Raw genomic sequence first — 57369 nt, 5'->3', positions numbered from 1 at the left:
TTCAGCCGCTGCATTCGGTAGACCGGCTAAAGGCGGCGGTCGACAAGAACTCCAACCGCTATCTCACACCTTCCCACGTCTTCGAAGGCCTTGTCGCCGAATTCCAGCGTTCGCTGATCAATCTGGTCATGGAGACGACGGAAGAACTGAACGCCATCGAGGATCTGGTCTATGACAGCGAGACCCGCGACGAAAGGCGACGCCTCGCACCGCTGCGCCGCACGGTGGTGCGCCTGCACCGGCATTTACGCACCGTCCTCACCCTGATGCGGCGGGCTTCGGCAGCGGATGACGACGAGATGCCTGACGGTTTCGAGGATGTCGCCTCACGGCTGATGGGGCGCCTCGAGGCTGTCGATCATGACGTCTATGCCCTGCAGGAGCGCGCAAGGCTGCTTCACGAAGAAATCGATTCAAAACTCTCGTCTGAAACCAACCGGCATCTCTATATACTGTCGCTGATGACGGCGTTCCTGCTGCCACCGTCGCTGGTAACCGGCTTTTTTGGCATGAACACGGATGAGCTGCCGTTCACGGTCGGGACCGGTGGCACCATGGCGGCCAGCATCTTCATCGTCATCTCGGTCGTGCTCGCCTGGTTCGTGTTGAAACGCGCGCGTATCCTCTGACAGCAAAAAACCGTCCGGTCGAAACCGGACGGCTCTGTAAATCCCGGTCTTGGCCAACCTATCAGCCGTAGGGCGAATAGCAGGTCTGGCGCGGACCGTTATACGGCTGGAACGTGTTGCTATAGGCGTCGTAGGAGCGATAGCGGCCATAGCACCAGTTCACATGCGCCTGGCTCATGCCGCCACGGCGGACCGGACGATACTCACGATAGACCGGGCGCGGGCGATATTCCGGCACCGGACGGTAGACTTCGCGAGGCTGCGAAAGAGCGCCGCCTATGATTGCGCCCGTTGCAAATGCTGCGAGCGGGAACCAGTAACCGTCATGGTGGCGGTAACCCGGACGATAATCGCGGTAACCGCGGTGACCGCGATACCAGCCGCGACGATCGCCCCAGCCGTCACGGTCACGCCAATATTGCACGTTCACGATATTCTTGCTGGCATCGTTGCCCGAGGTCTCAACGCTCTTCGGCGCTACAGGCAGGGGCATGGCGGCTTCGGCCGGAACAATCGCTCCTGCAACCACGATTGCAGAAAGACCGACAGCCAGGATATTCTTCACATAGCTTTTCATCTGACTTCCTCCATTCACGACGGTCGACAGGCCGTAAGACGTGAATTTCTGTTGTTCGATTCCGCCTTTGTCCGGGCGGTGTCGTATACTTCTACAGCCTAGGGACGTGTGGCTGAACCTACGATTAACGGTACGATCACGCTTCGTTTATCAAAACCACGGCGTTTCAGGGCCAGACAAAAGCCCGGTAGAGACCGGGCTTCTGCTTGTGCAATTAGCGGCTGTAAGGCGATACGCAAATGCGACGCGGACCGCTGTTGGGCTGGTAGGTGTTGTCGTAGGCACGATACGAGCGCCAGCGATTCTGACACCAGGATACATGGCTGCCGCCATAGGCCGGACGGGGTTGCTGAATCGCGCCGCCGATGATGGCGCCGGTGGCGAAAGCGGCAAGCGGGAACCAGTAGCCGTTATGATAACGGTAACCCGGACGGCGGTCGCGGTAACCACGGTGGCCATTATAATAGCCGTCACGCGGCGGGCGCGGGCGATACATGCGGTCGCCGTGGCGGCGATCATGTCGACGGTCCCATTCGCGATATTGCACCTGCACGACATTGTCGGTGGAAACCGCCGGCTTCTGGATCGGCACAGGAACCTGGAACGCCTGCGACGGCGTAAAGCTGGTCAGGAACACGACGAGGGCCGTGGCGACACTCGTTGTCCGGAAATTTATCATGATCTTCCTCCGTTTGCTTCAGCGCGTTGACCCACGCTTTTCACCCACTCACTCTTTTCGGAGATTAGGGTCAGCCCGCTTCATGCCCGAGAAGAATTGGATGACGTGCAAACGAATTTACGGAAATTTGGTTCCAGACAATGGTAATGGAAGGAAAGCCTCAAACGCCTGCCGGCATCATGCCTCCACCTTGACATCGGTCAAAGGCCGCGAGCAGCAGGCGAGAATATAGCCCTCCTCGATTTCCTCATCGAGAATGCCGCCATTGTGGTTCATCTCCACCTCGCCGGAAAGTTTCAAGACCCGGCAAGTCCCGCAGATGCCGGATTCACAGGCTGCGCCGATCCGCACACCGGCTGCACGCGCCGTCATCAGAACGGTCTGCCCGGGCTGGCAGGGCATTTCTTTCCCGGAAAGGGTAAAGCCCACCATCGACAACGCTTCGCCATCATCGGTGAGAACACTCTCGCCGACGGCGACGGGAGCAGCAGGCGAGAAGCTTTCCTGATGGTAACGGCCCATGTCGAAGCCGGAGGCTTCAAGCATGGAGCGGACGGCGGCCATGAACGGCTCCGGCCCGCAGCAGAAGACGGTACGCTCCATGAAGTCATGGGCGAGCAGCGCGATCTTGGCCTTGTCGACCATGCCCTTCAGGCCGGACCACAGATCGGTGCGTCCACATTTCTCGACAATGAAGCCGAGCGACAGGTTCGGCATGAAGCGGGCGAGATATTCCAGCTCGTGACGGAAGACAATATCGCCGGGTGTACGCGAGCAATTGATGAAGGCAATGTCGCTTTGCGGGGCGCGGTCGCTCATGTCGCGCACCATCGACATCATCGGCGTGACGCCGGAGCCCGCGGAGATGAAGAGATACTTGTCCCCGGGATGCTTGACGTAGGAAAAATCGCCGAGCGGACCGAGCGCCCGGATCTTCATGCCGGGCTTCAGATTGTCGAACATCCAGCGCGTGCCGATACTGTTGGCCTGCGCCTTGACCGTGACCGACAGTGAATAGGGCCGCGACGGGCTGGATGACAATGTGTAGGTGCGGTAAAGCGGCTCCTTGCCCACCGGCAGTTCCAGCGTGACGAACTGGCCCGGCAGATAACGGAACCAGTTCTGATCCTCGGAGCGGAACAGGAACGTCATCACATCCTGTGTTTCGGGGGTTACCGAAATACATTCCAGCAGCTGGAGCTTGTCGCTCCACGGCTTCATCTCGTCAATATGCTTATATGTCACGACCATGTTCATCTTCACGCTACAGCCGAAAGCCGGGCCTTGTCGCCGGACAGCCGGTCGATCATGAAATCGGCGTACCAGTTGACGAACTGCATCACGCCGCCCTCGTCCTCCATGGAGTAAGGGCCGGGCTCATAAGCGGGCGAGCGGATGCCGAAGGCATTTTCCTCGACGATGCGGCGGTCCTGATCGTTGGTTTCGTTCCAGACATGGGTGAGATCCTCAAGATCGTAATCCACGCCCTCCACCGCATCCTTGTGCACCAGCCATTTGGTGGTAACCATCGTCTCGTTGGCGCTGAGCGGCAGCACGCGGAAGGAGATGGTGTGGTCGCCGAGGAAGTGGTTCCAGGTCGTCGGGTAATGGAACAGGAGCAGCGCGCCGATATGGCTGATGCTGACATCGTCCGACAGCGGCCGGCGCACGGCGCGTTTTCCCGACATTGTGTAGCTTTCCGCTTCGCCGATCAGCGGCATGCGCGCCACGCGGAACTGGCCCTTCGGGTCAATCTTGAAACGGCTGGGCAGGCCGGCTGCTTCGCAGCGTGCCCAGTGGCCGCCGATCTCGGGGTCGCTTGCCCCTCCATCCGTTCCCGTCACGCTCGGGTTTTCGGGATAGGTACGGCAGAGTTCCGGATGGTTGGCGGCGCAATGGTAGCACTCGCGGTTGTTTTCCCAGACGAGCTTCCAGTTACCCTTTTCGATGATGGTGCTCTCATGCGCGACCTTGGCTTCCCATATGCGGTGCGGCGCCATGTAGCTTTCCACTTCGGCGCGCATGGGCTCAAAATCCGCCGGCTGATCGGCGAGGCAGATGAAGACGTAGCCAGCGACGGTTTCGCAGGCGACAGGCTTCAGGCCGAAATCGCCCTTGTCGAACTCCTCGCCCATGTGGCGGGCAAAAAGCAGCTTGCCGTCAAGATCGTAGGTCCACTGGTGATAGGGACAGACCAGACGCGCCGACTGGCCCTTCTGCGTGGTGCAGACGCGGGAGCCGCGATGGCGGCAGGAATTGTGGAACGCGCGGATTTGCCCGTCGCGGCCACGAACGATGACGACCGAATAGGCGCCGACCTGCACGGTGAAATAGCTGCCGGACTTCTGTACCTCACAATCATGGCCGACAAACAGCCAGTCGCGATACCAGATGGTCTCCATATCCAGCTTGAAGTAATCCGGGTCCGTGTAGAAGGGCTGTTCCAGGCTAAAACCTTCGCGGCGGTTTTTCAGCTGGCGCAATACGGTATCACGCAATTCCATGGCCAAATCCTCGATCAAACCGCCCTGCCCGACACCATTTGCGGGGGCTGCGGAAGCATGTTCTCATCTAATCATCGGCGGTCATTTGCGGCAGCACAGACAGCGACATCGGCTTCCGCATTGGCGACAAATTGCGACATGTCCGAACGGCGTCTTGAGGCCATTCCACTGCAAAATCCGGCAACTATTTACCGCCTGCAACGACGTCGCAATATGACGCATGATGGCGCAGCCACTGCCCACCCATCAAAAAACAGGGGCTGCAGCGCAACGGAGTATTAACGCACCCTAAATTATCTTACCGGATCGACAGCAACGAGGGTGTTCCCGGTGGAGAAGGCGACACGCATACGCTATTTCGATGCGAGCAGGCATTCGGTCACACCGATACGCTCGAAGACCGCGCATTCCGATTTTTTGCGGACAGGGCGCATCAGCCGTTACGAAGAGCGGTGGCTGCCGAAAGAACGCGTCTACTACAGCCATGACGAAGTGGCTGCGCTGACCGGGCGAAAGCTGGAAGCTGCCGCCGATGCCACCCACAGCCGCCTGAACGGTTTTCACCAGTCCATCCGTTTTCCGAAGATGGTTTTTCACCATCTGCTGAATGACCGGCCGCATCTGGGTTATTGCCACGTCACGGCGGCGACGACCAGCTTCGATGCAGAGCGTCATGTGCTATGGTCCTTCTATTTCGCGAATTTCTTCGCGGAACTGAGCGGTGCCGAAAACTTCTTCGAAAATATCGATGCGCGTTATTCGAGGATGTATTTCGCTGTCGCCATCAACGCCCTTCCCGATCAGGAAATCGCCGTCGATACATCCGTTCATCGCGGCGGCCTGCTGTTCCAGACCCACGATCCGCGCGTGGCGCTGAAAAACGTCCTCATGCTCGGCGCGCGCTCGGAGGAGATGCGCAGGATCATCAAGGCGATATAGCAGCGACAAAGCCCCCAGGGACTTCATCTTTCTTTCTTAGGCATGTCGTTGTCCCGAAACCGACGACCAGTTTCGGACAATGTGCATTAGCGCTTTCCATTCTGCCCGGAAATACGCTATTGACCGCCCTGAAAGGCAGCATCATGGCGCGTCATATCCATATTGAAAACGAGCGGGAAACCGCCCTTCAAGCAGCCGTCACGGAGCTTGCCGCCGGCCAGCCGATCGCCCTGCCGACGGAAACCGTTTACGGCCTTGCCGCCGATGCCACCAACCCTGCGGCCATTGCCCGTATCTACGAGACCAAAGGCCGGCCGCAATTCAACCCGTTGATCTGCCACATGGCAGATATCGCCATGGCGGAACGTTACGCCATTTTCGATCCCATGTCGCTTGATCTTGCACAGGCCTTCTGGCCCGGCCCGCTGACACTGGTGCTGCCGCTGAAACCGGCAAGCGATATTCATGCGCTGGCGACGGCCGGGCTCGATACGGTCGGCATTCGCGTACCGCAAGGTTTTGCCGGCGATCTTATCCGCCGGTTCGGCAAACCGCTCGCAGCCCCCAGCGCCAATAGTTCCGGCAAGATCAGCCCGACAAGCGCCGCCCATGTGGAGGCCGATCTCGGTCAGAAAATCAACCTCATTCTCGACGGCGGGGCGGCTTCGGTCGGCGTCGAATCCACCATCGTCAAGGTGGAGGAAGATGGAAGGGTGCGTCTGCTTCGTCCTGGCGGCGTCGTCACGGCCGAAATAGAGCGTGTTGCGGGCAAGCGGCTTGAACGTTCTGAAAAAGCGTCGGCGGCCATCGAGGCGCCAGGCATGCTCGCTTCGCATTATGCCCCCGGCGCCACCGTGCGCCTCAACGCCACATCGGTTTCGCCTGGCGAAGCGTTGATCCGGTTCGAAGGTATCCCGGTTTCGGGTGAAGAGACCGCCCGCGCCGTTTTCGATCTCAGCCCCTCCGGCGATCTTTCCGAGGCCGCCGCCAACCTGTTCGATTACCTCAAGGCCGCCGATGCAAGCGGCGCAGACAGCATCGCCATCACCAACATTCCCACTCACGGTCTTGGAGAGGCGATCAATGACCGCCTTTCCCGCGCCGCCGCACCGCGGAGCTGAGGCCCGCCGACCATTCGCCCACCGTTTCAAATGACAGAGAGACGCCTGATGACAACCGTCCCCTCCTCCGACATCCTCGACCGATTTGCCGCCATTGTCGGAGACAGGAATGTGGTGCGCGATGCGGCAGAGATGGCCCCGCGGCTGGTGGAAAATCGCGGGCTTTATCGTGGCGCTTCGCCGTTGCTCCTCAAACCCGGATCGGTCGAGGAAGTATCGGCCATCCTGAAGTTCGCCAGCGAGACGGGTACCCCAATCGTGCCGCAGACGGGCAACACCGGCCTTGTCGGCGGGCAAACGCCGCGCGCCGGGGGAACTGACATCATTCTTTCGCTGGAGCGCATGAACCGCATTCGCGACATCGATCCCGTCGCCAATATCATCGTTGCCGATGCCGGCTGCATTCTCGATGACATCCATAAAGCCGCCGATTCGGTTGAACGCATGTTTCCGCTGTCGCTCGGCTCTCAGGGGTCCTGCCGCATCGGCGGCAATCTCGCCACCAATGCCGGCGGTACCGCAGTGCTTGCTTATGGCAATATGCGCCAGCTCTGCCTCGGGCTCGAAGTGGTGTTGCCGACAGGCGAGATCTGGAACGGGCTGCGCCGGCTGAAAAAGGACAATACCGGTTACGATCTGCGTGATCTCTTCATCGGCTCCGAAGGCACGCTCGGCATCATCACCGGCGCGGTGCTGAAGCTTTTCCCGAAGCCACTCGGCCATCAGGTGGCCTTCGCCGGGCTGACCTCAACCGAAGATGCGCTGAAGCTGTTCGAGATGGCGTCAAACCTCTGCGGCACGGCGCTGACCGGCTTCGAGCTCATGCCACGGATTGGCGTGGAGTTTACCGCCAGACATATTCCCGGCGTGCGCGATCCCCTGGAACAGCCCCATGACTGGTACGCACTCATCGACATCTCCACCTCCGATTCGGCCGAGACGGCGGATACGATGATGCAATTGCTGCTGGAGCGTGGTTTTGAGGCCGGGCTGGTCGAGGATGCCGTGATCGCCGCCTCCGAAGCCCAGCGTCAGGCACTGTGGCACATGCGCGAGAGCATGTCGGATGCGCAGAAGCCGGAGGGCGGCTCCATCAAGCACGATGTCTCCGTCCCGGTTTCCAGAATACCGGAGTTCATGGCGACGGCGGAAAAGGCGGTTCTTGCTGCCATCCCGGGCGCCCGTGTCTGCGCCTTCGGCCATCTGGGCGACGGCAACATCCATTACAATATTTCCCAGCCGGTGGGGGCGGACAAGGCGCAATTCCTCGCCCGCTGGCGGGACATGAACGAAATCGTGCACGGCATCGTGCTGTCGCTGGGCGGTTCGATTTCCGCCGAACACGGCATTGGCCAGTTAAAGCGCGACGAACTGGCCGCCATCCGGCCCGGCATCGAAATGGAGCTGATGCGGCGCATCAAACACGCATTCGATCCCGCCGGAATCATGAACCCCGGTAAGGTGCTGGCGGAATAACCCTTCCCGCCTCAGGCCGAAGCCCGCAATGCCCAGGCGGGCACCATTTCCGCATTCAGCCGGCGCGGCTTCTGCGCGCCGACAAATTGCGTCAGGCTCATGCCTGATTTCGCAATCGACATCGCGTGCTTCTTCGGCAGGAGATAACCATGCTCCAGCGGCGGGGTGCGGCGCAGGACACGGCTGAAAACATTCCGCCGGTGATAACGTGATGGGGAAAAGCGCGCTGGCTGTTCGCAGATCGCGACATATTCCAGGATTTCATCGATCCAGCCTGCCTGCGGGCGTGCGCCCGGCTCGATCAGCAGCAACCAGCCGCCACGCGCGGACTTGACGATATCCTCCAGTTCCCATTGCCCATAAAAACGGCAGCCGGCCGCATCGGCCACACGCGACGATCCATCGCGCGAACCGTGATCCAGAATCACCACATCGCTTACAAGCCCTTCCACGGCACCGGTGACAAGCGCAGACAGCGTATGCGCCAGTTCCGGCTCCTGATCCCGGCATTCCATTATGACTGTCAACATGTGCATAGCTCTAACGCATCGCACAATAAATTGCCACCATGCTCGTCGCGGTAAAATCCGCGGGGGTTTATGTCGCTTTCCGCGATCTCAGGTGCCGGCGTGCCCGTCCTGGCGCTGGCCCCGGCAGTACAAAAGGAGCCAAATTTACAATTTTGTTCTTGTATTGTTCTCATTCGTGATGTAGGAATTTAATCATTCGAGGGGCGATGAGGCCTCTCCGGATGGAAACGGTTTAGGGCGTTCAGCGTGCCTCGAAAGGCGTGCGACGTCTTGGGAGCATCCAGATGAGAAATCATTCGCTTTCGGGGCAGGCTGCCTTCCAGCCGAGCCATATGCCTGACATTGCCAATGCGCTGGCCGATGCATCCGGCCTGCGCATCGAGATTGACCGTCGCCGCGGCCGCGGTGCGGGGCTCAATCCCGATGGACGTTTCGAAGCCTTGCAGCGTGAGGTCTTCGACGATGGCTGGCAGACGCTGGAAGAGATGCCGGAATTCCGCACCGAGGTGCAGGTGGAAAAGCCACGCAGCATCATCACCCGCAATGAATCGCCCGATATCCCCTTCGATCGTTCCATCAATCCATACAGGGGCTGCGAACATGGCTGCATTTACTGTTTTGCCAGGCCCACTCACAGCTACATGGGCCTTTCGGCCGGACTTGATTTCGAGGCCAAGCTGTTTGCCAAGCCTGATGCGGCCAAACTTCTGGAACGGGAACTGGCGAAACCCGGCTACAAGGCGCGGGTAATCGCCATCGGCACCAATACCGACCCTTACCAGCCGATTGAGCGCGAATGGCGCATCATGCGGCAGATACTGGAAGTGCTGGCCAAGGCTGATCATCCCGTCGCCATCGTCACCAAATCGGCGCTGATCAAGCGGGATATTGATATTCTCGCGCCAATGGCAAAAAAGGGGCTCGTCAAGGTCGGCATTTCCGTCACGTCGCTGGATCGCAAGCTTTCGCGCACGATGGAGCCGCGCGCCGCCACGCCGGAGAAGCGGCTGGAGGCCGTCAAGGCGCTGACGGATGCCGGAATTCCGGTGGCGGTGATGATGGCACCCGTCATCCCGGCGCTTAACGATCATGAAATCGAGCGCATTCTTGAGGCCGGCAAGGCTGCTGGCGCGACCGAGGCTTCCTATGTGCTTTTGCGGCTGCCGCTGGAGGTAAGCCCGCTGTTCCGTGACTGGCTGCTGCGCAACTATCCGGACCGTTACCGTCATGTCATGTCGCTGGTGCGCTCCATGCGCGACGGCAAGGATTATGACGCGGAGTTCGGCAAGCGCATGAAGGGTGATGGCCCTTATGCCTGGCAGATCGGCAGGCGATTCGAGATGGCGACCAAAAGACTTGGTCTCATCCGCCGCGGCATCAACCTGCGTGACGACCTGTTCGTGCCTCCGGGCGGTGCCGGGGTGCAATTGTCTCTGCTTTGAGAGCCGCATGGTGAAAGTGACTGAAGGTAATGAATGCCCGTGATGAACCAGACGCTACCCTCGGGCTCGACCCTGGAACGTGAACCGAGCGCGGCAGGATCGGATCAAGCCCGAGAGGACATCGAGCATGGGGTAACGCGCCGACAATACGAGGTGCTGTGAGCTTTTAATAAACGGAATTCAAATGACAGGAGCAACCGTCTCATCGTGTTGCTCTCGACGAAATGCCCGGCTGGTTTTCCCTGGCCCGCCGGACATCGCCCCTGGAACCGCCGCCTCGCGTGCGATCGTTTTTCCTCCGCCGCCCTGCTGGAGGATAAAAGGTCATGACGACCTTGGGCACGGTGAGCCACGCCCCTTGACCCCGGCTCATCTTGCCTGTCATCGCCCGCTTCCGGGGGCTTGCAGGAGATCGGGTGTGTGTGCCAGTTTCGCCGCATGAAACGCACGGCCACACCCGATTCTCCTGCCCTTTTTGATCTTGCCGATACCGGCCCGGATTTCTCGTTCGAACTGGAAGCGCGAAAGAAGGGCCTCTGGCCGGTCGCCGGCACGGACGAGGCAGGGCGTGGCCCGCTCGCCGGCCCTGTGGTTGCGGCCGCCGTCATTCTCGATCCGGACAATATTCCTGACGGAATGGATGATTCCAAGAAACTGACGAAGCAAAAGCGCGAGAGCCTGTTCGTCCAGATCATGGAAACCTCGATCGTATCGGTCGCCTCCTCCGGCCCGGGCCTGATCGACACGATGAATATCCTGCGCGCCAGCCTCGACGCCATGCGCCGCGCAGTCCTCGGACTCGAAATTTCCCCCGCCCTCGTACTGGCCGACGGCCGCGACAGGCCGCCAGGCATCACCTGCGAAGCCAAGGCCGTCATCAAGGGCGATTCCCGCTCCCTCTCCATCGCCGCCGCCTCAATCGTAGCCAAGGTGACCCGCGACCGGATGATGGAACGCGCGGGTGTGGTGCATTCATCCTATGGCTTCGAAGGCCATGCCGGTTACGGCACACCGGCCCACCTGCGCGCCATCGAAAGCCACGGGCCCTGCGCGCTGCACAGGATGAGCTTTCGGCCACTGAAGCGGGATTGAGACAAATGGTGAAGTTCTGGCCGCAGCGCGGACGTGACGGCGGCGCCACCTGAGGACATCTCTAGTCCGGCGGTCCAAAGAAATGCTCACTTCATTTGCTTTGAGACGCGGTGATCACTTGGGCCGGAGCAATGTCCTCGGCCAGAAGCGCGCTAACGGAATCCCCCGAATTAATCCGGCGCATTGCTTCGGCGAGAGCCGGTGCGACAGACAACACGGTAAGCTTGGGAAGGCGCTTTTCGGCAGCGATGGGCACCGTGTTGGTGCACACGATCTCAAGCACGTCCGGTTCCGCGGCAAGCCGGGCAACTGCAGAGCCAGCGAGAATTCCGTGCGTGGTGGCGATCCGGATGGTGCGTGCGCCGTGGGCCCGCAGATGTTGGAGCAGCTCAAGAATGGAGCCACCGCTGGCGATCTCGTCATCGAGCACAATGACGTCGCGATTTCGGATATCGCCGATCAGCGCCGAGATGCGCACTTGGGTATCGCTCACCCGTTCTTTGGCGCCGGCCGCGACAGGCACATTCAGCCGCTTTGCAAAGGCGGCCGCGTTCTTGGCATTGCCAAGGTCGGGGGAAACGACGACAGCCCGGCTGAGATCATAACGGAAGAAATAATTGGCGAGCTCGCCCAAGGCGTGGAGCTGATCAACAGGCACGCTGAAAAAGCCGTGGACCTGGGGGGAATGCAGCGTCATGGTGAGCACGCGGCTGGCACCTGCCGTAACTAGGAGATCTGCGACCAGCCGACCGCCGATGGAGATCCTTGGCGCATCTTTCTTATCGGAGCGAGCATAGGAAAAGTGCGGAATGACTGCGGTGATGCGTGAGGCCGACGCACCACGCGCCGCATCGAGCATCAAGAGCAGCTCGATCAGGTTTTCCTGCACAGGCGCACTGAGCGGTTGGACGATAAAGACATCTTGCTCCCGGCAGTTTGCCTGCAGCTGGACCTCAAGGCAATCGTTGGAGAAGCGCTTAGTGCGCACCGGATGCAACGGCACGCCGAGGTGGGAACAAATTTCCTTCGCAAGTTCGGGATGCGCACTACCGCTGAAGATGGCTATCTGGTTCAACGAGAACTCTCCCCTTAACTGTCCAGCTTATGATAGTTGCCTCTGTCATAGTCAACCCTTTGCGGGCAGTGTTGCTAAGGGCCTTCCGATGCTTTCGGTGCGTCCAAACCATGCCAAGTATTGGAGCAAAGCGATGAGCAATCTGCATCAAAAACATTGCAGCCAGTTACCGCCACCCTAAGAGAAATGCCTGTTAGCGAATGCCGCATTTTCGTAGTGCAGGCGGCACCCAATCGTAACCAGCTTTATCACCTCAAACAAAAAACCCCTCGCGGCGGGGCCGGAGGGGTTTTGAACAATACCGAGATAAATCTCAGTTCAGTTTCGACTTCACTTCGCCGATCGTGGCGGTGAAAAGCTTGGCCTTTGCGGCGGCCGTCGTCTTTTCGGCCAGCAGCTTCTCGGAAGCGGCAATGGCGATGTCGACGGCGGCGGCGCGGACGGCGCCGATGGCGTCTTCTTCGGCCTGCTTGATCTTCTGTTCCGAGAGGGCCGTGCGGCGGGCGACGAATTCTTCCGTCTTCTGCTTGGCCTCTTCCGTCAATGCGGCGGCTTCGCGTTCAGCGGCGGCAACGATGCCGGCGGCTTCGGCTTCGGCTTCCTTGCGCTTGCGCTGATATTCGGCCAGCAGGTGCTGGGCCTCTTCACGCAGGCGCTTGGCTTCAGCCAGCTCGTCCTGAATATTCTGCGCGCGCTCGTCCAGAGACTTGGAGAGCATGCCCGGAACCTTGAGATAGGCGATCAGGACGAAGAAAAGGACGAGACCGACGAGAGCGAAAAATGATGCATCAAATGCCATATCAGGCTCCCTTCACGTTCGAAGCGGCGGCAATCGCTGCCTTCACGTCCGTGTCCTTGACCTTTGCGCCAACCAGCTGGTCGACGATTGCGGTCGCGGTTTCTTCGGCGATGGCGCCGACATCGGCGAAAGCCTGGTCCTTGATGCCGGCAATGCGCTTTTCGGCGGCGGCAAGCTTTTCGGCGAGACCGGCTTCAATAGCCGCGCGATCGGCATCGGCCTTCGCCTTGGCGGCGTCACGGGCCGCGGCGCCGATCGAGCTTGCCTTGGCGCGGGCTGCCGCGAGTTCTTTTTCATAGGTTTCGACGGCAGCGTCAGCTTCAGCTTTCAGCCGTGCCGCTTCGTCGAGATCCTGTGCGATGCGTCCATGACGGTTTTCCAGAATGCCGCCGACGCGCGGAACGATGACCTTCTGCATGAGCAGGTAGAAAAGGCCAAACGTAATCGCCAGCCACAGGACCTGCGATGCATAAGTAGACTGGTCGAACGGCGGGAAAACGCCGGAAGAACCGTGCTCGGCGCCATGCGCTACACCGGTTTCCGTGTGCGTGGCTTCCGGTTGCGGCTGGCCAACGGCCGGAGTTTCCGTATGCGTTTCACCTACGGTCGGTGCTGACTGGGCATAAGCCTCGGTCACGAACATGCTCACCTCCAGGGGGACTGCAAATGCGAAGGATCACGGCACGCTATGTTGCGGGCCGTGATCCAGACCTGATGCCGATATTAGACAGCGAACAGGAGAAGGAGAGCAACGAGCAGCGAGAAGATGCCCAGAGCTTCCGTAACGGCGAAGCCGAATACCAGACGGCCGAACTGGCTGTCGGCAGCAGAGGGGTTGCGCAGTGCGCCGGACAGGTAATCACCGAAGATACGGCCGAGTGCGAGGGACGTACCAGCCATGCCGAGGCATGCGAGACCTGCGCCGATGTACTTTGCTGCTTCCGCTTCCATGTGAGACTCCTTGAGATATTGGTTGTTGCGGCTGTTTTTGACGCCCGTTGCCGGGGCCAGCGACTTTACTTCTCAGTGACCACCATGCACGGCGTCGTTCAGGTACATGCAAGTCAGTACCGCGAAGACGTAAGCCTGCAGGAAGGCAACGAGAAATTCGAGAGCGGTCATGGCGACCGTCATGATGAGAGGCAGGACTGCACCGCCGACGCCGAGCGCGCCAAGCGCGCTCATGGAGGCGACGAAGCCTGCGAAAACCTTGAGCGTGATGTGGCCGGCCAGCATGTTCGCGAAAAGACGAACGGAAAGGCTGATCGGGCGCGACAGGAAGGAGATCATTTCAATCGACGCCACAAGCGGCAGAAGCGCCTTGGGCACGCCGGAGGGGGCGAAAATGCCGAAGAAATGCAGACCGTGCTTATAAAAACCGTAAACCACGACCGTGCCGATGACGAGGCAGGCGAGCGCGAAGGTGACAATGATCTGGCTGGTGACCGTGAAGAAATACGGGAACATGCCGAGCAGGTTTGCCGTCAGCACGAACATGAACAGCGAGAAAACGAAGGGGAAGAACACCATACCCTTCTTGCCGGCGCCTTCGCGCAGCATGGAGGCGATGAACTCATAGGACATTTCGGCAACGGACTGCATGCGGGTGGGGATCAGGCCGCGGTTCGACGTTGCGAAATAAAGGAAACCGGAAGCAGCAGCCACGGTCGCGACCATGAAGAGCGACGCATTGGTGAAGGAAAAATCGACGCCGCCAATTTCGATCGGAATGATCGGCTGCACCAAGAACTGATGGGTCGGATCGTTTGCCACCGGCTGCCCTCTTTACCTGTCGCCGACTGTCGCGGCATCTCAACTGTAAGGAAAAACAGCCTCAAAGGCCGCGTTTTCCACCCTCGTCTCGTCTGTCCGCCTTCTCAAGCAGCGGCGGCTTGGCCACCGCGCCCGTCGAACGCAACACATTCAATACGCCTGCGCAGAAACCGAGAAGAAGAAGAACGATCATCCCCCACGGCGTCGTGCCGGCAAAATAGTCCAGAAGATAACCCAGCATAGCGCCGACCACGATGGCCGAAATGAACTCCGATGAGAGCTTAACCGCCATCGCAAAGCCTTTCCGGCTCTCCGCAGCGTTGGTCTCCGCCCTCACTTCCGCCTCATCCTCCGCCTTCACCTTTGCCAACTCGTCAGCAAGGCGTTTGCGGCGCTCGTCCAGACTATCGTCACGGTTGCCAGTCATCTTAAAATCCCACCCATTTTCTCCGTTCCAGCCATGCCAGAACCCTTTGGAGTTGTAAACGGTGACGGATTAAGCCTGTTCCAGCCCGCTCTGAAGTCGCGCGCAACATAGTTTTAGGGGCTTCTCTAGTCAAGGCACTGCGAGCGGTTGTTTAGGCACAAATTAATCATGCAAAAACAATGCCTTGACTAGAAATCACGGTTTGGGGGCGATGTTTCGCCGGGGAATCGGCATTTTTGACACGCAAAATGCGACAAATTGGCGGTGGTATCAGCTCCAGCCGCCACCATAGGTACGGTAAAAGACGTGGAGGCCGATTCTGCCGACCTTCTTCATCGACTTGCCCCAGGCGGGACGCACGTAAACGGCGTGATAGTGGGTGGCAGAGCCAACTTCCTTCAGCCAGATCTTGCCGGCCGTAGTCGCCATGGCCACTTCGCGCGCCATCTTCCAGTGGCGTTCGGAATTCACCCGGTCCTTGATATTATCGCAGGCGAAGGAGAACTGGCAGCGATTGCGCCAGTCCTTGTTCTGGTAGACAACGCCGCAGATGGTTTTCGGATAGGCCGGATTGCGCACGCGGTTTAGGATGACCTGCGCCACCGCCGCCTGACCTTTAACGGACTCACCGCGCGCCTCAAAATAGATGCCTGATGCAAGGCACTGCTGTTCGGCCGGAGAAAACACGGCTGCCGGCAGCGGCGTTGCGGCCCAGGCGTGGTCATCTGGGTTGATCTGCGGTACGAAGCGGCCGGCCTCCGGCTTCTTCAGAATGGCGTCGAAGGGAGACTCGCGGGCAAAATCCGGTTCGGCGGGCGCATAGGCCGTCGCCAGGATGTCCGGCGTGCGGTTGGTGACGAGTTCCGCCAGCATCGGCGAGACGCTCTTGTCCGCCTTCTTTTCCTCGCGGCGGAAATAGAAAGAGGCGAGTTCGATATCCTTGCCGCGCTTCGGCTTGACGAAGGCGGTGCGATCCTTGCGCTTCAGCGGCTCGATATCCAGCATCGAGGTGCGCTGCAGCACCGAACCGGCGGTGAAGGCCTTCGGCGGCTGCATGATTTCGGTGGCGACGATGCGGCCTTTCTTGCCGGCGCGGTTCACCCGCTCGCTGTCCGGCGTCGTTGCCTCGCCCTTCTTGTTGGTGACGAACGCGACCTTGCTGCCATTGGGCAGGGTCATGCCGCCGCCATGCAGCGCCTCGTCCCCTTCCGCATCGTTGAATGTCAGGGAGGCGTTATGCGTCGAGCCCGCCGGGGAGGCAGTCAGCACCATGCGCCATTGTTCGCCGCCCTTGTCGAGGCCCGCCAGAAGCGAGGCGAGATCGGCACGCGCAGCGAGGGAGGGAAAGACAAGCCAGGCGGCCAGGCCGAAGACAACGGGTGACGTCCACTTGGACGCCCATCCCTGAAAGGACACGGGGGACCGACGACGCATTACTCTTTTCGAACGCAAAACCAGCACTCCGAACACCGACAACCGAATTTTCTACAGGTGTTCGAGAATCTCTTATTAACCTTGATGGTTGGTTAACGCCGCGCAGGAAGGTGCCTTCACGTTAATGTGTGAGGGAATGCTAATGAGTGTGGCGCGGAGTCGAGTTCCCATGTGCCGATCAGAACTGCGCCGCAGGGCATCTCCTCAGCCGTTATTCCGGCCTCGAGCCGGAACCAGCCGTCGCGCGTCGGCGCGGCGTAAAGACCCTTTCACCCCAAGGACTTGGGCTGGCTGGATACCGGCTCAAGGCCGGTATGACAGAGAGAACGAGATCGCCCAGCTATATTAAGGGCATGCCACTTCGTCACACCACGACGTGCGAACCGAGTTCCACCACCCGATTGGCAGGCAGGCGGAAATAGTCGGAGGGATCGGCCGCGGTTTCGGCGAGCGCGATGAACAGGCGGTTCTGCCAGCCCGGCATGCCCGATTTCGGATCTGGAACCAGCTTGCGGCGGCCGAGATAGAAGGAGGTCGACATGATGTCGAACTTGTAGCCCGTGCGGCGCAGATAGCCCAGCGCCTGGGTAACATTCTGGGTTTCCATGAAGCCGAAATGCAGCTCGACCACGGCAAAACGGTCGCTCATCTTCGTCAACGTATAACGATCTGCCGGATGAACGCGCGGCTGATCCTCGGTGCGGATCGTCAGGATGACGTTCTTGTCGTGAAGGACATGGTTATGCTTCAGATTATGCAGCAAAGCCGCCGGCGCCGTTTCCGGATCGCCGGTGAGGAAAATCGCCGTACCCGGTACGCGCACCGGCGCATGGGCGCTTTCCTTTTCCACTGAGGCGATGAAGGCCTTCAGCGGCACATCGATGCGGCGCGTCTTGGCGAACAGGATTCTCGAACCGCGCTGCCAAGTCGTCATGATGACCGTGAAGGCAATCGCCAGCAGCACCGGCACGTAACCGCCATCATGAATTTTCAGAAGGTTTGCGCCGAGGAAGATCAGTTCCAGCACCAGAAGCGGGGTCAGCACCGCAAGGGCAAGCCAGATCGACCATTGCCAGCGTTTGCGCACGAACTCGAAGAACATCAGGCTGGTGACGACCATCGCACCGGTGACCGAAATACCATAGGCGGTGGCCAGCGCATCCGAGCTCTTGAAGGTGAGGACCAGGGCAACGACACCGAAAAGCAGGATGGTGTTGACCGCCGGAAGATAAATCTGCCCGGTATTGGTTTCCGAGGTGAAGAGAATTTCCATACGCGGCAGATAGCCGAGGTGAATCGCCTGGCGAACCAGTGAGAAGGCGCCCGTTATAACGGCCTGGCTGGCAATGATTGTCGCGGCGGTCGCCAGAATGACGGCGGGCAGGATCGCCCATTGCGGGAACATCAGATAGAAGGGATTGGACATGGCTGCCGGGTCTTTCAGCACCAGCGCGCCCTGCCCCAGATAGTTCAGCGTCAGCGCCGGGAATACCAGACAGAACCACGCCCACTGGATGGGACGGCGGCCGAAATGGCCGAGGTCTGCATAAAGCGCTTCTGCGCCCGTGATCGTCAGGAACACCGCGCCGAGCACGACAATGCCATAAAAACCTTCATTCGCCAGAAACTCGACCGCGTGCCACGGGTTGAAGGCAAAGAGAATGCTGAAGTCGTCAGCAATATGAATGAGGCCTGCAAGGCCCATGACGATGAACCAGACCGCGGTGATCGGTCCGAAAAATTTTGCCACCGTGCCGGTGCCGTGGGACTGGATGGCGAAGAGGCCAATCAGGATGCCGACAGAGATCGGAATGATGAAGGCGTCCATCTCCGGGGTGACGAGCTTCAGGCCTTCCACCGCCGAAAGCACTGAAAGTGCCGGGGTGATCATGGCATCGCCGAGAAACAGCGCCGCGCCAATCAGGCCAAGCACGATAAGAACGCTGCGATGGGTGCCGGCCGTCTTCATCAGCAGCGCCAGCAGCGACAGCGTGCCGCCCTCGCCGTCATTGTCGGCGCGCAGCAAAAGCGTGATGTATTTGAAGGTGACGATGATCGTCAGAGACCAGATCATCAGCGATGTAAGGCCGATGACCTCTTCCTGCGTCACCCCGTCATAGGCGATGGGCCGCAGGGCTTCGCGAAAGGCGTAGAGCGGGCTGGTGCCGATATCGCCATAAACGACGCCGATCGAACCAAGGATAGCGGCGTAAAGCCCCTTGTTCTTGTGAGCGTCATCCGCATCCGGCTTCTCGGCAACATCCTTGTCAGCGATCTGGGACATGATGATCCTGGCTCCTCAGAGCCAGCCCTTCCAACGAAAAAAGAGAAACGGGATGATTGCGGACATCACCATGACGATCAGCGCAAGTGGATAACCAAATGTCCAGTTCAACTCCGGCATGAGCTGAAAGTTCATTCCGTAAACCGAAGCCACCAGCGTGGGCGGCAGAAAAACCACCGAAGCGATGGAGAATATCTTGATGATGCTGTTCTGCTCGATGTTGATGATGCCGAGCGAGGCATCCAGCAGGAACGTAAGATTGCCGGAAACGAAGGATGCGTGCTCCGTCAGTGACTGTATGTCACGGGAAATCGACTTGCCCTGTTCCCTCGCGCCCTTGTCTTCCCGAACCTGGCCGCTGGTGGACAGGAAGGTCTGCAGGCGCGCCAGCGATGCTAGGCTATCGCGGACCTTCGAGATTAGCCGGTGATACGCGGCGATGTTGGTCAGGCGGTCTTCGAGATAACGCGGCGCCTTGCGCTTGGAACGGGCCTGGCTGCCGAGAATATCAGCGGCGAGATTGTCGATGCCAGCGACCGAGTTTTCGAGAATTTCGGCCGTGCGATCGACGATTGTCTCGAGCAGTTTCAAAAGCAGCGCCGTGCCGCTGCGCATCTCATGCGGCGCGCGGGTGATGGCGGCAATGAAAAGGTGGAATGATTTCGGCTCAGCATAACGGATCGTTACGAGGCGCGTGCCGGCGAGGATGAAGGCGACATCGGTGAGGCGGGGGTCGTCCGAATCCGCCTTCCACACCAGCGATGCGGTCATGAAAACATTGCCGTCTTCCATGTAGAGACGGCTGGAGGGCTCGATATCCTTCAAATCCTCACGCGTCGGCAGATCGAGCTGCAGCAGCTTTTCCACATGCTGCTCTTCCGCCCTGTCCGGGTTGACGAGATCGATCCAGACGATGTCATCAGGAATCTGTACGGAGCCGTCGTCTGACGACAGGCTGATCGCCTCGCAATTGGCGCGATAGGCTTTTATCAATCCGTTTCTCCGCTCCACATTGCAGGCCTTAGCCGCAATGCTGCTTAACATATCCTGTTTGCTGTCGGCAAACCTTTGGACGACACTTCAGGGACCACCGAAACAGGCGCAACGTCATATCGCGCCAGCCCGATGGACCAAGAGCCAAACGGCGCAGGCGTATGCGCCCAAAGCGAGATGCAATCAAGCAATATTTTTTCGCGACAGCTTTGCAGACGAAGCACTTCTGGACTTCATGGCCAGAAACCGCACCGCTACTGGCCATCAATCTTCTGTTTTTACAGGACTATTCACAGCGCAGGTGCGCTTTGCGGTTTTGCCGGCCGTCCGTAGCTTATTCGAAAACGATCTTTGGAGCCGCTTTTCTTTCACCGGCGCCAATACGCTCCCAGACTTTTTTCGCTATCTCGCGGTAGATCGCAGCCTGTGGACCATCCGGGTCGGCAACGACGACAGGCGTTCCGGCGTCCGACATTTCGCGGATGGCGATGGTGAGCGGCACCTCGCCGAGGAACGGCACACCGATCCTTTCGGCTTCCGCCTTCGCGCCGCCGTGGCCGAAAATATCGTAGCGGGCGCCGGTATCGGGTGCGATGAAGTAACTCATGTTCTCGATGACGCCGAGCAATGGCACCTCCACCTTGCGGAACATGGTGATGCCCTTGCGCGCGTCGAGCAGCGCGAGGTCCTGCGGAGTGGAAACGATGACCGCGCCGGCAAGCGGCACCTGCTGGGCGATGGTCAGCTGCGCATCACCCGTGCCGGGCGGCATATCCAGCACCAGCACGTCAAGCTCGCCCCAGGCGACTTCACGCAGCATCTGCATCAGGGCGGACTGCACCATCGGCCCGCGCCAGATCATCGCGGCCTCCTCATCCACCAGAAACCCCATGGACATGACCTTCAGCCCATAATTCTCCATGGGAAGTATGATGCGGTCTTCCTGCTGTTTCGGACGACCGGAAATCTTGAGGAGCCGCGGCAGCGAAGGCCCGTAAATATCCGCATCCAGCATGCCGACCTTCAGGCCAAGCGCCTGAAGGCCGAGCGCAAGATTGACTGATGTCGTCGATTTGCCGACCCCGCCCTTGCCCGATGCGACGGCGATGATGGCGCGGACGCCGGGGACGCCCACCTTGGACGAGCCCGGCTGCTGTGTTGGCCGGCCGGCTGCCGCGGCGGGACGCGCCGGCGCCGGCTGCTGTTGGCCGGGCTTGCGATCGGCAGTCAGCGCCACGACCGCGCCGGCGATGCCCGGAACGCCCTTCGCCGCCTGTTCGGCGGACAGGCGCAACGGCTCCATCTCGGCCGCCCTGTCGGCCGGGACGGTGATCGAGAAATAGGCCTTTCCATCTGCGATGAAGATTTCCGAGACCATGCCGAGGGAAACGATGCTTCTGCCGCTGCCGGGATAGATGACGGCGTCCAGAGCCTTTTCCACCTGGTTCTTGCTGACCTCTGCCATTGTCTTACTCCGTTACATCGTCCGGTCTGATCGGGAAACAATTTGCGCCATCCATAGACAAGCGGGAGCGGTTCGCCAATGCCAAAGCGCAAACAGGAACCATTCGCGACGATTTAGCGCTGCGATTTCAAATCTCGTCATCCATATCGAGCGTCTCCGGATCGAAGACTCGCCCGTCGAAGAAACAGTCGGGTCCCAGAACGAGGCCGGTGCGCGATGCGCCGACATGAACAGGTTCCCTCAGCGTGCCTTCCAGCTTCAGATTGGCGCCTGGCACCGGCACGAAAAGTGGTTTCATCGCCTTGCGAAAAATATCCGGCCTATACGCATTGCGTGCGGCTTCCACCACCGCGGCATCGAAACGGCAACCGGCGGGTATTTCCCCCCAGCGCAACATCTGGCTGAAGAACCAAAGAGCCTGGCTTTGCCATGGAAAATTCGCCGCTTTCGCGCTGGTGACGAAAAATTCCTGAAAACGCTGCATGTCCTTCTGCGAAGTCGAAATATAGCCCGTCAGGGCCGGAAGCAGGAATTCGCCACTGACGTTCATATAATGGGGGGCGGCCAGAATACCGGCAAGTTCCTCGATATTGGCGGGGTTGGCGCACCACTCGCCCGCGCGGTAAAGTGCGCGCAGCAGCCCCTCCAACAGGCTGGCATTCGCATCAGCCCAATCTCGCTTCACGGCAAGTATTTTTTCCGGGGCATTGTGCCAGATGAGCGCGCCCGTCGTCACGATACGCCCGGCGCCACCCAGCACCGCTGCGCTGCCCGCGGGTTCAGCAGAACAGAGCGCATCGACGTCGCCGCTTTCCAGAAGCCCGGGCATCGCCTTCGGCAGCGCTTCGACGATTTCCATGTCACGGCCAAGCAGCACACCGCAGCTTCCGAGCAGATAACGCAGGGCATAAAAGGAGGTCGAGGCGATATCCTCAACCGCGAAGACGGGCGGATTTTCACCCGCGGCCCGGCGTGCGGCGCAGACGCGGGCCATCGCACGGCCGAAAGCCGCCGGGTCCGGCAGCTTCAGTCCCTCACGGTAAAGTTCATCATAAAACCCAGGGGAAACGGTGGTCGCGGAGCCGCCGAGGGAAAGCGTGAAAACGCCGATGATATTGGCCGGCATATCATGGAGACCAACGGCCGACCCCACGGGAACGGGAGCGGGCAAATGCGCGATCTGAACGCCGTCCTCGCCGAGCACCGAAAGAACACCACGTGCGGACTGCTTTCGGACCAGTTCCAGTTCTATGCCTTCATCGGCGGCAAAGCCTTTTTCGGCAGCGACTATCAGCACGGCGCAATCGACAGTCGGAGAAAATCCCGCTTTTACACTATGCCGCTCCGGCAACGATTTCTCCTTTCCGGTGATTCGAAAAGAGGATCGCCCAGGAAGGGCTTTATCACAATGATAAAATTGCGAGTTTCGCTATTTAATCAGTCCGACGCGCAGGGCCTTGGCGACCGCCTGGGTGCGGTTGACCGTATCGAGTTTTTTCGTTGCGCGGTTCAGGTAGTGATTGATGGTATGCTCCGACAACATCATGATCTCGGCGATTTCAGCACTGGTCTTTCCGGCTGCCGTCCAGTTCAGGCAGTCGATTTCCCGTTCGCTCAATGTTTCCGGCACGCGGAGATCGAGACGGCGGATTTCGGACAGCCGGGCAAAGACGTGGCTGGAAATGTAAAAAAGCTCCGCAAGTCGGGCTTCCGGCAGGGCCGTCTTGTTGCCGGAAAAGGATACGGCGCCGCGCCTGAGGGTGACATCATGCACCGGGAACCAGACGGAATTTATCATCTCGAACCGTTCGAAAAGCGCGACCACGTTTTTCTTCAGGACATGCCCCTCGCCTTCGACCAGGAAATCCAGCGACACGGAAAAGGGTACAGTGGATTTTCTTAGCCGCGCCATGACGCGGCTGTTCTGCAACTCGCCTTCTTCATCATAGCGTTGCAACAGTTCGGCCGGCCAGCTGGTGATGACGGTATAATGCGACAATTCGCTTGAGACCTCTGTAGTGAGGTCGAGTACCATGAAGGCCCTGAATTCCCACGCCTCCGTCAGCCGCTTCAGGAAGCGGAATATATCGAACTGCGTATTAAGATTGGCGATCTCGCGAACGCAATCAACACCAATCGACTGAACGCTGGCCGTTTCTGTTTTCTGCATGAAAGCTGTTCTTCGAGCATGAGGAAATGCCGCCGCAAAGGCCCGCCTCTGCCCGGAATTTTGAGGATGTTACTCAGCAAATCGATTCATGCAAACAAAAGTTGAAAATTAGATCAGAATATTCGAAAATTAGCGTTATCTCGCGTAAGCCGGTCATGTCTCCTCTTTTTCGCGGGCGGGCAACCCCATAAGAGGCATCGGCTTTTCGTCAATCATCCGCAACCGGCGATAAGCGATAGACAAGTTCTGCCGAAATTTTATCGGCGGTTGCACGCACCAGCGGCGCCCAGGCGCGGAGCTGTTCCACATCCACCCTGTAGGCGGGGCCGGTCACTGAAATCGCCGCGCGGAAACTGCGTCCCGGGGCCGGTAACGGCGCCGCAACGCAATGAATGCCGATCTCGTGCTCCTGAAGATCGAAACCGTAACCGAGGGTGCGAATGGCCGAAACATCCTCCATCAGGGCCTGCGGTGTGGTGATGGTGTTGTCCGTGAAGCGCTTAAAATCCAGCCCGGCCGCGAGATCTTCCAGATCGCCGGCGGGCAGCAGCGACAGCGCAGCCTTACCCACGCCGGTGCAATAGGCTGGCGAGGTCTTTCCAACCTGCGAATGCATGCGCAAGCTGTGCTTGCCCTCAATCTTGTCCAGATAGGTCACTTCGCGCCCGATCAGAACCGCGAGATGCACCGATTCCTGCGTTGCCTCCTGCAGCGCCGCCAGGTGTGGGGCGGCTATGCTGCGCAGATCGTTGCCACTCCAGGCTTTGGCTGCAAACTGCAACAGCCTCAGGCCAACAACGTAGGTCTGGTCGGGGGCCTGGTCTATCAGGCCTTCGGCAAGCAGATGTGCGAGCTGGCGATGGACGGTGCCTCGCGGCTGCCCGCACGCTTCCACCACATCGGTGAAACGCATCTGCCTTTCAGAAAGGGCGATCAGTTCCAGGAGCGAGATGGCCTTACCAAGTGTACCGGTGTCGCTATCGGTTTTTTGCCGCGCGGCTGGAACTGCGCTGCGCATCCTGCCATTGGGAATTTCGATATCAGGCATGGCAACATCCATTGTCATTCGCCTTGACATGAGGCTTGCGCCAAGGGAATAATTCCATTTATTAAAATCTAGTTCCAAATAATGGAACAATCAAGCCCCTGACGGATGAGATCATGCCGATGACGACAGCCCAATTTCCGGACCTCAAGGATGCGGGCGTGCTGATCACCGGCGGCGGTTCCGGCATCGGGGCTTCGCTCGTGGAAGCCTTTGCCATGCAGGGCGCTAAGGTAGCATTCATCGATATCGCCGAAGAGCCGAGCGAAGCGCTGGTCCGGCGGCTTTCCGGGGTGTCGCCCCACCCGGTCCATTTCTTCAGGGCCGACCTGCGAGACGTGGCGGCCATAGCCGTGACCGTCACTGAGGCGGCCTCGGCGATCGGCGGCATCAAGGTTCTGGTCAACAACGCCGCCTGGGACGACCGTCATGACATAGATACGGTGACGGAAGCCTATTGGGATGCCAATCAGGCGGTCAATCTCAAGCAGATGTTTTTTACCGTTCAGGCCGCGCTTCCCTACCTCCGGCTCGCGAAAGACGCCTCCATCATCAATTTCTCGTCCATCTCGTTTCTGCTCAACATGGGCGAACTTCCCTCCTATGCGGCGGCGAAGGCAGGTATCATCGGGTTGACAAAAAGCCTTGCCGGCCGGCTGGGGCCAGAAAATATCCGCGTCAACACGCTGCTGCCGGGCATGATCGTGACCGAGCGGCAGAAGGAACTGTGGCTGACGGATGAGGGCATTGCGACGACCACGGCGCGGCAATGCTTGAAGCGCACGCTCGTCGCTGCCGATTTGTCTGGGCCATGCCTGTTTCTCGCATCCTCGGCATCAAGCGCCATCACGGCGCAATCCATAATCGTAGACGGAGGCCTTCTATAATGTCTGAACCCGCTTTTATCGCCGTTGACTGGGGTACGACCAGTTTCCGGCTCTGGCTCATGAGCCGCTCGGGTGCTGTGCTGGCGGAGCGCAGAAGTTCGGAAGGCATGACCACGGCCATGCGGACCGGTTTTGCCGAGGTTCTGCAAGCGCATCTCGACGCCATCGGCGCGCCTGAAGATTTGCCGGTTCTCGTCTGTGGTATGGCAGGCGCGCGGCAGGGTTGGGTCGAAGCGGGTTACATCGACGTGCCGGCATCGCTGTCGTCGGTGCTGGATGGCGCGGTTCGCGTGCCGGGTCAGGCGCGCGATGTGCGCATTCTGCCGGGGCTGGCGCAGCGGGATAAGAACGCGCCCGACGTGATGCGTGGCGAGGAAACGCAATTGCTCGGCGCTCTTGCCTCCTCGGACACCGGCGAGAAACTTGTCTGTATGCCCGGCACGCATTCCAAATGGGTGACCGTTCGTGATGGCGACGTCAACGGCTTTGCCACCTTCATGACCGGCGAACTGTTCGAGGTCATCTCCAAGCAGACGATCCTGTCCCATGCGGTGGCCGAGGCGGAGCCTTTCACCGGCCAACACGAGGACTTCAGAGCGGCCGTGCTCGACATTTACGCCAATCCGCAGCTCGCCAGCAACCGGCTGTTCACACTGCGCTCCGGTCAATTGCTGCATGGCCTCGCCGCCACGGATGCCAAGGCCAGGCTTTCCGGCGTCATGATCGGGCTGGAGATCGCCGGCGCGCATTCGACGGCGCGGCGGGAGACACCAGTGGTGCTGATCGGCTCCGGCGCGCTTGGCGCGCTTTACGAAGGTGCCTTCACCGCTCTCGATATCCACTATACGGTCATCGACGCAGACGAAGCCGTGCGGCGCGGATTGCTGGCCGCTGCAACAGCCATCTGGCCATAAGAAGAAAGATCGACCATGCGTATTCCCTTCCCTTCCATCAAATATCCGCTGATTGCCATCCTGCGCGGCCTGAAACCCGAGGAGACAGAAGGCGTTGTCGGCGCGCTGATCGAAACCGGCTTCCGCGCCATCGAAATTCCGCTGAACTCCCCCGATCCGTTCCGCTCCATCGAGATCGCGGCAAAGATGGCGCCCGCCGATTGCCTGATCGGCGCCGGGACCGTGCTGAGCGTGGAAGACGTCGCATCGCTGGACGCGGCAGGCGGCAGGCTGATGGTTAGCCCCAATGCCGATGCGGAGGTCATTACAGCTGCACGTGAAAAAGGCATGGTGACGATGCCGGGCGTTCTCACCCCCACCGAAGCGCTGGTGGCCGCAAAAGCCGGTGCGACCGGGCTGAAGTTCTTCCCCGCCAGCATCATCGGCCCCGCCGGCATCAATGCGATCCGGACGATCCTGCCGAAGGATCTGGTCATCGCCGCGGTCGGCGGTGTCTCGGATAAGAATTTTGCCGACTATACATCGGCCGGCATCATGGCGTTCGGGCTCGGAACCAGCCTCTATAAACCCGGCATGACCGCAGCGGAGGTACGCGAACGCGCCACTGTCACACTGTCGGCCTATGATGCAGCCATCGGAGGATAAGAGCTTGGCGACTGTTTTTCCCTTTACCGGACGTGTTCTTGACGAGACGCCGATGCTGCTCGGCGAAGGCCCGACCTTCGACCCTGCGACCGGCACGGCCTGGTGGTTCAACATTCTCGAGCGGGAATTGCATGAACTGCACCTCGCCTCCGGCCGCAAGACCGTCCATGCCCTGCCCTTCATGGGCAGCGCTCTGGCGAAAGTCAGCGACAGCCAACAGTTGATCGCCTCCGATGACGGGCTTTTCCTGCGTGATACGAAGACTGGTGTGCTGACTCTGCATGCGGAGCTGGAAAAGGACCTGCCCGGCAACCGGTCCAATGACGGGCGCATGCACCCTTGCGGCGCGCTTTGGATCGGCACCATGGGCCGCGAGGCGGAAACCGGCGCGGGCAGCATCTATCATGTTTACAAAGGCACGGTGACGAAGCTGTTTGCCGATATCAGCATTCCGAATTCGATCTGCTTCTCGCCCGATGGCGCGGCCGGATATTACGTCGATACCAAGGTGAACAAGCTGATGCGCGTGCCGCTCGATCCCGAAACCGGCCTCCCCTCCGGCAAGGCTGAAGTCTTCATCGATTCGACAGGAGTCGATGGCGGTATCGACGGCTCGGTCTGCGATGCCGAAGGGCATATCTGGAACGCTCGTTGGGGCGAAGGCGCGGTTGATCGTTATGATACCGACGGCAACCATATTGCCCGATATGCGGTGCCCGCGGGACAGACGACCTGCCCGGCCTTCGTCGGCCCGGACGCATCGCGCCTTCTCGTGACGTCGGCGCGTGAAAATCTTGACGAGGACGCCCTAGCCGCCAATCCGCAGCACGGGTTGACGTTCGAACTGGGGGTTGAGGTCAAGGGCCGGTTTGAACCGCTTTACAGGCTCTGAGACGAGGCACGCACCGCCTTCTCATTCCTGTGCTTGTCACAGGAATCTAGCCAGCCCAAGTCTTGGACCGAAGGGACTCTCTTCGCCGCGCAGACGCGCGTCGGCCGGGTTCCCGTGACAAAGACAGGAATGAGGGGTGTTGGGGGCGTCCCCACCACCTCGTCCAAGGTCATTCCGTTTCTCAGGAAATATCCGACAATATCTCGCGGTAATTCTCGTGTAGATACCGCTGGGTCGCCGCGGCGTCGGCGGGGCGGCCGTAGAAGTAGCCTTGTCCCATGGCGCAGCCGAGCGCGCGCAGTTTTTCCTCTTCCGCCCGCTCCTCTATCCCTTCGGCCACGACTTCAAGATCAAGCCCTTCGCACATGGCGACGATGGCCTTGATGATATGTTCGGAAGGGCGGTCGCTGCTGATGCGCGAGACGAAAGCGCGGTCGATCTTCACCTTGTCGAATGTGAAATCCCGCAGGCGGCCGAGGCTCGATTGGCCGGTGCCGAAATCGTCGAGAGAAATACGAACGCCCGCGCTCTGCAACTCGCTGATGATCCGCTGGGCGGTATCGGCGGAGGTCATGACCGCCGTTTCGGTGATTTCAAGCTCCAGCCGGTGCGGGTCGAGGCCGACACGCGAAAGTATGGACAGAATATTGTCTGCCGTGCTGGGGTCCATCAGTTGCGCGGACGACAGGTTGAAGGACAGAAAGAGCTCACGCGGCCAGAAAAGCGCCGCTTCCGCGGCTTTTCTGAGCAGGGCCTCCGAAAGCGCATCGATGAAACCGCGTTCTTCGGCCAGCGGCACAAAAACCGCAGGCGATACGAAGCCGAGATCCGGATCGTTCCAGCGCGCGAGCGCCTCGAAACCGATGACCTTCGCCTCCTCCAGCCGGACGATGGGCTGGAAATGCACGTCGATCGCGTCGGTGATGATCGCGTTTCTGAGCGCCTGCTCAAGCTGCGTGGCGCGCTTCATCTCCTGCGCAATCTCACGCGAATAGACGGTGATCTGGCCGCGGCCGCGCCGCTTGGAGCGGTAGAGCGCCGTCTCGGCGCTTTTCAGCAGATCCTCAAAATCATCGCCGGCGAAGGGATAGATGGCAAAGCCGAACGAGGAGGAAAGCCGGACGTTACGATCACCAAGATCATAGGGAGCGGAGAGCACGTCCTTGATCATGTTGCCGACACGCTCGGCACCGGTGCGTTCGAACACCAGCGGCAATACGAAAGCGAATTCGTCGCCGTCATGGCGCGTCACGATGGCGCCATCGGGAATGCAGGCTTTGAGGCGGTGAGCAACCTGGCAGAGGATTTCATCGCCCGCCTGCACGCCGAAAAGGTCATTGATGGGTTTGAAGCCGTCTATATTGGCAATGCCGACCGTGAAGGGTGCTGGATCGCTGGAGCGTTCGCTGGCGAGCATGCGGATCTTGTCCCGCAAACGGTAGCGGTTGCCGAGCCCTGTCAGCGGATCGCTGTAGGCCATCGCCTGAAGCTCGTTCTGGCTAACCTGCAACGTTTGCGGCTCTGCCCGTTTCATTCCTGCATCTCTTGAATCCTCTATCGACCGCGATCACAATGCAGGGCAAGTATTAAAAAAGCCATAGAGCGACGAACCGAAAAACGCAGACCGCCCTCGTTGAGACCCGCTGCCAGCGCAAAACGGCCGAGGCGGCGGCAATTAATTGTATGTTTACGCCACGCGGTTCGATGGAGGGGGCTATCACGCCTGCAGCTGCAGCACGTCCTTGCCAAAAAGCCGCACAAAAACAGCCTCCACCATATCGGGGCTGACAGGTTTCAGCAGCATGTCCTCCATCCCGGATGCGAGGCATTTGTCGAGGTCGCCTTCGAATGCGTGGGTAATGACGCCGACAACAGGAATGCGCTTTTCACCCGAAAGATCGCGCATGCGGCGGGCGACCTCGAAGCCGTCGATATCGGCAAGCGTCGTGTCAAGCAGTACGACCGACGGAGCCTGTTCCACGAAGAGACGCAGCGCTTCCTCGCCCGACGTGGCGAGCCGCCAGGAAAGCCCGAGACCCTCAAGTATCTGCGAAAAAACGATCTGGTTGACCCGGTTGTCCTCGACGAGAAGAACGTCGCACACGCCGCCGTTGCTGAGGATTTTGGGCAGGTCCTGCGTCATGATCTCCCAGTCCTCCTCTACCGATTTCTCCTTCGGCACCGAATGGAGCCCTACAGCCACATGATGCAACAACGACGCGTCAATCTCGTCCTCCTCGATGCTGACGACGGGCAGATGGTGTGCCGCGGCAATATCGAGGCATGCGATGCTCATCTGGGCGTCGATGACAACAACATCGATGGCAACCCCGGCGGAGGCGGCGACATCGATAAAGGCGCGCTGCTCTTCCTCGCTCGTCACCGCTGCATGGTCCATGCCACCTGCCGTGAGCTGGCGGCCGGCGGCCTCTGCAAAGCGGCTGTTTTCGGAGACGACCAGCACCGCCTTGCTTTTCAGCAAGCCGTTACGGCCTTCCTTCTCCTCATCCTTTCCATAGGTTGAGGACACAAATGCCACATGCTCCAAAGAAGGGATGACGGGCATGCCGTTCGCATCAAGCGTGGCGAGCGCAGTCACATCCTCCATCGTCGTCACCAGGAAATAACGGCCTGGCCGTCCTACGCGCTGTTTGCGCGTGATCGTCAGTATCTCTTCACCGTTCAGGCGTCTCACCCTTTCCGGAATGACGCTTGGCGTGCCGCTCTCCAGTACCGTCCGGTCGGCCGCATCGATCCGCCCCGCAACCTTGCGTGAATGGAGATCGAAGACCGTGCGTCCGAGCAGGCTCTCGGGGCTGGTTTCGACCAGGGTGCAGGCGGATTTATTCACGGCGGCATAGGCCAGGTTCCGGTCCTTGACGAAGACGGGAAACGGCAGATTGTCGAGAATATCCTCGAGGAGCTGTACGCGCTCGAGATCGATACGCCATTGTTCTTCGCGCTTCTTCTGTTCAGAAATATCCGCGAGGACACTAATGCCGAGACCGGATGGCAGGCGGTTCATGACAAAGCGCAGGAACCTCTCCCCCTTCAGCCGTTCGGTTTTTTCAGACCGTTCCTTCCAGTGCAGAGCCAGCCGTTCGCCGATCCACTCTTCCCGACCGAGCTGGCGGGCATTGGCGACAGGATTTTCCGTCTCGATATGGTAACAATCGTACAGGGCGCCCAGATAATCGCGCAGGCGCGCGCCGGGGCCGATGACGGCCTCTTCCAGCGGGAAAAAACTGAGGAGCTTCCGGCTTGCGAAAATAATGTGATCGTTACGGTCGTAAACGACGATCGCCGCGCCAAGCGCGTCGCAAAGGGCATCAAGCATCACCGTATGAACGCCCGCGCCGGAGGACGCCAAATCACTCAACTGCAAACTCCCGCCTGTTTTAATGGGTCAGGCTTTTGTTTCTATTGGAATCGTCCAGGGCAGATGCCGGGATGAAACGAAAATTCCGGAAAACAGACATCAGGGTTTGCCGCTTGAAACAGTCTTGAGGAGAAGATGACGCTCACCCATAGTCGACGTCACACACCACCCGGCAGAGGCGGCCCCGTTTCTGCGGTCATTTCAAGCTGCCCCACCATAAACAAGGGCGATTAAGGGCGGATTAACGCTTAAACTGCATTGGCGGAAATGGTCCGATGCCATGCAACCTGCAAAACATGTGCAAATTTCCGCAGTCTCAGTTTTTTGCTTTCGAAGCCGGCGCGAATCCGCGAAAATGGCGATCATGGCCATCAAGCAGCTCTCAGAAACCCTTATCAACCAGATCGCCGCCGGCGAGGTCATCGAAAGACCCTCCAGCGCCACGAAGGAGCTGGTGGAAAATGCCATCGACGCCGGGGCGACGCGCATCGAGATCGCCACGGCGGGCGGCGGCAAGGGGCTGGTGCGGATTACCGACAATGGCTGTGGTATGTCGCCGGCCGATCTCGAGCTTGCGGTCAGGCGGCACTGCACCTCGAAGATTTCCGATACACTTGACGATATACGCACGCTCGGCTTCCGCGGCGAGGCACTGCCCTCCATCGGCTCCGTGGCCAAGCTGACGATCACCAGCCGCCAGCAGGGCGCGGAGCAGGGTTCGGTGATTTCCGTCACCGGCGGCAAGGTTTCCGATGTGAGGCCCGCCGCCTCGAATGCCGGCACCATCGTCGAGGTGCGCGACCTGTTCTTCGCCACACCGGCACGGCTGAAATTCCTGAAGACGGAACGCGCCGAAGCGGCCGCAATCACCGAAGTCGTCAAACGCATGGCGATCGCCTTTCCGCGTATCCGCTTCGTGCTGTCAGGCACGGATCGGTCGACGCTCGAAATTCCGTCGACGGGTGACGATCATCTGGCCCGCATGGCACAGATTCTCGGTGCGGACTTCAAGGACAACGCCATCGAAATCGATGCCGGGCGTGAGGATGTGACGCTGACGGGCTTTGCCGGCGTGCCCACCTTCAACCGTGGCAATTCGGCGCATCAGTATGTCTTCGTCAACGGCCGTCCGGTGCAGGACAAACTGCTTTTATCCGCCATTCGCGGGGCTTACGCCGAAACCGTGCCGCATGGGCGATATCCTGTCGCGGTGCTTTCCATCACGCTCGATCCCGCCTTTGTGGATGTAAACGTACACCCGGCGAAATCCGACGTTCGTTTTCGCGACCCCGGGCTCATTCGCGGGCTGATCGTCGGCGCGATCCGCCAGGCGCTGACGCGTGACGGCGACAGGGCGGCAACGACGGGCGCCAGCCAGATGATGAACGCCTTCCGCCCCGGCTATAGCCCTTCTGGCCTCAGGCCATCGCCTTTCACGACCGCTCCCGCGCCATGGTCCGCCGCGACCTCGCCGTCACGGCCGCTCGCCGTTTCAGGCGCAACGCAGTTTTCGGAGGCGGTACAATCACATTTCTCGGACATCACCACCCCAACGGCGCGGTCCGATTCTCGTGAAACTTATGAAGCCGGCGCGAGCTCCTCGCCCGAGCCCACGCTCTACCCGCTCGGGGCCGCGCGGGCGCAGCTGCACGAGAACTACATCATCGCGCAGACAGAAAACGGCCTTGTCATCGTCGACCAGCATGCGGCGCATGAGCGGCTGGTTTTCGAGCAGATGCGGAATGCACTGCATTCCAAACGGCCGGCTTCGCAGGTGCTGCTCATCCCCGAAATCATCGATCTGCCGGAAGAAGATTGCGACCGGCTGATGGATCACGCCACCGGTTTCGATGCGCTGGGGCTCGTCATCGAGCGTTTCGGGCCGGGTGCCGTCGCCGTTCGTGAAACCCCGGCCATGCTGGGTGAGGTCAATGTGCAGGGACTGGTGCGCCAGCTTGCCGACGAGATCGCCGAATGGGACGCCGCCTCGACGCTTGCCAACAAGCTGGAATATGTCGCCGCCACGATGGCCTGCCACGGCTCGGTGCGTTCCGGCCGGCGCATGCGGCCGGAGGAGATGAATGCGCTTCTGCGCCAGATGGAAAATACACCGGGTTCGGGCCAGTGTAATCATGGCCGTCCGACCTATATCGAACTGAAGCTTTCCGATATAGAACGGCTCTTCGGCCGCAGCTGACGCCTTCTTACATGCAAGGGCGTCGGGGCTGGCCTTGCGCCACGCCGGCCTATATAAATTCAGGATACTGGAGCATCCGGATTGTTCAGGAAAACGTACGCCGTTTCGGACTGGGTGCCCTGACAGGACAGAGCAGGAGACGAAAACGGATGAACAGATTTGAAGGAGGCGGCAATCGCCTCGCCGTCATCGAATATCTCGACGGTGACTTCCGCATCGTCCAGACCGGCTCGCATGTCATCTGCGCCATGACAGGCAAGAGCATTCCGCTCGATGAGCTGCGCTACTGGAGCGTGGCGCGGCAGGAGGCCTATGTGGATGCCGCGGCTTCTCTGGAAGCCGAAAAGAAGGCTGGTACTTTGCCGGCATAAGGAGGGAAGCGACGCGTTGAGTGTCGCGCGTGGGCCTCCCTCGTCCCTGTGCTCGTCACGTCAGTGAGGAGAAACCGGCGCACGACAGTTTGTCTTTTTCGGTACCTTAAAGCAAGGTCCGCGAATTATCCCGAAGCAAACGGGCGCGGCAGTTCGCCACGGCCGTATCGATAATCGTTCCAGCCGCATTGGGATCGTCGAACACCATGTCGACCTCGATCACCAGGCTGTTCCAGAGCAATTCCTCTGCCCGGCCGTGGTGCCCGTTAAGCCGCACGGCATCCTTGGCCGTAGTGACAAGTTGCAGATCCGCCTTGCCTGCGTCCTGCAGAAGATCGGCAATCTCGTCATCGCTGAAGTGGTGATGATCCGGGAAAGAGCGCTGCATCACGATATCGCCGCCGAGCGCTTCGACGGTTCGATAAAATTTGGCCGGGTCGGCTATGCCCGCATAGGCCAGCACACGCCTTCCCCTGAAATCCTGCGGCTCCTGCGGCGTGATCGCCGCAACGAAAACGGGTTTGGCAGCCTTTGCGGCTCGCCGCACAAGGGCATCGGCCGCGTGACCGTTACCGACCTTCAGGAGCCCGGTCATATGCCGCATCTGTTCGGCGAGCGGGGCTCTTACCGGACCGCCCGGCACCAGATGGCCGTTGCCGATGCCGCGCATTGTATCGATGACGACAAGCGCATAATCCAGCGTCAGACGCGCGCTCTGAAACCCGTCATCCATGATGATGAGATCGACGCCCTCTTTGATCAGGCGATGCGCACCCTCAACGCGGCGGCGCGAAATCACCGTCACCGCTTCGCGCGCCAGAAGCAACGGCTCGTCTCCGACATCGGCAGAGCGATGATGTGCGGGATCGACAAGGGTGGTGACATCCAGTGTGCCGCCATAACCGCGGCTGAGAAATCCGGGTTTCAAGCCTTTCGCAACGGCGGCCCTTGCAATTGCCATTGCCGTCGGCGTCTTGCCGGCGCCACCCACGGTAAAGTTGCCGATGCAGATGACCGGAACGGTGACACTTGCCCTTTTTGCCGTCCGCATGCGCCGGCCGGCGACCTTGCCGTAAAGAAGCGAGAAAGGAGACAGGAGCCACGCCTGCCAGCCCGCTTTCTGCCACCAGAAGGGTGGCGCTTCAGAAACCATCTATTCCCGCTCCCGGCCGGGTCGCCCACGGCATTGCGTTCGCCATTTCACGTCTGGGAGGTTGTTTGCCAGAAAAAACCGTAAATTGCAAAATCCGAATAGACGGCTTTACGCACCGGTGCTGATACGGACTGGCCGTGATTTAACATGGAACTTCAATCTGCGCGCCGCGATATCCATTTTCTCCGTCATACCGGCTCAAGGCCGGCATGACGGGACGTAGAGAGTGCCGCGACAATGCAAACCGTGCGGCACCGCTTCAAACAGCCCGTTCCGGCAGCAGCGCTTCGAGCCCGGTGATGTCATCGAAACAATAATGGGCATCCGCACCCAGGCTTTCGCGAGAGCCGGTGCCGGTGAGAACGGCGACCCTTAGACCCGCGCCGGCGTTTTTCGCCATATGCAGATCGTGGTTATTATCGCCGACGACGGCCACGCGGTCGGGAGAGATACCGATCGCCTGACAGAAGCCGAGGACCATGCCGGGCTGCGGCTTGGTGCCGTAACCGCTGTCATATCCCGCAACGAAATCGATATCGTTTTCGAAACCGAAGCGGATGGCCGTCTGGCGGATGGAGTTTTCGTTGTCGCTGGAGGCGATACCGAGCTTGTAGCCGCGAGCCTTCAGCCTCGCGAAAAAACCCTTGAGATCGGTCACCGGCACGGATTTATCCGCGGCCTCGGTAAAAAGCCGGTCGAGACGTTGCGTGAGCTCGACAACATCGCAGGGCGATCCGGCGGCGACGAGACCGGCGGCGATCTCCGCCGTGTTGCCGGCGGCCAGAAGACTGTCGGGCACGACATGACCGGTAACGGGATCCATGCCGCAGGCGGAGAGAAGCCTGTCGGCGAGGACGGGATCTCCCTTGGCCGCAATCGACGCGAGTTCGCGGTTCACCGGTCCCCAGCTTGCGTCATAGCCCAGCAGCGTGCCATCCTTGTCGAAAAGCACTGCGGCGATTGACTGCGCGGCGTTGAGTTCTATATCCGCTACCATGATCCGATGGCGCTCCGCGGCTGCAGCTTGGCGGAAACGGTGAGCGGGTTGATATAGGGCTCCAGCGCCTTCACCGTGGAGGAAAGCGCGCCGCGCATATCCTGAATGACCCGATTGCCCGCGTCGATCATCTTGTAGCGCTCATTATCGTTGACGAGCAGATAATGCACCGCCTTTGCCAGCATCTCCACATCACGGATGATGCGGCCACCACCTGCGCGGATCAGCTTCTGATAGGCCTCTCGGAAGTTCTGCACATGCGCGCCCGACAAAACCGCACAGCCAAGCATGGCCGGCTCCAGCGGGTTCTGCCCGCCTTCGGCCGTCAGCGAGCGGCCAACAAAGGCAAGCTCGGTCAGCCGCAGGTAGAGCCCCATTTCGCCAATGGAGTCCCCGAGGAAAATATCGGTTTCAGGCGTTATCACATCATTGCGGCTGCGGCGAGCAACGGAGAGATTCATGCCCTTCAGCATGGCCTCCACCTCATCTCCACGCTCGGGATGGCGCGGCACGATGATGGTCAGTTGCCCGTTGCGCGACTTGATCGCCGCATGCACGGTGGCCGCGGCCTTCTCCTCACCGTCGAAGGTTGAGATCGCCGCCCATGTCTTGCGATTGCCGACCTGCTTGCGGTAGCTCTCCAGCAGCGCCTCGTCACAGGGCGGCGGGTCGGTGTCACCCTTGAGGTTACCCGATATCACCACCGGCCAGGAGCCGAGATCGCGGAAACGTTCGGCATCGAGATCGGATTGGGCAACCACCAGCGCCAGCTTGGAAAACAGCGATTCAGCAATGTCGTGGCGAGCTTTCCAGCGATCGAAGGAACGGTCGGAAAGGCGTGCATTGACCCGGATCTGCGGAATGTGCCGGCGCTCCAGTTCCATCATCGTCACCGGCCAGATTTCGGACTCGGCCGTGATGGCGGCATCGGGTGCCCAGTAGGTCAGGAAACGGTTGACCGCGATCTTGATGTCGAGCGGCACATATTGGTGGATCACGTCATCGCCGAGCCGGGTGCGGGTCAGTTCGGCCGAGGTGACCGTACCCGTGGTCAGAAGCACGAAAATGTCGCGTTTGCGGATTTCGCGGATGAGCGGAATGAGCGCCAGCGTTTCGCCGACACTTGCGGCGTGGAACCAGACGAGCGGCCCGCGCGGGCGCTCGGCACTCGCATAACCGAAACGTTCGAGCCGGCGGCGTTTGTCTTCCTTGCCCTTGGCGGCCCGATAGGAAAGATAGGGCTTGGCAAACGGGTAAGCGGCGATACCGGCAATGCGGTAACCGGAAAGAGCGAAACGTGCGATACGGCTGCTCATGACAGTCTGCCCTTGATCATTCCGCGCAATGCCCTGCCCCTGTTCTGGTTGTTATCGCCGCCTACTTCTTCTCAAATTGCGTCATTTTTTGTCATCGGAAACGAAAGCGCGATCACATTTTCTCGTAACGGCATTCCCGTGCTGCGCCGCTCGCGCAGGAATCACGGGAAAGCGCGCTTTCATCCAATAGTATTACAACGCAAGGGCAAAGGGACTCAAATTTTGTCGTCAGGATTGAGAAGACGGTGCATATGCACGATAAAATAACGCATATGGGCGTTATCGACAGTCATCTGTGCCTTCGACTTCCAAGCCGTGAGCGCCGAGGCGTAATCTGGATAGATGCCGACGATGTCGAGCGCGCTCAAATCCCGGAACTGAACATCCTGAAGGTTTTCCAGTTCGCCGCCGAAGACGAGGTGCAGCAGCTGTTTCGGTTTGCCAGTTTCCGTCATGTCTTATCTCTTTCTTGAACTCTGAGAGAGGCCTTCATCTGCGGGATTTCCCGCCAAACGTCAACTGCCAGACGGATGTGAAAACGCTTTCAAAAGTGCAGGCAGCGCATAATTTGCTGCGGCGCACAATGCGGGGTGGTTCACCCGGCGGCGATTATACATCAGAGGTTTGCCATCCAGACCGGCAAGCCGGCCGCCGGAGCGTTCGAGAATGAGATCGGCCGCGGCCAGATCCCACTCGTGTGAGTTGGGCATGACCAGCGTACCGTCGATACGACCATCCGCCACCATCGCCAGCCGGTAGGCCAGCGACGGCACATGCGGGACACGCTCGACATTGTTGCGCATCGTTTCCGGCAGATGCGTGATCGCCTCTGCCGCGGCGGCGAGATGGAAGGTGCCGGTATTGCCGCCGCTTGCGGAGATGGGGCTTCCGTTTTTTAACGCCACGCCGCCCTCTATCGCGGTAAATTCCTCCGACAGCGCCGGTGCGACGAGCACGCCCACCACCGGCCGCCCTTCATGCACCACGGCAACGCTGATGCACCAGGTATCCCTGCCGCCAATGAAGGCGCGGGTGCCGTCGATGGGATCGACCACAAAGACGGTGGAACGGGAAAGCCTGTCCGCGTCGTCATCCGTCTCTTCGGAAAGCCAGCCATAATCCGGCCGGGCGGAGCGCAGAATGGTTTCGAGGATTTCATTGGCGGCGTAATCGGCCGCGCTTACCGGCGAAAGCCCGCCATTCTTCCACCAGACCTCGGGATCCTTGCGGAAGAAACCGAGGGCTGTCTCGCCCGCCTTGCGGGCGGCTTCGAGGACCAGCCTCAGATCGGAGGCCCAGCGGGCCTCATCCATGTCGTTCATCTTGCCGTCTTTTCCGCGCGCCTCAGATGGCGCGCCCGTTTTTCTGTTCGCACTTGCATATGAAGCGCCAGCGAAAATCCCGCAGGTCGCCTCACTTGCCTGCGATCGTCATGCCTTCGATGGCAAGCGTCGGGGCCGCGATGCCGTATTTGCGATCAATATCGTTGGCCGGCGTGATCCGCATGAACATGTCCTTCAGGTTCGAGGCAATCGTGACCTCGGAAACCGGAAAGGTCTTTTCGCCGTTCTCGATCCAGAAACCGCTCGCGCCGCAACTGTATTCGCCAGTGATCATGTTGGCACCGTGGCCGATGAGCTCGGTGACGTAAAAGCCCGACCCGACCTGCCCCAGCAGGTCCTCCGGCGAAAGATCGCCCGGCTCCAGAGCAAGGTTGGTGGAGGCCGGCGAGACCGAAGTGCCGCCACGCACGCCGCGGCCGTTGGTTTCCAGGCAGAGTTCCCGTGCCGCGGAGGTGGAGAGGAACCAGTGCTTCAAAACGCCATCCTCAATCATCGTCATCTTTTCGCCGCGAACACCTTCGCCATCGAAAGGACGGGAGGAAGGGCCACGCACGATCTGAGGATCGTCGGTGAGGTACAGGCCTTTTTTCAGCACCTGCTGGCCCATCTTGTCGCGCAGGAAGCTGGTCTTGCGGGCAACCGAAGCGCCGTTGATGGCGCCGGCAATGGCGCCGACGAAACCGCGGGCGATACGGGGATCAAACACGACAGTGATGTTGCTGCCGGTATCGACCTGGCGCGGGCCAACACGGCGCACGACTTTTTCCCCGGCGCGGCGGCCGATCTCTTCGGCGGCATCAAGATCGGCATAATAAAGGCGGCTGTCGAAATCGTAGTCGCGCTCCATTTTCGTGCCTTCGCCAGCGATGACGCTGACGGAGCGGCCGAAGCGGCTGCCCATATAGCTGCCAGAAAAACCGTGGGAGGTGACCAGCACGAGCCCGCCCATGCCGCTCGACGCGCCAGCACCCGAGGAATTGCTGACGCCCTTGACCGCCAGCGCCGCCTCTTCCGAAGCAAGGGCCGCCTCGCGCAATTGATCCGCAGACACGTCCGTTGCATCGAAAAGCTCGAGATCATCATAGGAACTTGCCAGCCGTTCCTTGTCCGCAAGGCAGGCAAAGGGGTCTTCCGGCGAAACCTTCGCCATGGCCACTGCCCTTTCCGCCAAGGTCTTCAGATCGAAGCCGGGATTGGCCGAAACGCTTGCCACCCGGCGGCCAACGAAGACACGCAGGGAAAAATCGTCGCTTTCGGAGGATTCGGTGCTTTCCACCTTGCCGAGCCGCACGCCGACCGATTGTGAGCGCGAACGCACGACAACAGCATCCGCCTCATCCGCGCCGGCGGCCCGGGCAAGATCGACAAGCTGGCTGGCGCGCTCGAGAAGTTTGGAAGAATCTATTTCTGAGGACATGAGTTGGCCTTTCATTCCTGTTCCATTTATTGTGCCAGCAACCCCGCATCAAGGGCGAAACGTCGCTTTCTCCGTCCAGAGGGCGCCATCGCCACCCTATTCGAAAGTTCGCCCGCATGACCGAGCACGACGCTCTCTTTTCCGAACCCTTGCTGCTTCTGGCCGGCGCGGTCATTGCGGCCTCCGTTTTCCGCAAACTCGGACTTGGCACCGTGCTCGGTTATCTGGTGGCCGGCATCGTCATCGGGCCGTTCCTGCATCTGGTCACCGATGCGAAGGACATCTTCAACGTCTCGGAACTCGGCGTCGTTTTCCTGCTCTTCATCATCGGGCTGGAACTCAAGCCGTCGCGCATCTGGCAGATGCGGCGCGATATTTTAGGGCTGGGGCTTGCGCAAGTACTGGTGACGGGCAGTGTGCTTGCGGCGATTGTATGGTGGGCGGGGCTGATCGACTGGCGCGGCAGCCTCGTCGCAGGCTTCGGCCTTGCGCTTTCCTCCACCGCCTTTGCACTGCAGATCCTTGCCGATGACGGCGACATGAATACAAGGCACGGCAACCGGTCCTTCTCGATCCTGCTGTTTCAGGATCTCGCCATCGTGCCGCTTCTTGCCCTTGTCACCATTCTTTCCAACCGGCCCGATGTGCCGACGGACTCCATGGTGTCCGATCTCATCGCCTCCGTCGTCGCGGTGGCCGGAATGATCCTTGCCGGGCGGTATCTTCTCACCCCCATGTTCCAGATCATCGCCCGCACCGGCGCGCGGGAGGTGATGATCGCCGCCGCCCTCTTCGTCGTCATCGGCGCCGCCGCGATCATGGAGGCGGTCGGCCTGTCGATGGGCATGGGCGCGTTGCTGGCGGGGTTGATGCTGTCGGAATCCTCCTATCGGCACGAGCTGGAGGCCGATATAGAGCCGTTTCGCGGGTTGTTCCTGGCATTGTTCTTCATGGCCGTCGGCATGTCGCTGCACGTCCATATCGTTTATGAGAACATCGTGCTTATCCTGATCGCCGTGCCTGTCATGATGGCGGTGAAGGCGGCGCTGATCTATGGTCTCTGCCGCATCGCCGGCTCGTCGCGTTATGCATCGAGCCGCATCGCGCTGCTTCTGGCGCAGGGCGGCGAATTCGGCTTCGTGCTCTTCACCACGGCGGCCGCCTCGGGGCTGTTTCCGCAGGCAACCGCGTCGATCCTCGTTGCCGTCGTTACGCTCTCCATGGCGCTGACGCCGCTTCTTGCAGTAATTTCCCGTCGGCTGACGGCGGAGGATGCGGAAGAAGACAAGCTGGAAGAGGATTTCGACGGAGCCGGCGCGGATGTGCTGATGATCGGCTTTTCCCGTTTCGGTCAGATCGCCTCGCAGATCCTGCTCGCCGGCGGGCGCGATGTGACCGTGATCGACAGCTCCGCCGATCGCGTGCGTCAGGCCGCCCGTTTCGGTTTCCGTATCTTTTTTGGTGATGGCACCCGCAAGGACGTGCTGATCGCCGCCGGCATCGAACGGGCCGATCTGGTGGCTGTCTGCACCCACAAGAAGGAAGTCACCGACCGTATCATCGACATGATCCAGTCGGAATTTCCAAGCGTTCGCATCTATGCCCGCTCCTATGACCGCATTCATTCGATCGACCTTAGAAAGAAGGGCGTGGAATATGAGCTCCGTGAAACGCTGGAATCCGGCCTGCTGTTTGGCAGGCGCATTCTCGAGGGGCTCGATATGGATGGCGACAGGGCTCTGGCGATTGCCGACGACATTCGCGAACGCGATGAGGAGCGACTCCAGTTGCAAGCCGTGGAAGGCCTCGCCGCCGGCCGGCAGATGCTGCACAACAAGCCGGTACGCGAGGTGAAGCCCGAACCGCTGATGAAGCCGAAGAACAAGGCGGAAAAGAGGGAGGAAGAAGAGGATATGGAGGACAGCGAGACGGAGGTGTCGTTGTGAAATGCGTTCTTCGTAGTGGCTGGGATAGCGCCACTTGTTTCTTCTCCCCTCCGGGAGAAGTCCGCGGCAGCGGGATGAAGGGGCAAGTTCTCCGAAATCCGGCAACGTTCCCCCTCATCCGACCCTTCGGGCCACCTTCTCGCCGGCGGGGAGAAGAAACCAGTGGTACTCGCTCGTTCCTAGCGAATACTCAGGGATTACTGCTTAAGCCTCCACGCCCTGCCCGCGATGAAACAGCTCTACCTGCAGTTCGATCTGGCGTTTCAGATCATCCTTGATGCTGGACGACGCGTTCAGCACCTCTTCCGACTTCAGGAAGTCCAGCACGCCGAAACGGTGAACCGGAGGGCGTAGGAAAATGTGTGGCGGGCGCAGTCTGAGCTTCAGGGCAATCGCCGCCTGCATCATCAGCTGGCTGGCGCCGAACAGGCTTTCCAATCGGCTGGGCATGGTGGTTCCATCCCCTTCCGGGCCACCGACGACATCGACGCCAATAACGATATCGGCGTGATCCAGCAAATGTTCATAGGGAACCGGATTGAAGATACCGCCATCGATCATGATGCGGCCATCGATACGAACAGGCATGAACAGCGCCGGAATGGCGGCTGAAGCCGCCAGCGCCTGGATGATCTCGCCGCTCTCGACCACCACTTCGGTCTGGGCGTAATAATCCGTGGTTATCACTTTCAGCGGAATGGCGAGTTCGGAAAAATCCTTCGGCAACGCCTGTGGCATCAGGGCGTGGAGAATGAGTTCGAGATTGAACTGGCCGAGACGAAAACCATCCACCGCATGGCGCATCGATGCCGGGCCGAGGCTCCAGAGCCGGTTGGCGACCGAACCTTTGCGTCCCATGAGTTCCAGCGTGTATTCGCGGATTTCGCGGCCAGACATGCCGGCCGCCATGCCCGCGCCGATGATGGAGCCGATGGACGAACCGGAAATTGCCACGGGCCGGATGCCGAGTTCGTCGAAAGCCTCGATAACGTTGATATGGCAGATGCCGCGTGCGCCGCCGCCGCCGAGCGCCAGTCCGAATGTCGGCTCATGATTGCCCGCACCATCGCCTTCGAGAACTTCTTCTCCGGCGCGGACGATCGTGACGCTTTCGTTCCCAGCCTGATCCATGCGAAACACCCAAAACTGGTTACCACGGTGAAGGGGTCTGCCTATCCGGCAAACACGACAAGACCGTGGCGTGACGGGGCACTCCCCGTCAGGGCTCGTAGCGGTAGAAATGCATCTTCGTGTCGCCGAAGATACGGCTTTCAAGCAGCTTAAACGCCGGATCGACATTGACCGTCACATCGCCGCGCTCTTCCAGAATGGCAAGCGCGCCGGCGTTGAGCCAACCGCCACTATGGGCAGCCGCGAAAGCCTTTTCGCCATGGCCATAGCCATAAGGCGGATCGGCGAAAAGAAGATCGAACGGCTCGATATTGTTGACGCCGCCGAGCTTGGTGGCATCACGCCGCAAGATGCGGGCGCGGCCATGCAGACCCAGCGCATCGATATTTTCCCAAAGCAGCCCCCTGCCCTCAACGCCGTTTTCGACGAAGAGCGCCACACGACAGCCGCGCGAAAGCGCCTCCAGCCCGACCGCACCGGTTCCGGCGAAAACGTCCAGAACGCGCGTGCCATCCAGACTTTGCGGATAGGCATGGCTCAGAATGTTGAAGAGGCTTTCCCGCGTCCTGTCGATGGTCGGACGAATGGAATTTGTTTTCGGCGCGGCCAAGCTCCGGCCGCGGAACTCACCGCCTACGATCCGCATTACGTGTCATTCCCCTGCCTCCAGAAGGTTTGCCACCCGGGCCCTTGCCGCCCGGCTTATTACCGCCGGGGCCCTTGCCGCCAGCGCCTTTTCCGGAAAACCCCGAACGTTCGCCACGCTCGCCCGATTTTCCGAAGGACGGCTTGCCAAAGCCGGGTTTGCCGCCCGGCTTGCCGCCGCGGGGCTTGTCACCCGCTGGCCGCTCGCCGCGGGCGCGATCACCGTCGTCACGGGGTCTGTCGCGGAACGGACGGTCACCAGCGGGTCTTTCCCCCCGGGCGGTGCGATCGCCGAAACTCTTTTCGCCACGTGGGCGGTCGCTGCGCGGACGGTCACCGTCTTCGCGCGGGCGGTCACGGAAGGGCCGGTCGCCAAAGGGTTTGTCGCCCCGGGCCGGACGGTCACCAAACGGCTTGGCACCACGCGGGCGGTCGCCATCTTCACGGGGACGGTCGCGGAACGGCCGATCGCCGAACGACTTGCCGCCGCGTCCGCCACGATCGCCAAAATTCTTCTCGCCACGTGCGGAGCGATCGCCACGGCCCTGCCCGCGGTCATCGTCGCGGGTGGGTTCGGAACGAATCCACTCACCGTCTTCATCGGCATGGCGCACGAGGCTGCGGCGGGCTTCGTCCTGCGCAGAAGGCTTCTTGAACAGGCTTTCCGCCTCAGCACGGGCCGAAGACTTGCGTTCCTTGCCGTCACGGGTCGGCTTCGCACCAGGCGCCATCCAGACATTGGCCGTGCGGCTTGTGCCGGCAGGCTGGCGGGGGCGGCGGTCGTCACCCTCATCCTCGGTGCGGCCCTTGGCGCCGAACTTGCCGGCAGGCTTGGAGCCGAACTTGCCGGCGGGCTTGTCGCCCCGCTTGGTGTCGAGGCGGCCAAGCGCCTTTTCACGGCGGTCCTCGGACTTGCCGCCTTTTTCGAAGCGTGGCTTGCCTTCCGGCGCATCGCTCTTTGCCCATTCGGCCTTCGCGGGCCGCTTCGGCGCGTTGTCTTCCTCGTCCTCAACGGGGGCATTGTAGATCGGCGCATCGAAATTGGCGCCCGCCTGTTCGATCAGGCGCGGGCCGAGCTGGTCGCGCAGCATCCGGCCACGCACTTCCAGCACCTTGCCTTCGGGCAGATCACCCAGCTGGAACGGACCGTAGGAAACACGGATCAGACGGTTGACCTCGAGGCCGAGCGCGCCGAGCACGTTCTTGATCTCGCGGTTCTTGCCTTCGCGCAGGCCCATGCTGATCCAGACGTTGTGGCCCTGGGTACGGTCAAGCGTGGCGTCGATCGCGCCGTAGAGCACGCCATCGACGGTGATGCCTTCCTTCAGCTTGTCGAGCGCCGCCTGATCCACCTCACCATGGGCGCGCACGCGGTAACGGCGCAGCCAGCCGGTGGTCGGCAATTCCAGAACGCGGGAAAGACCGCCATCATTGGTAAGCAGCAGCAAGCCTTCGGTATTGATGTCGAGGCGGCCGATGGAGAGGACGCGCGGCAGGTCGCTCGGCAGATTGTCGAAAACGGTCGGGCGGCCTTCCGGGTCGGAATTGGTGGTCACCAGACCGGCGGGCTTGTGATAAAGCCACAGCCGCGTGCGCTCGGCGCCGCGAATCGGCATGCCATCCACTTCGATCTTGTCCGACAGCGTGGCGTTGACGACAGGCGTATCCAGCTTGACGCCGTTCAGCGACACGCGGCCCTCCATGATCATGCGCTCGACATCGCGGCGCGAAGCCACGCCGGCGCGCGCCATGATCTTGGAAATGCGCTCGGGCTTCGAGGCGCCAACGGTTTCCGGCACCGGGGCGGCCTTTGCCTCGGCAGGTTTCTTTTCGCGCTCGGCGGCGGGTTTGCCGGGGCCTTTCGGCTTCCTGTCTCGGCTAAATGTCTTGCCGCCGTCACGCTTCGGCTTGTCTTTAAAAGTCATTTGCTGTTTGCCTGTTGTTTGGGCTGTCCTATCAGGTCCAAGCACAAGGGTTAAGAGGAAATTGAAACGCAATGGCCGAAAGGACGCATTTCATGGAGCTGGCGCTTTGGGAAGCCCGTGCCGCCGGCGAGCGGCAGGAGGTTCCAATCGGCGCCGTACTGGTACTGGACGGTCGCGTCATCGCCCGTTCCGGCAACCGCACCCGTGAATTGAACGATGTGACGGCGCATGCTGAAATCGCCGTGATCCGTATGGCCTGCGAGGCGCTGGGACAGGAACGCCTGCCCGGTGCCGATCTCTATGTGACACTGGAGCCTTGCACCATGTGCGCGGCGGCAATTTCATTTGCCCGTATCCGTCGGCTCTATTATGGCGCGCAAGACCCGAAGGGCGGTGCAGTGGAGAGTGGCGTGCGGTTCTTCAGCCAGCCGACATGCCATCATGCGCCGGATGTTTATTCGGGACTGGCGGAGAGTGAAAGTGCTGACATCCTGCGGCAATTTTTCCGCGGGAAACGTCTCGACGACTGAGCGACTCGCGGGAGGCGTAAGCCTTCCCGCCAGCCATCAACCATTCGCCATTACTGGAAGGGGTTCCACCAGCTCTTGCCAGTGCCGGCCATTGCCGCTTCTTTCTTGCGGCGCTTTTCCTTTTTCTGCTCCGGCTCGCCGAGATCGGTCAGCTGATCCTGCGGAACGCTGCGATATTCGGCCGGCGGATCGGTGAGGAACTTGCGCTGGGCGTTGACCACAGAGCCGCCCTGGGCTTCGGCCTTGGCCTTGCGGAAGGCTTCCCACTTCTGGCTTTCCGTCATCTGACCGGCGGTGCCGTTGCCGGCGAGCAGCGGCGAACGATAATGCGGGTTGTTCTTGTTGGCATCCGCCTCATCGCGCAGGCGTTCGCGGGTTTCTTCCGGCGATTCGACCCATTGCGGATTGTTTTCGCGGCTCGCCATGTTCTGCTGCGGCTGAGCCAGCTGCTCGGCACGGGCCTGTGCGGGAACGACGAGGCCCGGGCGAGGACCATATTTCAGGTTGCGCTTGGTCTGGTCGCCGGTGATCGAGGTTGCGTTGCCGAGATCGTCGACAAGCTGTTCGGCTGCCGTCTTGCCCGTACCGTAGGTCGGGCTCGTGCACGCGCCGAGCAGCACGCCTATCGTCGTGACGCCAACCACCGTGCGAAACATGCCCAAACCCTGCGCATTACCCTGCATCGTCTTCATTGAAACCCTTCCAGCCGTCCGTCCCACTTCGCCAGACATCGTCTTTCGGCAGGCGGCAGCCCGCATTGCCCTGTAAATCCGGCCATTTTCAGGCAGATGTACCGGATGAAGAGGCAAAGCGCAATTCATCCGGCCATTTTCATTATGCTAGGGCCGCAAGCTCGCGCAGGGCAGCCGCATCGCGCGCCGAGACATCGGGATAATCCGGATCGGAGCCGACATCGGTGGTGATGCGCCACGAACGCGCGCATTTTTCACCTTCCGCGAGCTTCTGCTCGACCACGACCTTCGGCACTTCCGGCAGGCGGAAACCGTCGGCAGGGCCTTCGTCACCCACAACCGTGATGGCCGAGGTGATGCAGATTTCGGCGAAGTCCTGATCCTTCAGCGCGGCCAGAAGATCGGCGTCGGCGATGTGGACGACCGGAGCCGCTTCCAGCGAAGAACCGATGCGCTTTTCACGGCGCTCGACTTCAAGCGCGCCCGTCACGACGGTGCGGACCTTGCGGATTTTCTCCCACTTCGCTTCCAGCGCATCATTCTTCCAGTTTGCCGGGATTTCCGGGAACTGGGCGAGATGCACAGACTCCGCATCCGGGTAACGCGACAGCCACGCTTCTTCCGTTGTGAAGGGCAGCATGGGGGCAAGCCACGTCACCAGGCAATCGAACAGCTTGGCGATGACCGACAGGGCCGCGCGGCGCTTCAGTGACGACGGCGCGTCGCAATACAGCGTGTCCTTGCGGACGTCGAAATAGAAGGCCGAAAGCTCGACATTGGCAAAGTCGATAAGCGCACGGGTGATCTTCTTGAACTCGAAGCCGTCATAACCTCCGCGAACAACGCCATCCAGTTCGGACAGGCGGTGCAGCACCAGCTTTTCCAGCTCCGGCAGATCGTCATAGGCGATCTCCTCGCCCTGGTAATGGGCGAGCGTACCGAGCATCCAGCGGATGGTGTTGCGCAGCTTGCGATAGGCATCGACATTGGTCTGGATGATGGCCTTGCCGAGGCGCTGGTCTTCCCAGTAATCCGTGGTCATCACCCACAGGCGCAGGATATCGGCACCCGACTGGCTCATGACTTCCTGCGGAGCAACCACGTTGCCGAGCGACTTCGACTGTTTGCGCCCCTGCTCGTCCATGGTGAAACCGTGGGTCACAACGGCATTGTAAGGCGCACGGCCACGCGTCGCGCAGCTTTCGAGCAGCGACGAATGGAACCAGCCGCGATGCTGGTCGGAGCCTTCGAGATAGACATCCGCCGGCCACTTCAAGTCCGGGCGATCTTCCAGCGTGAAGGTGTGAGTGCAGCCGCTGTCGAACCAGACGTCGAGGATGTCCATGACCTGCTGCCACTTGGCATGGTCGTGGTCATTGCCAAGGAAGCGTTCCTTGGCGCCTTCGGCGAACCAGGCGTCCGCGCCTTCGGCCTCGAAAGCCTCGAGGATGCGGGCGTTGACGGCTTCGTCGATCAGAACTTCACCTTTCTCGTCGGCGAAGACGGCGATCGGCACGCCCCAGCTGCGCTGGCGCGACAGAACCCAGTCCGGGCGGCCTTCGATCATGGCGCGCAGGCGGTTCTGGCCGGAAGCCGGCACGAAGCGGGTCTGGTCGATGGCGGAAAGCGAACGGGAGCGCAGCGTCGTGCCGTCGCCCAGTTCCTTGTCCATATAGACGAACCATTGCGGCGTGTTGCGGAAGATGACAGGCTTCTTGGAGCGCCAGCTATGCGGATAGCTGTGCTTCAGACGGCCGCGGGCAAACAGGTTGTTTTCCGCGATCAGCGCCTTGATGACGCGGTCATTGGCGTCACCCTTCTTGCCGTTATCGTCCATGACACGGGCGGCACCGCCTTCGGCCGACGGGCCGAAACCGGGGGCGTCTTCGGTGTAGAAACCGTCATCGCCGACCGTGAACGGGATCTTGGAGGAGATACCGCGCGCTTCCAGATCGCGCGCCTGCGCCATCCACGCGTCAAAGTCCTCGCGGCCATGGCCGGGGGCTGTGTGCACGAAGCCGGTACCGGCATCGTCGGTGACGTGATCGCCATCGAGAACCGGAACAGGGAAGGTGTAACCCAGCGATGCCAGCGGGTGGGCGCAGGTAACAGCGGCGAGCTCCTCCGCCTTCACATCGCGCAGGCGTGTGAATTCGAGCTTCGCCTTGGCAAAGCATTCGGCTGCCAGCTTGTCTGCGAAGACGAGCTTTTCGCCCGGCTGCGGTCCGAAATCATTGGCCGCCGCCGTGACCTCATAAAGGCCATAGGCGATGCGTGACGAAAACGAGATGGCGCGGTTGCCGGGGATCGTCCACGGCGTGGTCGTCCAGATGACGATGGAAGCGCCATCAAGCTCGGCAGAGCCTTCAACGACCGGGAACTTCACCCAGATCGTGTCGCTCTCGACGTCATGATATTCGACTTCCGCTTCCGCCAGCGCCGTGCGTTCGACAACCGACCACATGATCGGCTTGGAACCGCGGTAGAGCTGGCCGCTCTTGGCGATCTTCAAAAGTTCGCCGGCGATACGGGCTTCCGCGTGGAAGTTCATCGTCGTGTAGGGGTTTTCGAAGTCACCCTCGATGCCGAGGCGCTTGAACTCCTCCGACTGGACCTTGATCCAGCCGGCTGCGAACTCACGGCACTCCTTGCGGAATTCGTTGACCGGAACCTCGTCCTTGTTCTTGCCCTTGGCGCGGTAGGCTTCCTCGATCTTCCATTCGATCGGCAGGCCATGGCAATCCCAGCCGGGCACATAATTGGCGTCGTAACCGCGCATCTGGAACGAGCGGGTGATGACGTCCTTCAGGATCTTGTTCAGCGCATGGCCGATATGGATGTTGCCGTTGGCATAGGGCGGGCCGTCATGCAGCACGAATTTCTCGCGCCCGGCGGCCGAGGCGCGCAGCTTCTTGTAGAGACCCATTTCCTGCCAGCGCTTCACCGTTTCCGGTTCTTTCTGCGGCAGGCCGGCGCGCATCGGAAAATCCGTCTGCGGAAGATAGAGGGTGGTGGAGTAGTCCAGTTTTTCTGCGGTGTCGCTCATGATCATACCGTTGTTGCGCGCCGTGCGGGCCGCGCCATATCAATTGCAAAGAGGGCAAATTCGGAAAGCGCCACGTCCGTCTGTCACAGAAGCGCCAAAATCCCGGACCTTCCGGCTCTCTCAGAGCGGGCGGAAGGCCGGGCCAATAATTCGGCCAATCTGAACTGCAAATTTCAACCGGTATTGGGACATGGCCGGTTGTTTATGCGGTTTTCCGGTAAAAAGGAAGAGAAAAGCGACGGCAAGGGGCGGGCGAGTAAGGACATGCCCCGCAGCCTGCTCAAAACGCGATCTTCGCATCCACTTCGCTCAGCGGCTGCACACCCGACAGCATCGCCCTCGCCTCTTCTTCATCCCGCTTGATCTGCGCCACGAGCGGATCGAGACCATCGAATTTCAACTCATCGCGCAGATGCCCGAAGAAAGAGACCGAACAGACCTCGCCATAGAGATTGCCCGAAAAATCGAAGACGAAGGTTTCGAGCAACGCCGCGCCGTTGTCCGTGACCGTCGGGCGATAACCGAAGCTCGCCACGCCGTCGCGGATCGAGCCATCGGGGCGGCGGAAGCGGACGGCATAGATGCCGGCCTTCAGTTCCGTTTCCGGCGCCAGCGCCATGTTGGCGGTGGGGTAACCCAGCGTGCGGCCAAGCTTCTGGCCGCCGATGACTTCGCTTTCCACCGTGAAACGGTAACCAAGCAGGCCTGCGGCGCCCGCCACATCACCCTCGCACAGAAGCGAGCGTATCCGGCTGGAAGAGACGACATCCGCGCCCTCGTCGCGGAAAGCGTCCACTAGCGTCACATCGAAGCCATGGCGTTTTCCGGCTTCCATCAGGAATGCCGGCCCACCTTCCCGGCCCTTGCCGAAATGGAAATCGAAACCGGTGACGACGGCGCTCGCATGCAGCCAGTCAATCAGGATGGACTGGACGAACTCTTCCGCCGAGCGCTGCGAAAACTCGCGGTCGAACGGATATTCGATAACCGAGCGGAAACCGATGGCCTCAAGGATGCGCGCCTTCAATGGCGCAGGCGTGAGGCGAAAGACCGGCGTATCGGGCCTGAACACGGAACGGGGATGCGGCTCGAAGGTCAGCACCAGCGCGGGGACGCCGCGGGCTTCCGCCAGTTCCAGCGCGCGATCCAGCACGGCCCGGTGGCCGCGATGCACGCCATCGAAATTGCCGATGGCGACGACGCCGCCACGAAGAGCTTCGGGCAGCGGCTCTTTTTTTTCATTGCGGTGAAAGACGGTCATGACAGTCGATCCATTCCAGCGCCAGCTATTCCCGAGGCGAGACGTAGAAATGCGTCCTCAGGCAAGTCGGGGCATCCACCAGCCGGGTGAAGCGCCCTGCCCCTTGAGATAGGCATTGAGAAGCGCCTCGTCCGTCTGGCCGTTCAGCGTATATTCGGCGACGTGAATACCGCCGCTGATATAAAGAAGGTTGAGACCGCTCGCAATCGCGCCCTTCACATCCGTCGGCATGCCGTCACCGATGGCGAGAACGCGATCCTTGGCGAAGGCGCCGCGCACTTCCTTGGCCGCTGCAAGGCAGGCCTCATAGATCGGCGCATGCGGCTTTCCGGCGATGCGAACCTCGCCGCCAAGCTGTTCGTAATAGGCGGCCATGGCGCCGGCGCAGGGAATGATGCGCTCGCCGCGCTCCACCACCAGATCCGGGTTGGCGCAGATCATCGGCACGTTGCGGGCAATAAAGCCCTTAAGCATTTCGGTATAGTCCTCCGGCGTCTCCGTCTCGTCGTCGAAGAAGCCGGTGCAGACCACGGAGTCCGCGTCGGCCTCGCCAACCACCTCGACATCGAGACCCTCCAACAGCGGCATATCCCGCTGCGGTCCCAGCAGGAAGACTTTTCTGGGGCCTTCCGCGATCAGGCCACGCGTTACATCGCCCGAGGTGACGATGCGGTCATAGGCCTCGTCGGGCACGCCGAGCACACGCAGCTGGGCGATGACGCCGGGCGCGGGACGCGGTGAATTGGTGATGAGAACCACGGTCTTGCCGGCCTCGCGCGCGCTTCTCAGGGCAATGGCCGCGTCCGGAAAGGCGCTGACGCCATTGTGCAGCACGCCCCAGACATCCGACAGGATAACGTCGAACCCATCAGTGATTTCGCCGAGAGTTTGAATGCGGTGGGCCATGAGATGCTTTCCGGATGCGAGAAGAGTGTGTGCGTCACATCGCAAAGCGGGACGCCGATGGCAAGGAAAAAAGCGCCGCCGGTCCGGGCTTCGGACTGAACGGAATGGCGCGTCACACTCGACGTCATCCTCAGGCTTATCCCGCGCACCCAAACCCGTCACGAAAATCAATGCGTTGTCAGATCATATTCACGGGACAAGCCTGAGGAAGACAGCGGCGCGCTTTTCGAGCCTTCCAGCCTCCCGATGTGAAGCTTCATAGCATCGCGCAGACATAGAAATTCCTGTCATGGAACGCTGGTAACCATAAGCCATGAAATTTTTCAGACAGGGCGTTCTTGACTCCGGAAGAAGCCCTCCTTATCTCGGTTCCGCTGGCACTCGATAAACGAGAGTGCTAACACCCATCAGGCGAGTTCCAAAAGCTCGCGCAGTCATTTGATCGAGGGATTAGACAATGACAAGCACCAATTTCCGCCCGCTTCACGATCGCGTCGTTGTTCGTCGCGTTGAGTCCGAAGAAAAGACCAAGGGCGGCATCATCATTCCCGACACCGCCAAGGAAAAGCCGCAGGAAGGCGAAATCGTCGCCGTCGGTTCCGGCGCACGTGACGAAGCCGGCAAGGTCGTCGCTCTCGACGTCAAGGTTGGCGATCGCGTTCTGTTCGGCAAGTGGTCGGGCACCGAAGTCAAGCTCAACGGCGAAGACCTTCTGATCATGAAGGAAGCCGACATCATGGGCATCATCGGCTGATTTCGGCCACCCCATCCTTCCTTAAATTTCAAGCCGGACCCCGTCCGGCCATTCGAAACCAGGAGTTTTGAAAATGGCAGCCAAAGAAGTAAAATTCGGCCGCACAGCACGCGAAAAGATGCTCAAGGGCGTCGACGTTCTTGCTGATGCAGTGAAGGTAACCCTCGGCCCGAAGGGTCGTAACGTCGTTATCGACAAGTCCTTCGGCGCTCCGCGCATCACCAAGGACGGCGTTTCGGTCGCCAAGGAAATCGAACTGGAAGACAAGTTTGAGAACATGGGCGCACAGCTCGTTCGCGAAGTTGCCTCCAAGACCAACGACATCGCCGGTGACGGCACCACCACCGCGACCGTTCTGGCCCAGGCCATCGTTCGCGAAGGTTCCAAGGCAGTTGCTGCCGGCATGAACCCGATGGACCTGAAGCGCGGTATCGATCTGGCCGTCGCTGAAGTCGTCAAGGACCTTCAGGCCAAGGCCAAGAAGATCAACACCTCTGAAGAAGTTGCGCAGGTCGGCACGATCTCCGCAAACGGCGAACGTCAGATCGGTCTCGACATTGCTGAAGCAATGCAGAAGGTCGGCAACGAAGGCGTCATCACCGTTGAAGAAGCCAAGACCGCTGAAACCGAACTCGAAGTCGTCGAAGGCATGCAGTTCGACCGCGGCTACCTGTCGCCCTACTTCGTGACCAACCCGGAAAAGATGGTGGCTGACCTCGAAGACGCCTACATCCTCCTGCACGAAAAGAAGCTCTCGAACCTCCAGGCCATGCTGCCGGTTCTCGAAGCTGTCGTTCAGACCGGCAAGCCGCTCGTCATCATCGCTGAAGACGTCGAAGGCGAAGCTCTTGCAACGCTCGTCGTCAACAAGCTGCGTGGCGGCCTCAAGATCGCTGCCGTCAAGGCCCCTGGCTTCGGCGACCGCCGCAAGGCCATGCTGGAAGACATCGCCATCCTGACCGGTGGTACCGTCATTTCCGAAGACCTCGGCATCAAGCTCGAAAACGTTACGCTCGACATGCTCGGCAAGTCGAAGAAGGTTTCGATCTCCAAGGAAAACACCACGATCGTTGACGGCGCCGGCCAGAAGTCCGACATCGAAGGTCGTGTTGCCCAGATCAAGGCCCAGATCGAAGAAACCACCTCCGACTACGACCGCGAAAAGCTGCAGGAACGCCTTGCCAAGCTCGCTGGCGGCGTTGCCGTTATCCGCGTTGGCGGTTCGACGGAAGTCGAAGTGAAGGAAAAGAAGGACCGCATCGACGACGCTCTCAACGCGACGCGCGCTGCCGTTCAGGAAGGCATCGTGCCTGGTGGTGGCGTGGCTCTGCTGCGTTCGTCCACGAAGATCGCCGTCAAGGGCGAAAACGACGACCAGGAAGCTGGTATCAACATCATCCGCCGCGCCCTGCAGGCTCTGGTTCGCCAGATTGCAGACAACGCTGGTGACGAAGCTTCCATCGTTGTTGGCAAGATCCTCGAGAAGAACGAAGACAACTACGGCTACAACGCCCAGACCGGCGAATATGGCGACCTGATCCAGCTCGGCATCGTCGACCCGGTCAAGGTTGTCCGCACGGCTCTGCAGAACGCAGCTTCGGTTGCTTCGCTGCTGATCACCACCGAAGCCATGATCGCCGAGCTTCCGAAGAAGGACGCTCCGATGCCGGCAATGCCGGGCGGCGGCATGGGCGGCATGGACTTCTAATCAGGCCTGTCACCGGAATAATGAAAGGGCGGTCTTCGGATCGCCCTTTTTCGTTGGCCGCCCATGCCCCTTGAGTGGTCCAGCGTCGCCAGCGCGCCGGACGGGCGGCATGGACTTCTAATCAGGCCTGTCACCGGAATAATGAAAGGGCGGTCTTCGGATCGCCCTTTTTCGTTGGCCGCCAATGCCCCTTGAGTGGTCCGGCGTCGCCAGCGCGCCAGACGGGGCGGCATGGACTTCTAATCAGTCCTGTCATCGGGATAATGAACGGCACTCGTCGGGTCGGTCTTGTCCCCTGACCGAAGAGAAAGGAGCGCAGTCTGTGAACCTCGACGCCAGACTGAGCAGAAAGTCGACACTTCCCAGAGAGATGCCTCGTAAAATCAACCTGTTGCACAATTTCGAAGGCCCACGCGGAAGGGCTCAAATATTGTCCCGTTTTGGAACAGCGCCGCATTTATCCAGCCGTTCTTTGCGGCCCATGGAATATTGCGGTGGCGCTGCTGCGAATCATCATCACCACGGGACTCGATATCGGCGCCAAGTGACCTCTAAGTACGCTATTTAGTTGTGGCTTTTCACAAGTCTCGCGGTTTTGAAGAAGAAATACATATTATTTTTATATTTCTCACTGACTGGTTGTTGTAGGTAGAAGAAAATAAACTATAAGCAGCCCCCGTAAGGGTGCCGCGACGGGACGCAAGCATTGAAGGGGTTTCGATGCCTGGCAGATACGTCCGACTGCGGATGGCGGTGGAAGTTCGACCCGGCGATAACGCTTCAAAAGCGGCGCCGGCGCGATGTTCATACGGGGGCGCGAATTGTTCGAAATATCAAGACGCAACGATGCTTTGCCCGCGACGGCTCCCACCACACCGGATCCACGGACTTTGGCGCGTTTCTTCATTTCGGAAGAATGGAGCAGTGAGCTTTCGAGCGGTGTCATCCGGCTCGGCGAACAAGCATCTTTCATGCATGGGGTGCCGCCGGGTGAATGCGGCCTGCTCAGCCTCGTCCGCTGTTACGACCGCGCTGACCACGCCCGGGTGCTGGAACTATTCGAACAGGCTTCTTCCGCCCCCTCGCGTTTCTGCTTTTCAACCGGCATCTCGATGTTGCCGGCCCTGCGGCAACCGGTCATCTGCATGGGTGAATCCTTCAATTTTGAAGATGGCCAGCCCGGTCGTATCACGGGACTGTTCCTGTTTCCCCGTTTCGAAGACATGCGCTTCGCCGCCTGATATCCTGTTTCCAGTTTCACCATCGTTCACAAAATAAAGACAATTCGTCTTCTGTTGTTCATCTTTATGGGCGAATGATTTTCAGTCATTGATATCTCCAGACATTGCCCCAACCGGCGAAACGCCGATCATTTACCGGAGATTTCCATGTCCAGCAGCCAGAACGTTCTCGTTCTTATTGCCCGCATTCTGCTATCCTTCATCTTTATCTATGCCGGCTTCGGCAAGCTGACCGATCCGGCCGGTACGGCCGGCATGATCGCCGGTGCCGGCATGCCTGCCGCAACCGCGCTTGCATATCTCGCAGGCCTCTTCGAACTCGTGACCGGCCTTGCCATTCTCGTCGGTTTCCAGACGAAAATCGCCGCCTGGGCGCTTGCCGTCTTCTGCGTCTTCACCGGCCTCGTTTTCCACAGCGGCACCGTTGCCGTTCCCGGCTGGCCTGACCCGGCGCTTGGCTGGATCAACGCGCTGAACGGCATCATGCTGATGAAAAACATCACCCTGGCCGGCGCTTATATCCTGCTCGCCGCCTTCGGTCCCGGCGCCTATTCCGTCGATGCAAAGCGCGGCGTCGCTCTGGCTCACGCTTAATTCAGGCGTCCCGCTAACGAAAAAGCCGCTGGAGCGATCCAGCGGCTTTTGTGTTTTGATGCTCAGACCGCCGCCCTGATGCGCGACGCGATCTCCTCAATCCTTCCATCGCCGTCATGTTCCGATTTGCGGGCGCGGACAAAGCAGGCTTCCGAACGCACGATGATACCGTCGGAGAGAATTTTCAGATGGTTGGCTTTCAGCGTCGAACCCGTGGAGGTGATATCAACGATGATATCCGCCTGCCCCGCCGCCGGCGCGCCTTCGGTGGCACCGAGGCTTTCGACGATGCGGTAAAGCTGGATGCCGTGCTGGCGTGAAAAGAACTGCTGCGTCAGCCGCCAGTATTTGGTGGCGATGGCGAGCCTTCGACCATGGCGGGCGCGGAACTCCGAAGCGACATCACCCAGATCTGCCATGCTGTCCACATCCAGCCAGATTTCCGGCACGGCGACCACGACGTCGGCATGTCCAAAACCGAGACGGGCGCAGAATTCCACCTGCGCATCGGCATTGGTCAGCCCTTCACGCACAAGGTCCTCCCCGGTCACGCCGAAATCCACCGTGCCGGCGCCGATCTCGCGGGCGATTTCTGACGCCGACAGATAGGCGATCTCGATATCGTCGCGCCCTTCGACGCGGCCGCGATAGGAACGATCATTGCCGACGGCAGCGACTTTCAGCCCGGCGCGTTCCAGAACGGCGGAGGAGTCTTCCTTCATCCGGCCCTTGGAGGGCAATGCGATGGTGATCATGGCTTACTCCCGCGCACCGTTTCGATGCGATCCAGCCAGAGCGAGAAGCCCACGGCCGGTATTTTTTCCTGTGCGCCGAGCAGCGTCAGCAGCCGGTCGAAACGGCCGCCACCGGCGAGAACACTATCTCCACCCGCTTCCACCACCTCGAAAACAAGGCCGGTATAATAGTCGAGCGGACGACCGAAGGCCGCGCCATAGGTGACGGTTTCGAGGTCAACGCCAGCGTTAGAAAGAGCTGCGACACGTTTGTCGAAAGCGGAAAGCGCC

The 57369-nt window shown here is 60.3% G+C and carries 53 protein-coding genes (2 of these 53 only partly in view); 18 read left to right on the top strand and 35 right to left on the bottom strand.

What is annotated here, in order from left to right; translation table 11 throughout:
* Positions 1-629, top strand: the 3' portion of a protein-coding gene (locus AGR2A_RS04945; RefSeq protein WP_004440300.1) for a transporter. 367 nt of this gene lie to the left of the window's left edge; the window shows 629 of its 996 coding nt (coding positions 368-996); the start codon falls outside the window, past its left edge; it ends in the stop codon at positions 627-629.
* A gap of 61 nt (positions 630-690) precedes the next feature.
* Here AGR2A_RS04945 and AGR2A_RS04940 read toward each other — a convergent pair whose 3' ends face one another.
* The 4 genes from AGR2A_RS04940 to AGR2A_RS04925 all read right to left on the bottom strand — a co-directional run bounded on the left by AGR2A_RS04940 (position 691) and on the right by AGR2A_RS04925 (position 4389).
* On the bottom strand, positions 691-1206 hold the full coding sequence (locus AGR2A_RS04940; RefSeq protein WP_004440298.1) for a BA14K family protein: 516 nt from the start codon (positions 1204-1206) through the stop codon (positions 691-693).
* A gap of 214 nt (positions 1207-1420) precedes the next feature.
* Positions 1421-1885: a BA14K family protein gene (locus tag AGR2A_RS04935; RefSeq protein WP_004440296.1), complete on the bottom strand. Its 465-nt coding sequence runs from the start codon at positions 1883-1885 to the stop codon at positions 1421-1423.
* A 177-nt stretch (positions 1886-2062) separates the two neighbouring features.
* Positions 2063-3136, bottom strand: a complete 1074-nt coding sequence (locus AGR2A_RS04930) for a hybrid-cluster NAD(P)-dependent oxidoreductase (protein WP_004440293.1) — start codon at positions 3134-3136, stop codon at positions 2063-2065.
* 8 nt (positions 3137-3144) lie between these two features.
* A complete protein-coding gene (locus AGR2A_RS04925) occupies positions 3145-4389 on the bottom strand; it encodes an aromatic ring-hydroxylating oxygenase subunit alpha (protein WP_006699899.1) in 1245 nt (414 codons plus the stop codon).
* A 330-nt stretch (positions 4390-4719) separates the two neighbouring features.
* Here AGR2A_RS04925 and AGR2A_RS04920 point away from each other — a divergent pair, with 330 nt between their 5' ends.
* The 3 genes from AGR2A_RS04920 to AGR2A_RS04910 all read left to right on the top strand — a co-directional run bounded on the left by AGR2A_RS04920 (position 4720) and on the right by AGR2A_RS04910 (position 7925).
* Entirely contained in the window at positions 4720-5328 is a 609-nt protein-coding gene (locus AGR2A_RS04920; RefSeq protein WP_004440288.1) for a DUF6656 family protein, read from the top strand.
* A 143-nt stretch (positions 5329-5471) separates the two neighbouring features.
* Positions 5472-6449: an L-threonylcarbamoyladenylate synthase gene (locus tag AGR2A_RS04915; protein ID WP_072494873.1), complete on the top strand. Its 978-nt coding sequence runs from the start codon at positions 5472-5474 to the stop codon at positions 6447-6449.
* Between the two features lie 48 nt (positions 6450-6497).
* Positions 6498-7925, top strand: coding sequence for an FAD-binding oxidoreductase (locus AGR2A_RS04910; RefSeq protein WP_107327577.1), 1428 nt, complete (start codon positions 6498-6500; stop codon positions 7923-7925).
* Between the two features lie 11 nt (positions 7926-7936).
* On the opposite strand, the gene AGR2A_RS04905 is transcribed toward AGR2A_RS04910, so the two are convergent.
* Complete coding sequence (locus tag AGR2A_RS04905) at positions 7937-8455, bottom strand: hypothetical protein (protein WP_004440279.1); 519 nt, start codon at positions 8453-8455, stop codon at positions 7937-7939.
* Between the two features lie 284 nt (positions 8456-8739).
* On the opposite strand from AGR2A_RS04905, the gene AGR2A_RS04900 reads away from it, so the two are divergent.
* Positions 8740-9897 (top strand): PA0069 family radical SAM protein, encoded by a 1158-nt coding sequence (locus AGR2A_RS04900; protein WP_022555710.1) that lies wholly within the window; start codon positions 8740-8742, stop codon positions 9895-9897.
* Positions 9898-10335: 438 nt separating this feature from the next.
* The gene (locus tag AGR2A_RS04895; RefSeq protein WP_072494030.1) at positions 10336-10989 is read left to right on the top strand and encodes a ribonuclease HII; all 654 of its coding nucleotides are present in this window, start codon (positions 10336-10338) and stop codon (positions 10987-10989) included.
* 91 nt (positions 10990-11080) lie between these two features.
* Here AGR2A_RS04895 and AGR2A_RS04890 read toward each other — a convergent pair whose 3' ends face one another.
* The 13 genes from AGR2A_RS04890 to AGR2A_RS04830 all read right to left on the bottom strand — a co-directional run bounded on the left by AGR2A_RS04890 (position 11081) and on the right by AGR2A_RS04830 (position 24487).
* Complete coding sequence (locus tag AGR2A_RS04890; RefSeq protein WP_004440272.1) at positions 11081-12064, bottom strand: ribose-phosphate diphosphokinase; 984 nt, start codon at positions 12062-12064, stop codon at positions 11081-11083.
* A gap of 313 nt (positions 12065-12377) precedes the next feature.
* Positions 12378-12863, bottom strand: a complete 486-nt coding sequence (locus tag AGR2A_RS04885; protein WP_004440269.1) for a F0F1 ATP synthase subunit B — start codon at positions 12861-12863, stop codon at positions 12378-12380.
* Position 12864: 1 nt separating this feature from the next.
* Complete coding sequence (locus AGR2A_RS04880) at positions 12865-13506, bottom strand: F0F1 ATP synthase subunit B (protein WP_004440268.1); 642 nt, start codon at positions 13504-13506, stop codon at positions 12865-12867.
* Between the two features lie 80 nt (positions 13507-13586).
* On the bottom strand, positions 13587-13814 hold the full coding sequence (locus AGR2A_RS04875; RefSeq protein ID WP_003494147.1) for a F0F1 ATP synthase subunit C: 228 nt from the start codon (positions 13812-13814) through the stop codon (positions 13587-13589).
* Positions 13815-13886: 72 nt separating this feature from the next.
* The gene (locus tag AGR2A_RS04870; RefSeq protein WP_004440258.1) at positions 13887-14636 is read right to left on the bottom strand and encodes a F0F1 ATP synthase subunit A; all 750 of its coding nucleotides are present in this window, start codon (positions 14634-14636) and stop codon (positions 13887-13889) included.
* Between the two features lie 61 nt (positions 14637-14697).
* On the bottom strand, positions 14698-15063 hold the full coding sequence (locus AGR2A_RS04865) for an AtpZ/AtpI family protein (protein WP_022555707.1): 366 nt from the start codon (positions 15061-15063) through the stop codon (positions 14698-14700).
* Positions 15064-15333: 270 nt separating this feature from the next.
* Positions 15334-16497, bottom strand: coding sequence for a cell wall hydrolase (locus AGR2A_RS04860; RefSeq protein ID WP_072494029.1), 1164 nt, complete (start codon positions 16495-16497; stop codon positions 15334-15336).
* Positions 16498-16861: 364 nt separating this feature from the next.
* Positions 16862-18781, bottom strand: a complete 1920-nt coding sequence (locus tag AGR2A_RS04855) for a potassium transporter Kup (RefSeq protein ID WP_004440255.1) — start codon at positions 18779-18781, stop codon at positions 16862-16864.
* 15 nt (positions 18782-18796) lie between these two features.
* Positions 18797-19774, bottom strand: coding sequence for a magnesium/cobalt transporter CorA (corA, locus tag AGR2A_RS04850; RefSeq protein WP_006699906.1), 978 nt, complete (start codon positions 19772-19774; stop codon positions 18797-18799).
* A 334-nt stretch (positions 19775-20108) separates the two neighbouring features.
* Complete coding sequence (locus AGR2A_RS04845; protein WP_004440253.1) at positions 20109-21239, bottom strand: Mrp/NBP35 family ATP-binding protein; 1131 nt, start codon at positions 21237-21239, stop codon at positions 20109-20111.
* Positions 21240-21366: 127 nt separating this feature from the next.
* Entirely contained in the window at positions 21367-22590 is a 1224-nt protein-coding gene (locus AGR2A_RS04840) for a CmpA/NrtA family ABC transporter substrate-binding protein (protein WP_004440252.1), read from the bottom strand.
* A gap of 78 nt (positions 22591-22668) precedes the next feature.
* Positions 22669-23409, bottom strand: coding sequence for a helix-turn-helix transcriptional regulator (locus tag AGR2A_RS04835; protein WP_004440251.1), 741 nt, complete (start codon positions 23407-23409; stop codon positions 22669-22671).
* Positions 23410-23617: 208 nt separating this feature from the next.
* The gene (locus tag AGR2A_RS04830; RefSeq protein ID WP_072494028.1) at positions 23618-24487 is read right to left on the bottom strand and encodes an IclR family transcriptional regulator; all 870 of its coding nucleotides are present in this window, start codon (positions 24485-24487) and stop codon (positions 23618-23620) included.
* Positions 24488-24570: 83 nt separating this feature from the next.
* Here AGR2A_RS04830 and AGR2A_RS04825 point away from each other — a divergent pair, with 83 nt between their 5' ends.
* Genes AGR2A_RS04825 through AGR2A_RS04810 form a run of 4 tightly spaced genes read left to right on the top strand, consistent with a single transcriptional unit; the run spans position 24571 to position 27792 of the window.
* Positions 24571-25341 (top strand): SDR family NAD(P)-dependent oxidoreductase, encoded by a 771-nt coding sequence (locus AGR2A_RS04825; protein ID WP_035211810.1) that lies wholly within the window; start codon positions 24571-24573, stop codon positions 25339-25341.
* Entirely contained in the window at positions 25341-26255 is a 915-nt protein-coding gene (locus AGR2A_RS04820) for a 2-dehydro-3-deoxygalactonokinase (protein WP_045532632.1), read from the top strand. The genes AGR2A_RS04825 and AGR2A_RS04820 overlap by 1 nt, the downstream gene beginning before the upstream one ends.
* A gap of 15 nt (positions 26256-26270) precedes the next feature.
* Entirely contained in the window at positions 26271-26900 is a 630-nt protein-coding gene (locus AGR2A_RS04815; protein WP_004440240.1) for a 2-dehydro-3-deoxy-6-phosphogalactonate aldolase, read from the top strand.
* Between the two features lie 4 nt (positions 26901-26904).
* On the top strand, positions 26905-27792 hold the full coding sequence (locus AGR2A_RS04810) for an SMP-30/gluconolactonase/LRE family protein (RefSeq protein ID WP_072494027.1): 888 nt from the start codon (positions 26905-26907) through the stop codon (positions 27790-27792).
* Between the two features lie 181 nt (positions 27793-27973).
* On the opposite strand, the gene AGR2A_RS04800 is transcribed toward AGR2A_RS04810, so the two are convergent.
* Positions 27974-29326, bottom strand: coding sequence for a putative bifunctional diguanylate cyclase/phosphodiesterase (locus AGR2A_RS04800; protein WP_004440238.1), 1353 nt, complete (start codon positions 29324-29326; stop codon positions 27974-27976).
* Positions 29327-29509: 183 nt separating this feature from the next.
* Positions 29510-31129 (bottom strand): response regulator, encoded by a 1620-nt coding sequence (locus AGR2A_RS04795; RefSeq protein WP_072494872.1) that lies wholly within the window; start codon positions 31127-31129, stop codon positions 29510-29512.
* A gap of 406 nt (positions 31130-31535) precedes the next feature.
* On the opposite strand from AGR2A_RS04795, the gene mutL reads away from it, so the two are divergent.
* A complete protein-coding gene (gene mutL / locus AGR2A_RS04790) occupies positions 31536-33368 on the top strand; it encodes a DNA mismatch repair endonuclease MutL (RefSeq protein ID WP_072494871.1) in 1833 nt (610 codons plus the stop codon).
* A gap of 149 nt (positions 33369-33517) precedes the next feature.
* Positions 33518-33739 (top strand): DUF2093 domain-containing protein, encoded by a 222-nt coding sequence (locus tag AGR2A_RS04785; protein ID WP_004440232.1) that lies wholly within the window; start codon positions 33518-33520, stop codon positions 33737-33739.
* Positions 33740-33845: 106 nt separating this feature from the next.
* Here AGR2A_RS04785 and lpxK read toward each other — a convergent pair whose 3' ends face one another.
* The 6 genes from lpxK to AGR2A_RS04755 form a co-directional block, all read right to left on the bottom strand.
* The gene (gene lpxK, locus AGR2A_RS04780; protein WP_072494024.1) at positions 33846-34892 is read right to left on the bottom strand and encodes a tetraacyldisaccharide 4'-kinase; all 1047 of its coding nucleotides are present in this window, start codon (positions 34890-34892) and stop codon (positions 33846-33848) included.
* Positions 34893-35151: 259 nt separating this feature from the next.
* Positions 35152-35889: an HAD family hydrolase gene (locus AGR2A_RS04775; protein WP_004440228.1), complete on the bottom strand. Its 738-nt coding sequence runs from the start codon at positions 35887-35889 to the stop codon at positions 35152-35154.
* Positions 35883-37205 (bottom strand): lipid IV(A) 3-deoxy-D-manno-octulosonic acid transferase, encoded by a 1323-nt coding sequence (gene waaA / locus AGR2A_RS04770; RefSeq protein ID WP_006699512.1) that lies wholly within the window; start codon positions 37203-37205, stop codon positions 35883-35885. Before waaA ends, AGR2A_RS04775 begins: the two co-directional genes overlap by 7 nt.
* A 215-nt stretch (positions 37206-37420) precedes the next feature.
* Positions 37421-37660, bottom strand: coding sequence for a DUF4170 domain-containing protein (locus AGR2A_RS04765; RefSeq protein WP_004440223.1), 240 nt, complete (start codon positions 37658-37660; stop codon positions 37421-37423).
* Positions 37661-37720: 60 nt separating this feature from the next.
* On the bottom strand, positions 37721-38527 hold the full coding sequence (locus AGR2A_RS04760; RefSeq protein ID WP_006699510.1) for a 3'(2'),5'-bisphosphate nucleotidase CysQ: 807 nt from the start codon (positions 38525-38527) through the stop codon (positions 37721-37723).
* A gap of 91 nt (positions 38528-38618) precedes the next feature.
* Positions 38619-39965 carry a TldD/PmbA family protein gene (locus AGR2A_RS04755; protein ID WP_072494870.1) on the bottom strand — a complete coding sequence of 449 codons (1347 nt, stop codon included), beginning with the start codon at positions 39963-39965 and terminating at the stop codon, positions 38619-38621.
* 116 nt (positions 39966-40081) lie between these two features.
* Between AGR2A_RS04755 and AGR2A_RS04750 the strand changes: the two genes are divergently transcribed.
* On the top strand, positions 40082-41911 hold the full coding sequence (locus AGR2A_RS04750) for a monovalent cation:proton antiporter-2 (CPA2) family protein (protein ID WP_004440219.1): 1830 nt from the start codon (positions 40082-40084) through the stop codon (positions 41909-41911).
* 204 nt (positions 41912-42115) lie between these two features.
* Here the strand turns inward: AGR2A_RS04750 and AGR2A_RS04745 are convergent, their stop codons facing one another.
* The 3 genes from AGR2A_RS04745 to AGR2A_RS04735 form a co-directional block, all read right to left on the bottom strand.
* Positions 42116-43042 (bottom strand): patatin-like phospholipase family protein, encoded by a 927-nt coding sequence (locus AGR2A_RS04745; protein WP_045532795.1) that lies wholly within the window; start codon positions 43040-43042, stop codon positions 42116-42118.
* Positions 43043-43130: 88 nt separating this feature from the next.
* Positions 43131-43688 carry a 16S rRNA (guanine(966)-N(2))-methyltransferase RsmD gene (gene rsmD / locus AGR2A_RS04740; protein ID WP_072494023.1) on the bottom strand — a complete coding sequence of 186 codons (558 nt, stop codon included), beginning with the start codon at positions 43686-43688 and terminating at the stop codon, positions 43131-43133.
* A complete protein-coding gene (locus AGR2A_RS04735; protein WP_072494022.1) occupies positions 43669-45612 on the bottom strand; it encodes a pseudouridine synthase in 1944 nt (647 codons plus the stop codon). The genes rsmD and AGR2A_RS04735 overlap by 20 nt, the downstream gene beginning before the upstream one ends.
* 71 nt (positions 45613-45683) lie before the next feature.
* On the opposite strand from AGR2A_RS04735, the gene AGR2A_RS04730 reads away from it, so the two are divergent.
* Complete coding sequence (locus AGR2A_RS04730) at positions 45684-46142, top strand: nucleoside deaminase (RefSeq protein ID WP_004440213.1); 459 nt, start codon at positions 45684-45686, stop codon at positions 46140-46142.
* A gap of 50 nt (positions 46143-46192) precedes the next feature.
* Here the strand turns inward: AGR2A_RS04730 and AGR2A_RS04725 are convergent, their stop codons facing one another.
* The 4 genes from AGR2A_RS04725 to AGR2A_RS04710 form a co-directional block, all read right to left on the bottom strand.
* The gene (locus AGR2A_RS04725; protein WP_004440212.1) at positions 46193-46834 is read right to left on the bottom strand and encodes a hypothetical protein; all 642 of its coding nucleotides are present in this window, start codon (positions 46832-46834) and stop codon (positions 46193-46195) included.
* A 142-nt stretch (positions 46835-46976) separates the two neighbouring features.
* A complete protein-coding gene (ileS, locus tag AGR2A_RS04720) occupies positions 46977-49880 on the bottom strand; it encodes an isoleucine--tRNA ligase (protein ID WP_072494869.1) in 2904 nt (967 codons plus the stop codon).
* Between the two features lie 280 nt (positions 49881-50160).
* On the bottom strand, positions 50161-51141 hold the full coding sequence (locus tag AGR2A_RS04715) for a bifunctional riboflavin kinase/FAD synthetase (RefSeq protein ID WP_072494021.1): 981 nt from the start codon (positions 51139-51141) through the stop codon (positions 50161-50163).
* A 57-nt stretch (positions 51142-51198) separates the two neighbouring features.
* A complete protein-coding gene (locus AGR2A_RS04710; protein WP_004440197.1) occupies positions 51199-52047 on the bottom strand; it encodes a TIGR01459 family HAD-type hydrolase in 849 nt (282 codons plus the stop codon).
* Between the two features lie 457 nt (positions 52048-52504).
* Here AGR2A_RS04710 and groES point away from each other — a divergent pair, with 457 nt between their 5' ends.
* The 4 genes from groES to AGR2A_RS04690 all read left to right on the top strand — a co-directional run bounded on the left by groES (position 52505) and on the right by AGR2A_RS04690 (position 56344).
* Positions 52505-52801: a co-chaperone GroES gene (groES, locus tag AGR2A_RS04705; protein ID WP_004440196.1), complete on the top strand. Its 297-nt coding sequence runs from the start codon at positions 52505-52507 to the stop codon at positions 52799-52801.
* Positions 52802-52874: 73 nt separating this feature from the next.
* Positions 52875-54509 (top strand): chaperonin GroEL, encoded by a 1635-nt coding sequence (gene groL / locus AGR2A_RS04700; protein WP_004440194.1) that lies wholly within the window; start codon positions 52875-52877, stop codon positions 54507-54509.
* Between the two features lie 800 nt (positions 54510-55309).
* Positions 55310-55750 carry a hypothetical protein gene (locus AGR2A_RS04695; RefSeq protein ID WP_072494019.1) on the top strand — a complete coding sequence of 147 codons (441 nt, stop codon included), beginning with the start codon at positions 55310-55312 and terminating at the stop codon, positions 55748-55750.
* Between the two features lie 147 nt (positions 55751-55897).
* A complete protein-coding gene (locus AGR2A_RS04690) occupies positions 55898-56344 on the top strand; it encodes a DoxX family protein (RefSeq protein ID WP_004440191.1) in 447 nt (148 codons plus the stop codon).
* 62 nt (positions 56345-56406) lie between these two features.
* Here AGR2A_RS04690 and hisG read toward each other — a convergent pair whose 3' ends face one another.
* Together hisG and AGR2A_RS04680 are read right to left on the bottom strand one after the other, a co-directional pair.
* Positions 56407-57099: an ATP phosphoribosyltransferase gene (gene hisG / locus AGR2A_RS04685; RefSeq protein WP_045532643.1), complete on the bottom strand. Its 693-nt coding sequence runs from the start codon at positions 57097-57099 to the stop codon at positions 56407-56409.
* Positions 57096-57369: the 3' end of an ATP phosphoribosyltransferase regulatory subunit gene (locus AGR2A_RS04680; protein ID WP_004440189.1), read on the bottom strand. The gene runs 851 nt beyond the window's last position; only the last 274 of its 1125 coding nucleotides appear in the window; its start codon lies off the right edge, out of view — the gene reads right to left on this strand; the stop codon is at positions 57096-57098. Before AGR2A_RS04680 ends, hisG begins: the two co-directional genes overlap by 4 nt.

Source organism: Agrobacterium genomosp. 2 str. CFBP 5494, assembly GCF_900013495.1.
GTDB classification, from domain to species: Bacteria; Pseudomonadota; Alphaproteobacteria; order Rhizobiales; family Rhizobiaceae; genus Agrobacterium; species Agrobacterium pusense.
This window is presented reverse-complemented; position numbering and strand designations above follow the sequence as displayed.

Excerpts from the sequence above, each read along its gene's own strand:
- AGR2A_RS04750 (WP_004440219.1), top strand. The coding sequence starts at position 40,082 with ATGACCGAGCACGACGCTCTCTTTTCCGAACCCTTGCTGCTTCTGGCC.
- AGR2A_RS04885 (WP_004440269.1), bottom strand. The coding sequence starts at position 12,863 with ATGGCATTTGATGCATCATTTTTCGCTCTCGTCGGTCTCGTCCTTTTC.
- AGR2A_RS04940 (WP_004440298.1), bottom strand. The coding sequence starts at position 1,206 with ATGAAAAGCTATGTGAAGAATATCCTGGCTGTCGGTCTTTCTGCAATC.
- AGR2A_RS04815 (WP_004440240.1), top strand. The coding sequence starts at position 26,271 with ATGCGTATTCCCTTCCCTTCCATCAAATATCCGCTGATTGCCATCCTG.
- AGR2A_RS04875 (WP_003494147.1), bottom strand. The coding sequence starts at position 13,814 with ATGGAAGCGGAAGCAGCAAAGTACATCGGCGCAGGTCTCGCATGCCTC.
- AGR2A_RS04925 (WP_006699899.1), bottom strand. The coding sequence starts at position 4,389 with ATGGAATTGCGTGATACCGTATTGCGCCAGCTGAAAAACCGCCGCGAA.
- AGR2A_RS04715 (WP_072494021.1), bottom strand. The coding sequence starts at position 51,141 with ATGACCGTCTTTCACCGCAATGAAAAAAAAGAGCCGCTGCCCGAAGCT.
- AGR2A_RS04845 (WP_004440253.1), bottom strand. The coding sequence starts at position 21,239 with ATGGCAGAGGTCAGCAAGAACCAGGTGGAAAAGGCTCTGGACGCCGTC.
- lpxK (WP_072494024.1), bottom strand. The coding sequence starts at position 34,892 with ATGGTTTCTGAAGCGCCACCCTTCTGGTGGCAGAAAGCGGGCTGGCAG.
- groL (WP_004440194.1), top strand. The coding sequence starts at position 52,875 with ATGGCAGCCAAAGAAGTAAAATTCGGCCGCACAGCACGCGAAAAGATG.
- mutL (WP_072494871.1), top strand. The coding sequence starts at position 31,536 with ATGGCCATCAAGCAGCTCTCAGAAACCCTTATCAACCAGATCGCCGCC.
- AGR2A_RS04725 (WP_004440212.1), bottom strand. The coding sequence starts at position 46,834 with ATGAAGACGATGCAGGGTAATGCGCAGGGTTTGGGCATGTTTCGCACG.
- AGR2A_RS04735 (WP_072494022.1), bottom strand. The coding sequence starts at position 45,612 with ATGACTTTTAAAGACAAGCCGAAGCGTGACGGCGGCAAGACATTTAGC.
- AGR2A_RS04695 (WP_072494019.1), top strand. The coding sequence starts at position 55,310 with ATGTTCATACGGGGGCGCGAATTGTTCGAAATATCAAGACGCAACGAT.
- AGR2A_RS04800 (WP_004440238.1), bottom strand. The coding sequence starts at position 29,326 with ATGAAACGGGCAGAGCCGCAAACGTTGCAGGTTAGCCAGAACGAGCTT.
- waaA (WP_006699512.1), bottom strand. The coding sequence starts at position 37,205 with ATGAGCAGCCGTATCGCACGTTTCGCTCTTTCCGGTTACCGCATTGCC.
- AGR2A_RS04930 (WP_004440293.1), bottom strand. The coding sequence starts at position 3,136 with ATGGTCGTGACATATAAGCATATTGACGAGATGAAGCCGTGGAGCGAC.
- AGR2A_RS04855 (WP_004440255.1), bottom strand. The coding sequence starts at position 18,781 with ATGTCCCAGATCGCTGACAAGGATGTTGCCGAGAAGCCGGATGCGGAT.
- AGR2A_RS04785 (WP_004440232.1), top strand. The coding sequence starts at position 33,518 with ATGAACAGATTTGAAGGAGGCGGCAATCGCCTCGCCGTCATCGAATAT.
- AGR2A_RS04895 (WP_072494030.1), top strand. The coding sequence starts at position 10,336 with ATGAAACGCACGGCCACACCCGATTCTCCTGCCCTTTTTGATCTTGCC.
- AGR2A_RS04910 (WP_107327577.1), top strand. The coding sequence starts at position 6,498 with ATGACAACCGTCCCCTCCTCCGACATCCTCGACCGATTTGCCGCCATT.
- AGR2A_RS04915 (WP_072494873.1), top strand. The coding sequence starts at position 5,472 with ATGGCGCGTCATATCCATATTGAAAACGAGCGGGAAACCGCCCTTCAA.
- AGR2A_RS04745 (WP_045532795.1), bottom strand. The coding sequence starts at position 43,042 with ATGGATCAGGCTGGGAACGAAAGCGTCACGATCGTCCGCGCCGGAGAA.
- AGR2A_RS04775 (WP_004440228.1), bottom strand. The coding sequence starts at position 35,889 with ATGGTAGCGGATATAGAACTCAACGCCGCGCAGTCAATCGCCGCAGTG.
- AGR2A_RS04820 (WP_045532632.1), top strand. The coding sequence starts at position 25,341 with ATGTCTGAACCCGCTTTTATCGCCGTTGACTGGGGTACGACCAGTTTC.
- AGR2A_RS04795 (WP_072494872.1), bottom strand. The coding sequence starts at position 31,129 with ATGCTTGATGCCCTTTGCGACGCGCTTGGCGCGGCGATCGTCGTTTAC.
- ileS (WP_072494869.1), bottom strand. The coding sequence starts at position 49,880 with ATGAGCGACACCGCAGAAAAACTGGACTACTCCACCACCCTCTATCTT.
- AGR2A_RS04830 (WP_072494028.1), bottom strand. The coding sequence starts at position 24,487 with ATGTCAAGGCGAATGACAATGGATGTTGCCATGCCTGATATCGAAATT.
- hisG (WP_045532643.1), bottom strand. The coding sequence starts at position 57,099 with ATGATCACCATCGCATTGCCCTCCAAGGGCCGGATGAAGGAAGACTCC.
- AGR2A_RS04860 (WP_072494029.1), bottom strand. The coding sequence starts at position 16,497 with ATGCGTCGTCGGTCCCCCGTGTCCTTTCAGGGATGGGCGTCCAAGTGG.
- AGR2A_RS04865 (WP_022555707.1), bottom strand. The coding sequence starts at position 15,063 with ATGACTGGCAACCGTGACGATAGTCTGGACGAGCGCCGCAAACGCCTT.
- AGR2A_RS04835 (WP_004440251.1), bottom strand. The coding sequence starts at position 23,409 with ATGCAGAAAACAGAAACGGCCAGCGTTCAGTCGATTGGTGTTGATTGC.
- AGR2A_RS04710 (WP_004440197.1), bottom strand. The coding sequence starts at position 52,047 with ATGGCCCACCGCATTCAAACTCTCGGCGAAATCACTGATGGGTTCGAC.
- AGR2A_RS04900 (WP_022555710.1), top strand. The coding sequence starts at position 8,740 with ATGAGAAATCATTCGCTTTCGGGGCAGGCTGCCTTCCAGCCGAGCCAT.
- AGR2A_RS04730 (WP_004440213.1), top strand. The coding sequence starts at position 45,684 with ATGGCCGAAAGGACGCATTTCATGGAGCTGGCGCTTTGGGAAGCCCGT.
- rsmD (WP_072494023.1), bottom strand. The coding sequence starts at position 43,688 with ATGCGGATCGTAGGCGGTGAGTTCCGCGGCCGGAGCTTGGCCGCGCCG.
- groES (WP_004440196.1), top strand. The coding sequence starts at position 52,505 with ATGACAAGCACCAATTTCCGCCCGCTTCACGATCGCGTCGTTGTTCGT.
- AGR2A_RS04905 (WP_004440279.1), bottom strand. The coding sequence starts at position 8,455 with ATGTTGACAGTCATAATGGAATGCCGGGATCAGGAGCCGGAACTGGCG.
- AGR2A_RS04935 (WP_004440296.1), bottom strand. The coding sequence starts at position 1,885 with ATGATAAATTTCCGGACAACGAGTGTCGCCACGGCCCTCGTCGTGTTC.
- AGR2A_RS04755 (WP_072494870.1), bottom strand. The coding sequence starts at position 39,965 with ATGTCCTCAGAAATAGATTCTTCCAAACTTCTCGAGCGCGCCAGCCAG.
- AGR2A_RS04825 (WP_035211810.1), top strand. The coding sequence starts at position 24,571 with ATGCCGATGACGACAGCCCAATTTCCGGACCTCAAGGATGCGGGCGTG.
- AGR2A_RS04760 (WP_006699510.1), bottom strand. The coding sequence starts at position 38,527 with ATGAACGACATGGATGAGGCCCGCTGGGCCTCCGATCTGAGGCTGGTC.
- AGR2A_RS04765 (WP_004440223.1), bottom strand. The coding sequence starts at position 37,660 with ATGACGGAAACTGGCAAACCGAAACAGCTGCTGCACCTCGTCTTCGGC.
- AGR2A_RS04690 (WP_004440191.1), top strand. The coding sequence starts at position 55,898 with ATGTCCAGCAGCCAGAACGTTCTCGTTCTTATTGCCCGCATTCTGCTA.
- AGR2A_RS04880 (WP_004440268.1), bottom strand. The coding sequence starts at position 13,506 with ATGTTCGTGACCGAGGCTTATGCCCAGTCAGCACCGACCGTAGGTGAA.